We start from the raw sequence: 56,884 nt of genomic DNA on the forward strand, positions 1-56,884 counted from the left end.
GGCGTCCCTGGGACGCCGGCCACTCGCTCTTCCTCTATCCGTACCCCACGTTGCCGGCACCGGCGATGTCACTCCACCGCAAGGGATCTTCGCGATCCCTTGCGTCAGGGTCCACGCTCCAGGGGAACGCTCACCTGACCGGCCGATCGGACCGAGCAGTGGCGGCCCTGCTCGAAGCTCGACGCTCGAAGGCGGACCCCCACCGTTCGCCGTGCCCATCAGTAGTGGATCAGGACTCGGATCAGCCAGACGTCGTCGCCGAGACCGCGGAGGTAGTCGTCGGCGAAGGTGTAGTACCTGTCCACGCGGCGCCAATCGTCCAGGTCACCGAACGATTCGTCGTCGACCCACTCACCCTCGGCGGTCAGCAGCGCCCCGGTAGGGATCACGCGGGCAGCACGGATGCGCACGAAGTCCTCGCGGGGGGTCGCGTACCGCATGATCGGGTCGTTCTCCTCCTGCCAGATCGTGCCGTCGGGCAGGTTGAGCCGTGCCCTGAACGCCCGCATGACGGGTTGGTCAGCGTGCGCGTGCCGGGCTCGCGCGATGGTCTGCGGTCCCGGGTCCGCCCAGAACGGGATGAGGAAGTCCGACAACGGCAGTGCGGGGGGATGTGCGGCGGCAAGCTCGGCCCAGGCGTCCCACTCCCGCGCGGCGGCATCGGCTGCGGCTGCCCGCCCGGTGTCGAGGTCCAGCAGGACTTTGGGGCCACCTTCGCAGCGCGACGGGTCGTCGGTGTCGATACGGACGAGTCGCCGGTCGTTCTCGTTACCGGCAGCGACGAGGAAGAGGCTGTCGCTCATCGTCCAGCTGTCCCATCGGCCGCTTTCGGGATCCTCGGCGAGGTCGAACGGAGCGAGTGCGTCAGCTATCGCCGCCGTGACTTCGCGGCTCTCCAGCAGGTTCAGGCACGCGGTCACCGTGGCCTTCGACATCGCTGCTCCACCTCTCACTACGCCGCCCGGCAGCAGGTCGGCACCATACCAGCGCAGGCCGAGGGCACCGCCGCGCTTCAAGCGGTGGAGTCACGAGCGTCTACGCCGTCAGGCCGCGACCGGTGCGGCCGCCGCATAACTCAGGTGCCAGTCAGAGGTCTTCGACGTGCCCGCCTGAATCTGCCCGGCGCGACGATGATCGTCGACGGCTGTAGTGCAAATGTACGAAGTGTGTAAGTCGACTTCGTACCTTCACCTCACCGTGCAACTCAGTTCCATCCCCCGGGGAGGCAAACCATGTCAGGGAGAGTCGGACGCGCACTGCGCGCCGCAGGCGTGATCATCGCCATCGCGGTGTCCGGCGCGAGCGTCGCCGCGACACCGGCCCACGCAGCGTCACGTGACGGCGTCTGCGACAGCGGCGAGTTCTGCTACTACTACAACAGCGACTTCGCCGGGTCGATCTCCGACCACGGGTCGTCGCTGGCCGACTACGGTGCCACCCAGCCCTCGTGCTACGAGTTCAAGAGCGCCGGCAACGGCCAGGGCCTGTGCGTGAAGAACAACGCTGCGTCGGCGTGGAACCGCACCGGCAGCACCGTCCGCGTGTACTACAACAGCGACTTCGGCGGCACGTCGCAGGACATCGCGTCCGGGGCGAAGGTCAACCTGAACGCCTCGCTGAAGAACAACAACGCCTCGCACCAGCCCGCCCCCACCGGCGGCGGCGACAGCTACCCGGCCAAGGACGACTACCCCTACCGCGGAGCGACGACCGGTGTCGACCCGTGGAACTTCTACAAGGGCCAGTGCACCAGCTTCGCGGCGTGGGCGGTACGCAGCCGCCTGGGCATCGCGTTCCACAACTACTACGACGGCGTCCACTGGGGCAACGCCAACAACTGGGCCAACGCCGCCCGCAGCGCCGGCATCCCGGTGTACGGCAGCCCGAAGGCCGGTGACGTCGCGGTCCGCCTCGGCGGCACCTGGGGCCACGTCGCGTTCGTGACCAGGGTGAACTCCAACGGCACGTTCGAGGTCGACGAGTACAACTACAACGGCGGATCGGCCTACAGCCACCGCACCGTGTCGGTGGGCACCGCCAACAGCCAGTTCTCGCAGTTCGTCCGCTTCAAGTGAGCCACACCCGGACCGAGGGGGCCGACCGCGCAGGCCCGCCCCCTCACCACTGAAGCCTTGTCCAGGATCCGCCGGCGTAGACCGGCGGATCCTGGCTGCCCTTGACGCTGTGCCATTCCGCATGCCAGCGCTCGGGTGGTCCGGCCAGCAGGGCCCGCACCTGCGCGGCGCTCTCGTCGGGCCGCTCCGGCTCCCACGGCACGCTCACGAAGATCTGGTATGTGTCCAGCTCTTCGAGCCACACCACGAGCTCACCGGCGTCAGCGGCACGAACCTTGACGGCCCCGACTCCCGGCGGCAGTGCGAGGTCGGTCAGGATGAGGCGCCCGGCCCGGCGTTCCGCGGTCTCCCAGCTGTGGTCGGCCCCGATGCGGGCCACCTCGGCGTCATAGGCGGCAGCGTCGAACACCGCCGTTCGCCGATCGATCTGCCAACTCACCCGGGTCCGGCCCCACTCCCAGCGCACGGTATCGCCTTCGCGGCGGATGCGCGTCTCGATGGCGACGCAGTCCGGGCCGCAGCCGGGACAGCAGGCGATCGTCGCGGTCGTGGGCTCGTCGGTCGCCACGAAGCGGTTCACCGGCACGAGGACGTGCCACGGGTCGGGGCCGTCGTTGTCATCGGCGCGGCTGACGTCCTCGCCGTCGATCCGCACGATCACGCGCAGGCCCTCGACGGCCAACGACAGCAGCGAGGTCACCGCGCGAATCTAGCACCGCGCGGCCAACGGACCGGATCGGCGGCGCGACCCACCGCGCACGAAGCATTGACGCATCGTTATCGATGATGGAGTGTCGTGGCATCCCCGAGGAGGAGTGTCCATGACAGACAGTGCACCGGCCGAGGTCCGCCACCGGTATGTGATCGTCGGCGCGGGTCCGGCCGGGCTCCAGTTGAGCTACTACCTGCAGCAGGCCGGAGCCGACTACCTCACCCTGGAGCGGGCACCGGAGCCTGCCGAGTTCTTCCGCCACTTCCCCCGCCACCGCAAACTCATCTCCCTCAACAAGGTCCACTCGGTCAGCACCGACCCGGAGATCCGGCTGCGCTGGGACTGGAACTCGCTGCTGCAGGACCCGGCCGAGCTGCCGTTCGCCGACTACAGCCGCGAGTACTTCCCGCACGCCGACGACATGGTCCGCTACCTGGGCGACTTCGGCCGCCACCACAAGCTCAACGTGCGCTACGACACCGACGTGCGGCGGGTGGACCAGGCCGGGGACGGGTTCGCGGTGCACACCGCCGACGGGGTGGTCCACGCCGACTGCCTCGTCGTCGCGACAGGCTGGGGCCGGCCGAACATCCCCGACGTCAAGGGCATCGAGCACGCCGTCGGCTACGAGGCGATGAGCACCGACCCAGCCGACTACGCCGACCAGCGGGTGCTGATCCTCGGCAAGGGCAACTCCGCGTTCGAGACCGCGTCGGCGCTACTCGGCCATGCCGCGATGATCCATCTGGCGAGCCCGCGGCCGCTGCGGCTGGCATGGAACACCAAACACCCCGGTGACGTACGCGGCCACCACGGGGCGGTGCTGGACAGCTACCAGTTCAAGACGCTGCACTCGGTGCTCGACTGCGTCATCGACGAGATCCGCCCGGTCGGCGACCGGTTCGAGGTCAGCCTGACCTACACCCACGCCGACGGGGAGACCGCGGTCATGGAGTACGAGTCGGTGCTGCGCTGCACCGGGTTCGCCATGGACACGTCGCTGTTCGGCGACGGCTGCCGGCCGCGGATGACCCCGAACGGCCGGATGCCCGCCACCCGCCCGGACTGGCAGTCGCTCGACGTCGACGGGCTGTACTTCGCCGGGACGCTGGCCCAGGACCGGGACTTCAAGAAGGCGTCCTCGGCGTTCATCGACGGCTTCCGGTACAACCTGCGCACCCTGACCCAGCTGCTGCGGGAACGCTACGAGCAGGTGCCGCTGCCCTACGACGAGGTCGACGCCGACGCCGGCTCGCTGACGGCGGCGGTGCTGGACCGGGTCAACTGGAGCTCGGCGCTGTGGACGCAGTTCGAGTTCCTCACCGACGCCCTCGTCGTCGACGAGGCGTCCGGGCGGGTGCGGCACTACCACGACCTGCCCGAGGACTACGCGGTCGCCCGGTTCGGCGACCAGCCGCACCTGTACACGTTCGGGCTGCGCTGGGGCCGCGACGAGTACGCCGACGTGTTCGCCATCGAGCGGCACCCGCAGCCCGACCGGGCCGCCGAGAGCGCCTTCATCCACCCGGTGGTCCGCCGGTATCGCCATGGCGAGCTGGTGCAGGAGCTGCATCTGCTGGAGGATCTGCTGGCCGAGTGGCGGCGCGAGGACCGGCACGTGCGGCCCCTGCACGAGTTCTTCGCCCAGGACCTGGCCGGGTCAGCGGTGGACGAGCACCTCCGGTAGCGGCTTGCGGGACAGGGCGGGCACGGTGACCCCGTCGGCGGGCCGGCCGACGGGCATCACCACGCACGCCCGCTCCTCGGCCGGGCGGCCGCAGATCTCGTTGAGGAAACGCATCGGGCTCGGCGTGTGGGTGAGCGTGGCCAGCCCGGCCAGGTGCAGCGCGGTGATGAGCACGCCGACGGCGATGCCGACGGACTCCTTGACGTAGTACGGCTTGGGGGTGTTCGGGCCCTGGTGGACCTCGAACACGACGATGACGACGGGGGCCGTCTCCAGGAACGGTTTGTGCCAGTCGGTGCCCATCGCCGAGACCGCCTCGAGCCACTGGGGCGACGCGCGGCGGGTGTAGAACTCGCGCTCCTCGGCCTCGGCCGCCAGCCGCAGGGCCCGCTTGCGCGCCGGGTCGGTGAGGACCACGAAGCGCCACGGTTGCACGTTCGCGCCGCTGGGCGCGGTCGCCGCGGCGCGGATGGCGTTCTCGACGACGTCCAGCGGAAAGGCTTCGGGCGAGAACTCGCGCACCGACCGGCGGGCGGCCATCCGGTCGGCGAACTCGCGGACGGTGTGGCTCATCTGCTCGGGGTCGAGGCGGTCCAGCTGAAACGGGACGGTGGCGACGGCGTTCACGGGGCCTCCAAAGGGGTGGCTTCGCCGTCCAGCATCACCCACCAGTGGCCCGTCGCGCTTACGCCGGATTGCCCTGTTAGCGCTGACCCGCCGTCTGCTCGGCGACGTAGTCGACGACCGCTGCCGGGCCGCCTCGCTGGGCCGCCGCGCGCTGCCGCCGGGACCCGGACCCGCCGTCCAGCAGCCGATCCAGTCCTGCGACCACGTGCTCGTGCTCGCCGTTGGCGAGCAGCTGCGGCTCGACCAGTGCGACCAGGTCACGGGCCAGCTCACCGGCCGGGCGCAGCCGCGCGGTGGCAAGGTCCAGGCCGTCGCCGTCGAGGCCGTCGCGGGCGGCCCGCCAGTACGCGGCGCGCAGCAGCTGCTCGGGCACGTCGGGCGCGGGTTCACCGCGCCCGGCGACCGCCGACAGGTGCGTCACCAGGGCCCGGACGAGCACGGCGTACAGCACGGCCTCGTCGGCGGTCAGGGCCGCGTCGGCGACCCGGATCTCCAGGGTCGGATGGGTCGCCGAGGGACGCACGTCCCAGAAGACGGTGCCCCGGTCGACGAGCGCACCGGCCTGCTGCAGCGTGTCGACGACCTGGTCGTAGTGGGCGGCGGAGTCGAAGCGCGGTGGCGGGCCCGCCACCGGCCAGCGAGGCCAGGTCATGGTGCGCCAGCTGGCGTACCCGGTGTCGCGGCTGTCCCAGTACGGCGAGTTCGCGGTCAGGGTCAGCAGCACGGGCAGATGCGGGCGCAGGTGGTTGGACACGGCGACGGCCAGGTCGCGGTCGGGCATCTCCACGTGCACATGCAGGGCGCAGATGGCCAGCTCGTCGTGCAGGCCGCGGAACGTCTCGATGCCGCGGGTCTGCCGGGGCCCGACGGTCATCGGCGGCGGGACGGGCCCGGCGACGGGCGCGGAGCCCGCCGACAGCAGCCGCAGCCCGGCGGCGTCGGCGGCCGCCGCGACCACCCGGCGGGCGTGCCCGACCTGCGCGGCCAGCTCCGCCATGCCCACGCACGGGTCGGTCCGGGTCTCCAGCTGCAGCGTCGTGATCTCACCCGAGACGCGGGCGCCGAGCGTCGCGAACGCCTTCTCCACGACCTCGGCCGCGCGGGGCGCCGGAACGCCGGTGGCCGCGTCTACGACGAGGAACTCCTCCTCGACACCGAACCGCAGCGGGGTCCGGCTCGGCTGCTGGGTCACGGTCGTCGCCTCCGGCATGGTCGGGGGCCGCGCGACACGGCCACCCGGAGCGTACCGGCCCGCAGCCCACCTGCGGCCCGGCACGCCGACGACACGCCGATGTGGACGATCAGCCGGTCGCGGCTCCCGCCGCCGCCCGCCGGGCCCGGCCGCGCGGCTGCTCCAGCACCGCGGCGATCAACCCCGCCAGCAGCGCCGCCCGCGCCGGCATCTGCGCCACGTCGACCCACTCGCTGCGCGCGTGCGAACCCCCGCCGACCCCGCCGAGCCCGTCGAGGGTCGCCACCCCCAGCGAGCCGGTGAAGTTCGCGTCAGACGCGCCCGGCGCGTGCGCGCCGCGCACCTCGGCCAGGCCGAGCCGGCGGGCCGCGCCCCGGGCCAGGTCCAGCAGCGGCAGCGCCACGTGTTCAGGCAGCGGGTAGCGGTTGACGCCACCGCCGACCGACAGCGCCGCGCCGGGCACCAGCGGCGTCATCGCCCGCACCAGCCGGTCGACCCGCTCCAGCTCGTCACGGGTCCAGGCGCGCACGTCCACGCAGAACACCGCCGACTCCGGCACCTGGTTGGTCATCGTCCCCGCGCTGAGCAGAGTCGGGGTGACGCTGGTGCCGCCCGCCGCGAAGGAACGCACAGCCAGCACCTGGTGGGCCAGCTCCACGGCCGCGTTGACGCCCAGGTGCGGCTCCACCCCGGCGTGCGCGGCCCGGCCCTGCACCGTGATCCGGTACATCGAGCCGCCCTTGCGGGCCACCTTCAGCGCCCCGTCCTCGGTGCTCGGCTCGCCGACCAGCACCGCCCGCGAGCGGCGGGCCTGCTGCTCGATCAGCGGCCGGGACGTCACCGAGCCGGTCTCCTCGTCGCAGGTCAGCAGCAGGCCGACGCGGGAGGTGTCGGGCAGCAGCGTCAGGGCGGTGAGCATCTGGACGATGCCGGACTTCATGTCGCACACCCCCGGCCCGGTGGCGACGGACCCGCGTACCGTGAACGGCCACTGTTCGACGGTGCCGGCCGGCCATACCGTGTCGTAGTGGCCCAGCAGCAGCACCCGCTGGTCCTCGGCGGCCCACAGCAGGTGCGGCAGGCCGTCGTGGACCACCCGGCGCGGCGGGCGGCCCAGCGCCGCCGTGCCCCACGCCGACAGCAGGTCGGCGCAGGCGTTCAGCTGCGGCAGCGCCCCGGGCGGCGACTCGGTGTGCACCAGTTCGCGCAGTTGCGCCGTCATCGTCGCGGCCTGCAGCTGCATCTGACCGCCCATATGCTCCACGTCGGACATGTCGTCAGCGTGGCAGCGCCGTCGCGCCGCTGCCAGCAGCGAAATTGCGCAACCGGCCGGGCCGGGTGTCGCGGCAGGCCGACTGCTCCACACCGGACCGACCGCCCGCAGGAGCGCACATTCGAAGAAGCGAACCATCGCATCGAGCCGGGAGAATGCGCAAGGAGTGTGCGGCGGCCGCACGCCGGTCAGTGAGGAGTGGCGATGGCGCACATCGACCTCGGTGTGGACGAAAGCCGGTTTCCCGGCATCAACGGGCCGATGCGGTTCCGGCCGGAGACCGCGGGCCCGCTCAACGCGCTGGCCGAGGCGCTGCTGCACGCACCGCACCCGACGCTGAGCGCCGGCGAGCGGGAACTGATCGCCGCCTACGTCTCCGGGCTCAACGAGTGCGTGTTCTGCTGCTCGTCGCACTCGGCGTTCGCGGCCGCGCAGCTCGACGCCGGCATGCCGCTGGTCCAGCAGGTCCGGGCCGACCTCGACGCCGCCGACATCAGCGCGAAGCTGCGCGCGCTGCTGCGGATCGCGGCCGCCGTGCAGCAGGACGGCCGCAAGGTGACCACGGCGCTGGTCGACGCGGCCCGCGCCGAGGGCGCCACCGACCTGGAGGTGCACGACACGGTGCTGATCGCGGCCGCGTTCTGCATGTACAACCGCTACGTCGACGGCCTGGGAACGCTGCCGGCCGCAGATCCCGCCGTCTACGAGCAGTCCGCGCAGCGCATCAAGGAACACGGGTACGGCGCGCCCGCCTGACGCCGCCGGCCGGGCGGTGCACAGGCCACCTGCGGCAGAAGGCTGTTCAACCCGGGCGGCGTCCCCATGCCGAGATCAGCGGCGCGAGGGTGAGGTCGAGCTCGCCGGCGTCTACGGCGGCCAGGTGCGCGTCGATCTCGGCGTCGTCGGCCGACCCCGCCGCGAGCAGCTCGGCGCGCACCATGCGCACGGTCGCGGCCTCCAGACGGTCGCACGCCGTCCCGCCGACCGGGAAGCAACCCGACGCCGCGACGTCGACCAGGCCCGCCGCCCGCAACACCCGCGGCAGCGTACGGCCGAAGCGCAGGTCGGCGCCGCGGCGGGTCATCAGCTCCCGCACGGCGCGCCGCAGCCGGTTGGCGCGCTCCTGCGCCGGGCCGACCTCGTCGAGGCACGCCAGCGGCTGCAGCTCGGTGTCGGCGTCCTCCACCAGCAGCCATCCGCCGGGCCGCAGCGCCGCCACCATCGACGCCAGCGCCCGCGCCCGGTCGGGCAGGTGTACGAGCACGAGCCGCGCGTGCACCAGGTCGAACGTGCCCGGCTGCGGCGGCGGGTCCGCGACGACGTCGTGCCGGCGCACCTCGTACCGGGCGTGCGGGTCCAACCAGGCCGGATCGATGTCCGTGGCGAGCACGTGACCGGTCGGCCCGACTGCCGCAGCCAGCGCCTCGGGGATGCTGGGGCCTCCTGCGCCGACCTCCCAGCAGCGCCAGCCCTCGGCCATCCCGAGCCGGTCGACGTGCCCGCGCGTGACACCGTCGAACAGCTCGGCCAGCCAGGTGAACCGCTCGCCCGCCTGCACTCGGGCGTTGTCGAGCAGGTAGCGGTGATCCGGGGCGGGTGCGGCGACGGGCTGCGAAGAACTCATGTCCCCATCCTCACAGCATCGGCTAACCCGCGATGGGATCGATGGACTTGACAGGACAACGTACGGCGACGAATGTCGCGGGAGAGCGCTCTCTGCACCGTCCGCGGCACGGACCAGCCCCCCGCGCCGCACTGTCCCGTCCACCCCAACAGGGAGAATCCATGTCAACGCTCGTGCGGTCCGTGGCTCGCCACCGCGGACCCGCCAAACTGCTCGCCGTCACAGCGGCACTGATGCTGCTGCTCGCCGCCTACGTCGTGGCCCTCACCGGGTCCGGCGCGCACGCGGCCGACCCGCTGATCACCCCCCATTGCGGCGCGTCGGCGTCGTCGGCCGAGAACGCGGCCACGCCCGCGGCCGCGGCGTTCGACGCCAACACCGGCACCCGCTGGTCCAGCGCGTTCAGCGACCCGCAGTGGATCCAGGTCGACCTGTGCGCCACCCACACCATCAGCCAGGTCGTGCTGAACTGGGAGACCGCGTCGGCGCGGGCGTTCCAGATCCAGCTGGCCGGCTCGGCGTCCGGGCCGTGGACCACGGTCTACAGCACCACCACCGGCCCCGGCGGGGTGCAGACCCTCGCGGTCAGCGGCTCCGGCCGCTACCTCCGCCTGTACGCCACCGCCCGCAACACCGCCTACGGCTACTCGCTGTGGGAGTTCCAGGTGTACGGCACGAGCGGCGGCACCGGCGGCTGCGGCACCGCCAACGCCGCGCTGAACCGGCCCGCGACCGCGTCGTCGGCCGAAAACGCCGCCATGTCCGCCGCCGCGGCGTTCGACGGCAGCACCGGCACCCGCTGGTCGAGCGCGTTCAGCGACCCGCAGTGGATCCAGGTCGACCTCGGCGGCGCACTGCCGATCTGCCAGGTCGTGCTCAACTGGGAGGCGGCCTCGGCCCGCGCCTTCCAGATCCAGGTCGGACCGAGCGCCACCGGCCCGTGGACCGACGTCTACGCCACCACCACCGCAGCCGGCGCCACCCAGACCCTCAACGTCAACGGCGTCGGCCGGTACGTGCGCCTGTACGGCACCGCCCGCAACACCGCCTACGGCTACTCGCTGTGGGAGTTCGCCGTCCGGACCGGCAACGGCCCGACCAGCCCCAGCCCGGTCCCACCGAGCAGCTCGCCGTCGCCGAGCCCGGGCGGTTTCTGGGGTGAGACGGGCAGCATCCCGCCCGCCCAGAACGTCGTCATGCTCAAGATCCTGAACCGCACGAACGGGCGCTACCCGGACAGCCAGGTGTTCTGGAGCTACAACGGCGTCGCCCGGTCGATCGCCGAGCAGCCGTACTTCGACATGCCGGTCAACACCGCCGGGCGCATGTACTTCTACCTCGGCTCCCCCACCGGCCAGTACTGGGACTTCATCGAGTTCACCGTCGGTCCGGCGCAGTTCAACGGCAACACCACCCGGGTCGACGCGTTCGGGCTGAAGCTGGCCATGCGGCTGGTCTCCCACAGCGGCTACGACGTCGCCGTCGGGGAGGACCAGGCCACGTTCGCCGAGGACCGGGCCGTGACGTTCCAGCGGTTCATCAACGCGGTCCCGGCCGAGTTCAAGCACCTCGGACAGGTGCAGGCGCCATACCGGATCCCGACGCCGGGCAGCGACCCCGCGTTCCGGCCCGGCGGCCAGTACGCCAACTACCTCAGCTCGTACGCCGCGTCGGTGGGTGTCACCGCGACCACCGCCGACATCACCGGCTGCGCGGGGGTGCTGGCCAACGACCCGGCCATGTGCTCGGCCCTCAACCGGCACGTGGCGCACCTGCCGCGCGCCCAATGGTCGACGCCGAGCCTGTACTACCAGGCCGCGCCCGCGAACTATTACTCGAAGTTCTGGCACGACAACGCGATCAACAAACTGTCGTACGGCTTCCCGTACGACGACTACGCCGACCAGTCCTCGTTCGTCTCCGCCGGCAACCCGAAGTTCCTGCTGGTAGCCGTCGGCTGGTAGCCCTCCGACCCGGCCCGGTGCCCGTACGGCGACACGTACGGGCACCGGGCTTGTGCAACGCGACGGTCCGGCATGGAGATCGGCCGGACTCGGCGGCGAGCGCGCGGGCGATACCGTCCAGGCGTGGTTCTGCGAATCCTGTTCCGGATCGGGGTCGTATCTACGCTGGCCGCGGCGGCGCTGACGGCCGGCGCCTGGATCGGCACCGCACAGGGCCTCGACCCGGGACCCGGAAGCCTGCGGTTTCCGGTGATGCTGGCCGTGACGGCCGTGCCGATCACGGCCGTGGGCCTGCTGGGCTCCACCGGAGTCGGGCGCACCGTAATGGCCTGCATCGCCTGGTGTCTGCTGTCCTTCGGGCAGCTGACCATCATGATGGCGGCTTCCGACGCGGTGCTCGGAGAGCGCGGACGCACGGTCACCGCGACGGTGACCCAGCTCGTCGGCCACGACCTGTCCGAGGACGGCGGCGACTACCTCTACCGGGTGACCGACGCGCAGGGCAGGCCGCTGGCAGGCCTTCTGCGCACGCCGAACCAGCGCGGCATCGGCAGCGACGTCGCCGTGCTGGTCGACCCGCACGGCTGGGCGCATCCCACCGAGATCGCCGCATACGAGCCGGGCACCGATGCCCTGACGCTCCTGATCCTCGCAGGTGTGTTCGGCGGCCCGGCCATCGTGCTCTACGTGCTGTCCTGCCTGCCCGAAGACCGCCGCCGCGACGACACGGCCCCGGCACCGTGGCACAAGGAGGCGTTCAACCAGGTCGTGCGCAGCACGTGAGACCTTCGGCGACACCCGCGGTGTGGCCGGGAAAGCGTGTTCAGCGTTCGCTCGGTCCGAGCGGAACCGGCCCGATGGCTGGGGTGGCCGACGGCTCCTTCAGCTCGACGAAGACGGCGTGTGTCTCGGTGCTGCCGATGTTCTCCCCGTAATGCTCCTGCGCCCCGATCCACCGGGCGTGCGCGGCCGGCAGTTCGATGTCGGCGTGCCGGTCGCCGCTGGAGACCCGGCGCTGGAAGCCGCTGAGGGTGACCATGACGCTGTCCGGGTGCCGATGCGGATGCGTCCGGTCACCCGGGCGGTCGCGGTACTGCAGCACCCGCACCCGCTCGTTCTCGAACAGAACACGGTAGAGCTCCGGGTCGGTGACGACGGGATCGGGTGACTGACCGTTCATGACGCACCTGATTTCGTCCGGCCGGCGTGACGAGAACCGGCTTCACGGTACTTCGGTACCATGATGGTAATGGCGATACCATATGAAGCGAGCGGGCGAACACAGCAGAAGTCACGAACCCGACAGGCACTCGTCGACGCGGCCCGGGAACTGCTCGCCCAAGGATCGACGCCCCAGGTCGAACACGCGGCCGAGCGCGCCGGGGTGTCCCGGACGACCGCCTACCGCTACTTCGCGAACCAGCGCTCGCTGCTGATCGCGGCCCATCCGCAGATCTCGCCGCAGACCCTGCTCGACGCCGACGCACCCGACGAGCCGCACGCCCGGCTCGACGTGTTCATGGCCGCCTTCACCCGCTACAACCTCGGCTGGGAGCCGCAGCTGCGGACGGCCCTGCGGCTGTCGCTGGACCTGCCAGGCGACCGGCCGGTCCTGCGCCAGGGCCGCGCGATCGGCTGGATCGAGCACGCCCTCGAACCAGTCCGCCGCACCCGTCCCGACGTCGACGTGCACGCGCTCGCGGTCGCGATCCGCTCGGCAACCGGCATCGAATCGCTGATCTGGCTGCTCGATGTCGCCGGACAGACCCCGCAGGACGCCGCCGAGACCGTACGGCGGACCGCTCAGGCACTGCTCACCGCCGCCCTGGCCGACACCGCCCGGTAACCCCGGTGCCCCGGCCGGTCCGCCTTTCCGTCAGATCCGGCCTCCCGCAGCCGCCACGCACCACAGGCATCGACCGTTGTACGTACGTGGCCCCCGGGCGGCCCCTCGCCGCCACCACCGACCGGCCAGGACGCCGCGGCCAACCGACCCGCCGCAGCCGACGCCGCCGAGAAGGAGGCGGACTCCGCGATGTCGACCACTCTCTCCGCCCTGACACTCGCAACGCTGGCCGCGGGAACCGCGCTGATCATCTGCCGGCTAACCGGCTCGCGCCTGCGACGGCGGCTGCTCGCCCGGCTGTGGCACGCGGTGCACGTCGACGCCCTCACCGGCCTGCCCAACCGGGCCGGCGCGCTGGACGAACTGGGCCGCCGCTACGCCGACCACCGGCCGCTGAGCCTCGGCTTCGCCGACCTCGACCAGTTCAAAGCCATCAACGACACCCACGGCCACGAGGTCGGCGACCGGGCGCTGCAGCACATCGCGCTCGTACTGCGCACGCACCTGCCGGACACGTTCGCCGCCCGCATCCACGGCGACGAGTTCGTGTTCGCCTGGCACGCTCTGCTGACCGACGCCCTGGCCCACGCATGGCACGTACGGCACCTGGTCAGCGCACACCCGCTGCGACTGCCCGACGGCGAACTCATCGAGCTGCGCATGTCGATCGGTGTCGCCGAACGCAGCCTCACCGGCGATCTGCGGCTGCTGATGCACCACGCCGACCTGGCCATGCACGACGCGAAGGCCGGCGACAGCGGCTGTGCCCCCTACAACCCGCAACACCATGTCAGCGCGGTGACACCCCGCCCGGCGCAACGTGCACGGGAACGCCGCCACGCCCCCACCCCGTTGGGGAGCCAGGCATCGAACCACACCACACCGAACACGAGATGACCGCCGGCTGCGTGGCCGCCAAGCGGACCTGGAGCCCTGCCGGCCGGCGGGCGCGGACATGCCCGGTCCTCCTCCTGGGAGAACCGGGCGCGGTGTGTCCGGGCGGACCGCTATCCGATGCAGATGCGCTGCATCTGCAGACTCCAGTTGCCGGCGAAGGCGCCGACCTCGCGCGCAACGATGCCGCCGCCCACGGGCAGCGGGGTGAGCGTCGCGATCGACGCGTCGCCGAGCGCGCCGGTGATCACTCCACCGACCGCGGACACCTGCGAGCCGGCGGGGCAGGCGGCCCCGTTCGTGCTCTTGGGTGAATTGGGGTTGGATGCCGAGGTCGCGTTCCAGTAGTCGCTGATGGGCAGCGGGTCGGCACAGACCGCCTGCGTTGTCAGCGTGTAGTTGCCGACGGCCGCGTTGTCGTAGGCGGTGACGGACAGCTGCGTCATCGCGGCGTTGTAGGCGACCTCGTCGATGGACACGTTGCCGAAGGCGTCGGTCAGGAAGTAGCCGCCGCCGACGATGTTGTCGCCCGCGGGGCAGGCCGCGGTCTGGAACTTGTCGTTCATGTTGGAGGCGGACACGGTCTGGACCACGGACCGGTTGACGAGCGCGCCGGCCGGGGCGCAGACGACGGTGACCTCGACAGTCCAGGCCACGGCTGTCGCGATGGCCTCGATGCCCGAAGCGGTGCCGCCCCCAGCGGCGTCGATGTAGGCACGGGTCAGCAGGACGTCACCGCCGCCGTTGTTGACCTGCCCCATGACGCTGACGATGTCGTCACCGGGGGCACAGGCCGCGGAGATGTTCTTCGGTGAGTTGGCGTTGGCCGGGCTCACGGCGTTTACCTGGTACAGGCCGATGAAGGCCTGTGCTGGAGTCGCTATCTGCACCATCGCGGCAGTTGCCGCGATGGTGAGTAGCGCGGCGAGTCGTTTTCTCATATCAGCCAGGGTCAGCACGGACGTCACGGCTGCCTCACGGCACGGTCAGTGTGACTGTCTTCGATCAGCCACAAGGCGATGCCGTACCGCCGACCGCATCGCGACAGATGCGGTTGCGGGCTAGGTGTCGGTGTCGCCCACGGGTGCCTCGTCCTCGGGCCTGACCAGTTCGAACCTGCCATCGCGGACTCGCCAATGCACCTGGTGGCCCTGCGGCTGCGCAAGCGCTCGCCGCACCGCGTCGATCTCGTCCAGACGTAGCGCGGTGTCCTTGTCGAACCACACGATCCCGCCGACGACGTCCGGGCGGAGCCCAAGCTGGGTCAGCATCTCGACCGCTGCGGCGCGAGTGGCGGAGGTCGGGATCACGTACGCCCGGCCGCCGTCATCCTCGCAGCAGCTTCGGGTATCGCAGACAGCCCACAAGCCGGCCAGTAACCCGACGAGCCCCTGGTCCACACACGCCTCTTTGCCGTGAGCCCGCAGATGAATCTGGCGATGCCTGACGGAGACCAGCCCACCGTTGGTTGCCTGACACTGCGGGCACAACGGATACGGTCCCAGGAATACCGCCACCGCTACCTCCGTAGCCTGGAGACTTTGTCGCGTCTGTAGATCACGCGCGAAGCCTAGTTACCTGCGGCAACCGAAACTCGAAGCAATTCCGGTTAGGCTCGCGCCGATCAGCACGGCCCCGAGGGAGTGCCCATGACCAGGACGACCCCGCCCCGCCCGCACGCCGTCCTCGACGCGTTCCCGGAGCTCGCGGCCCACTCGGCCACAGCCACCCGCCTGCACCCGCGCCCCGGCGACCCGACCGTGCACGACAGCTCGGCGGGTGGTCCGCTGCTGTGGCCCGCCGGCGAACCCTGGCCGCACTGCGACGAGGACACCCACTACGCGCACGACCCCAAGCGCCCCGAGCAGGTACGGCGATGGCGGCAGCTGCTCGACACCGCCTGGCGGCGGACCCGCCGCGGCGAGCGGCTGCGGCTCAGCGAGGCGGAGCAGTCGGAGCTGGACGGCCTCGACACGACTGAGCCCGACGAGTCGATCGAGCAGCCGATCGCGATGCTGCCGGTGCTGCAGCTGTACCGGCGCGACGTCCCCGGCTGGCTCGGCCCTGACACCGCTGACCTGCTCCAGGTGCTCTGGTGCCCGCTCGACCATGACGATCTGGAGTACTGCCCGCGCCTGGAACTGCGCTGGCGGCGTGCCGCCGACGTAGGCGCGGTGACGACCACGCCACCGGAACCCGCGGTCCTGTCCGAGCAATACCTGCCCGAACCGTGTGTGCTGCACCCCGAGCAGGTACGCGAGTACCAGTACTCGGGCTTGCTGCCCAAGGAACTGGCAGAGCGGGTCCGGGCCTGGGAGCAGGAGCCGACCGCGCCCCCACGCCGCTACCAGTACGACCTGTCCATCGCCCCGGGCTGGAAGCTGGGCGGATTCGCGTCCTGGCACCTCACCGACCCTTACCCGATGGACTGCACGGTGTGCGACGAGCCGATGCACCTGCTGCTGAGGATCCACGGCACCGAGTGGGACGGCGGCTCCGGCAGTTGGCGACCGGCCGAAGAGGACGAACAGCCAGGAGAGTTCCACTCCCTGGAAGGACCGAACAGCCCCACCGGCATCACCATCGGCCGGGGCTACGGCCTGTGGGTGTTCCACTGCCCGACGTCCTTCGACCACCCGCACCGCACCGCGGTGCAGTGAACTCGGCGGGCATCGGCCTGTCCTGGAAACCTGGTGTGGTCGGCCCTGTTCGCAGCGAAGCCGATAAGATCACCGGCATGGCGACGCGGCTTGTTCAGATCAACATGAAGGCTCGGGACGACTCCGCATTGGGCCGCTTCTGGGCCGAAGCGCTCGGCTGGGCGATGTCCAGCGAAGGACCCGGCGTGACCAACCTCGAACCCGAGGGCTTCGTCTACCCCGACCCGGTTGCCGTCGTCGTCGACCTGGTCGTCTCCGCGGAGCCCAAGACGGTGAAGAACCGCGTGCACCTCGACCTCGCCACCACCTCGGCAGCCCACCAGGCCGAACTGGTGGCGCGCCTGACCGCCCTCGGCGCCACCCCCGTCGACGTCGGCCAGGGCGACGTCCCGTGGACGGTCCTGGCCGATCCGGAGGGCAACGAGTTCTGCGTACTGGAACCACGTCCGATCTACCGCGACACCGGACCGGTCGCCGCGATCGTCGTCGACTGCGCCGACCCGCAGGCCATGGCCCGCTTCTGGGGCAGCGCCACGGACTGGGCCGTGCTGGAGACGAGCGAAACCGGCGCGGCGCTGCGCTCCGCCAAGGGCGTCGGCCCGTTCCTGGAGTTCATCCGCTCCCCCGACGTGAAGACCGGCTGGAACCGGGTCCACCTCGACGTGCGCCCATACCCGGACGACGACGCGCAGGCCGAGAAGTCCAGGCTGCTGGCGCTCGGCGCAGCGGCCGTCGACCTGGGCAGCGACGTTCATTGGACGGTCCTGACCGACCCGGAAGGCAACGAGTTCTGCCTGCTCGCCCCGGCCTGATCGACGAACGCGGCAGGTCGGGCAGGAGGCGGCTCCCGGTCAGGCCAGGCCGGACAGCAGCGCGGCGACCTCATCCGCCAGCGCGGCGTCGGGTGTGCCGGTCCGGGAGAACGCCGACTCGACCGTGGCCGACAGCAGTCGCGCCCGGTCCTCGTGCGTACCCGCCGGATCGGCCGTCCGCTCGGCGTAGATGAAGCGTCTCTGATTACCTGTGTTTGCCTGAGGGAGTCAGGCGTTTCGGGTGGGGGCGTGGCCGTGTCGTGCCGGGTCCGTAGTCGCCGGTGAGGGTGATTGCGGGGGTGGCTTTGACGTGGTGGAAGCCGGTCCGGTGGTGGCGTGGTTTCAGGTGATCGTGTGCAGGTCCTGACGCCGCCACGCGGGGGTGGTGGTTCTTGGGTGCCTGCCCCGCCGGACGCTGGCCACCGGTGGACGCCGGTGGGGCGGGGGCCGTGCGCCGGTCGGGCGCGCGGTGGGAGAGTTTGGTTGCCGACGCCGGGGGCCGTTTGCGGGTGGGTCCGGTTTTGGCCGGTCGGGTCGGTTGCCTGGTGGGGCGGGTGGTGGGGCGGGTGGGGCGTCGTACGGTCGCGACGTCGCCTTCGACGATGGTGGTGATGGTGTGTCGGCCGGTGGTTCGGTCGGTGCGGACGTGGTGTTGGGCGAGTAGGCCGCGGGCGGTGATGCGCATGGCCGCGGCGTGGTCGCGGTCGCGGTTCAGCCGGCAGCGGCCGCAGATCGCCCATTTCCAGCCGCGTTCTGCGGGCCGGTCGGGGGCGGGGGTGTGGGCCAGTTCGGTGTGGCCTTGTCCGCAGCGGGGGCAGTAGCGGCTGGTGCCCCGGGCGGGCACGGTCACGACCGCGATGCCGGTTTTGGCGACCAGGTGCACGAGCGCGTCGATGACCTGTCCGCGGACCTGCCCGGACAGTCTGGCGTTGCCTTTGCGCCGGCCGCGGGCGGCCAGTGTGGTCAGGTCCTCGACGTAGACGACGCCGGCGTGCAGCGCGATGGCCTGGTCCACGGCCCAGCGGGCGGCCGACCAGGCCAGGGACTTGTTGAGGTGGCGGATGCGGGCGCACGCGTGTTCGTGTTCGGTGGTGGCGCGTGCGGCCAGCGCGGTCAGGTGCCCGGCACGAGCGTCGCTGTCGGGCAGGCCCGCGGCCAGCGCGGTGTGGTGGTCGCGCCTGGCGGCCAGGTGCTCGCGGTGTTGGCGCAGCCGGTGGAGTCTGGCGGAGACGGCGGTGGCGTCGTAGCGCAGCATCCGGCCGTCGGTGACGACCCGGCCGGTGTCGGTCAACCGCCCCACGCTGCCGGTCAGCAGGGTGTTGACGCCCCAGTCCAGGCCGAGCGCGACCCGGTGCCCCCGCGCAGGCGCGGGTGTGACGAGAACACGGTGGGGCAGGTCGACGCGGACCCGGTGCCCGGCGATGCGCAGGGTCGGCGCGCACAGCCTGGCGTGATCGGCAACGTGGGCGGGCAGGGTGAGGGGCAGGGCGTGCCAGGCCCAGTCGGCCGGTGACCCGGGCCGGGCCGTCAGTGGCAGCTGGACCCGCAGCACGGCTCGGCCCGGCCCGTCGCGGCCGATGGTGGTCAGCTGCCTGTCGGCGGCGGCCAGCAGCACCTGCGCCGCGACCGCCGGTGCGGCTTCGAGGTCGGGCAGGTCGGCGGGCAGGCGTCCTTCGGCGTGCTGGTAGGCGCGGACCTGACGGGTGCGGTTGACGATCACCGCGTTGGTCACCCCCGGTGGTAGCAGGTCACGCAGCGCCCGCCAGTCGGCGTCGGCGCGTCGGCCGTCGGCGGGCCAGGTCGCGACGATCGCCTGCAGGACCTCGCGCCGGTACACCCCCAGCCGCAGCGCACGGGCGGCCTCCTCCTGCGCGCACCGGCGCACCCGGTCGCTGACATAAACCCCCGCCGGTACGGGCGCGGTCCAGCCCAGCCGGCGCAACGCCATCCAGCCCTTGGCCGGCAGCACCCGCCCGTCCGGGCCGACACCAGCAGCCAACACCGCCAGATCCGCGCCGGTCCAGTGCTCGGCCACGATCTGCGCGGCCATCTGCCCGACCAGCCCGGCCAGCCAACCGACCCGCGCGGCCAGCACCCGCTCACCGACCCGATGGCCGTCGGCCTCGACCGTCGCCGACATCGCCGCGCAGGTCGCGGTCGCGGTGAGCTGACCCACCGCCATCACCACACCCCCGCACACCGGCCAATCAGGACTGACATGAGCCTACGACCCGCCCCTGACACAACCGCCACCCACGACAAACGCCCAGCATCCGGCACCCGGCCACACCGCCACCAGGGCGAACCGAATGCAGTCACGCTCAGCTAACCCGACCAACAGTTCACACCCTTCGAACACGGACTGGAAGGCGTAGGTCAGCTCTGCGACGTCCAGGTCCGCCCGCACCAGGCCCCGGCCGGCCAGAACCCCGAGGTAGGACACCATCACGGCGTTGTGCCGGTGCCTTCGTCATTCCTCGGTCTCAGTGCGGGCTCCGTTCTCGGAAGGAAGGTCACCGAACCGCTCCCTCCAGTGGGCGAGACTGCGGCGGGTCGCCAGGGTATGGGGGTGGTCTGGCCCGAGCACCCGCAGCCGGTCGGCCAACAGCTGCTCGTATCCAGCAACCGCCCCGGCCGCATCTCCGGCCCGGCCCTGCCAACCAGCGAGGTTGCTGCGGGTGTTCATGGTGTCGGGGTGATCCGGTCCCAGCACCCGCAGCCGGTCGCCCAGCAACTGCTCGAACGCGGCCGCCGCCTCGGCTACATCACCGGCTTGGCCTCGCCAGTAGGCCAGGCTGTGGCGGGTGGCGAGGGTGTCGGGGTGGTCAGGGCCGAGCGCCCGCACCCGGTCGGCCAACAGGTCCTCGAACGCGGCGACCGTCCCGACCGTGTCCCCTGCCGCACCCCGCCAACCGGCGAGGCTGTGACGGCTGGTCAAGGTGTCGGGGTGGTCGGCTCCCACCACTCGCACCCGGTCGGCCACCAACTGCTCGAACGCGGCCGCCGCACCGGCCGCGTCACCAGCCTCCCCCCGCCAGGTGGCGAGATTGTGACGGGTCGCCAAGGTGTCGGGATGGTCGGGGCCGAGCACCCGCACCCGGTCGGCCAACAGTTGCTCGAACGCGGCCGCCGCACCGGCCGCGTCACCGGCCTGCCCCCGCCAGTAGGCCACATTGGCACGGGTGGTCAGGGTGTGCGGGTGGTCGGGTCCCAGCACTCGCACCCGGTCGGCCAGCAACCGCTCGGACGCGGCCGCAGCCCCACCTGCGTCACCGGCCTGCCCCCGCCACCGCGCGAGATTGCCACGGGTGGTCAACGTGTCGGGATGGTCGGGGCCGAGCACGCGAGAGATGTCATCCAGCAACAGCTCGTACGCCTCGACTGCCCCAGCCACGTCGCCGCTCGCACCCCGCCAGTAGGCGACGTTGGCGCGGGCGGCCATGGTGTCACGGTGGTCGGGTCCGAGGCGCCTATGCGCGGTCTGGTGCATGCGCTGGAGGTGGTCGACGGCTGCCCGGACTTGCCCGACCTGGCCGAGGCGACTGCCGGCGGTGAACAGCACGACGTGTACGCCGTTGTCGGGTGTCCAGAGCGGGTCGGGGTTGGTGTGGTGCAGGTGCTCGGTGTTGGCTCGCAGGGCCTGGCCGAGGTCGGGATCCGGGTCGGTGTCGGCGGCAGGCCATGCCGCCTGGAGCGCGTCGGCGGCGGCAACCGTGGCGCTGTCCCGCACGGCGGGCGGGGTCTGGTCGCGGGTGGCGCGCTGGACGAGGGCATGTACGCGCAGGCTGCGGGCGGGGTTGCCCGGGTCGTGGACGGCCAGGCTCAGCAGGTGCAGGTTGCGCACCGCATCGTGCACGTCCTCGGCCATGACCTCGGCACCGGCAGCGTTGCTGAGCCACGCCGATACCGGCGAGGCGGTGAGCACCGCGGCCGGGATGCCATTCGGGTCGAGCAGGCTCGCCAACTGCAGCAACGGCCGTGACAGGCCTGCCGGGCGCAGGGTGTCGGCGTGATCGACGGACAGCGACCAGGTCGCGGCAACGGTCGCCCGGTGCTCGTCGGGCAGCGACTCAGGCTCAGGCACCAGCTGTTCGAGGCCGCGCCGGCGGTCGGCGAGCCGATCGCGGTAGGCGCCGCATGTCATGTTCCGGTCGATCATGTACGCCGCGGCCTGCGCGAGGGCCAGCGGAAGGTATCCCAGGTCGGCAGCCACACCGTGGACGTCGTCAGCGAGGCCGGGGTGTGCTGCCAGCTTCGCGGTCAGGTATTCATGAGCCTGCGAGGCCGCGAACAGGCCCACCTGCACCAGCACCCGATTGTCGCGCCGTAGGGCGGAGTCGCCGCGGCGGGTGGTGACGACCACCGATCCGGCCCCGGTCGCAGGCGGCCACCATCCGGTCAGATCCGCCGGCCGCGTCAGGTCGTCCAGGACCACCGCCCACCGCTTGCCGGTGGTGGCCAGCCATTGCAGCAACCACTGCGCGGCCTGCTCTCCTTCCAACCGCGAGTCCGCGCCGACGGCAGCGGCAGCCTGCGCGTAGGCCGAAACGATCGACTGCCGCGATCCGGCATCTGCCCACAGCAGCAGGTCGACGTGCTCGCGTTGCCACAGGCTGGTCGCCCAGCCGACGGCGAGCTGAGTCTTGCCTACCCCGCCCATGCCTGAGAGCACCTGCGTGAGCACCACCGTCCGGCTGTTGCCCACAGGTAGGAGGGCTTGCTCGTCGGGACGGGGCTGCCAGCAGTCGGCCAGCGGCGGCACCCGGCCCACCGCGATCGGCCAGGCTGGTTCCGGTCGGCCGCCGAAGACGTTCACCTGTACGCCGTCGCCGACGTACAGGCCTTTGGCGTTGGGTGCGTTGACTTCGTACCGGGTCGGGCTGTCGTCGGTCACGGCCGGCTGGCGATCAGTTGAAGGTGTTGTGCTGTGTGCTGTGGTCGCCGATGAGCAGGCCCTTGGCGTCGGGAGCATTGATGCTGTACTTGGTCCCAGACGCGCGGAGCAGGTCCAAGAGCTGCTGGGCGGCCTGCAGTGTCGGATCGTCGACACCCGCCGCGGTCAGCTGCGCGGTGAGCGCTGCCTGGCTGTCAGCGGCGGTGCCGTTGGTCTGCTCAACCAGAGCGCGGCTGGTGTCCTCGCCGGCGCCGTTGCGGTGCAGCAGCTTGACTACCAGGCCCTTGAGCGTGTCGTACGCATCGGCAATCAGTTTCGTCGCCGTACCGGCAAGCCCTGCCTTAGCGCCCTCTTCCAGGGCCGTGACGACCAGCGATACCGGATCCATGACCACCCCCAGCGTTCGTCTGCCTACAACCGTGCCTCCACACTAGAACCCTGTCGATACAACGATGTCGATCAAGGAGGTTGCGGGGTGGCACTCGACCGGCCCGAATTCCACGTCGACGCGAGCGGTGCTCAAGGTGCGCAGGCGGGCAACAACAGCACCCAGTACAACACCTTCTATAGTCCGGCACCGCATGTCGTGTGGCCGGTGCGCTCGGGTGTGGTGTCTCCGCTGGCGGACTGCCTGCAATCCCGCCACGCCGAACAGGAGGCGCTGGCGGGCGGGTCCGGGGCGACGACGGTGCTGGTGCAGGTGCTGGCGGGGATGGGTGGCGTCGGCAAAACCCAACTGGCCGCAGGGCACGCCGAGCGGCTGTGGGCGGATCGGCTACTGGACTTACTGGTGTGGGTGCCAGCCGGAGCGCGGGTATCGGTGGTCGACGGCTACGCCGACGCAGCCCGTCAACTCGGCGTGGACGGCGGCCTGGCTGGCGAGCAGGCCGCCGCCCGGCTGCTCGGGTGGCTAGCCGGGACCAGTTCGCGGTGGCTGGTCGTCCTCGACGACCTCACCGACCCCGATGACCTACGCGGCCTGTGGCCGCCGCGCAACCTGACCGGATCTGTGGTGGTGACCACCCGCAGCCGCGATGCCGCCCTGGCCGGCGCCGGACGTCGTCTAGTCGACGTCGGTCTGTTCACCAAACAGCAGGCCCACGACTACCTCACCGCCCGCCTAGCCGGCCACCCGGCGCTGGCCGACGACATCTCCGGCCTGGCCGCAGACCTGGGATACCTGCCACTCGCCCTGGCGCAGGCGGCTGTGTACATGGTTAACCAGCAGCGCGCCTGCAGCTGGTACCGAGCCGCGTTCGCCGACCGCAGCAAACACCTCAAACAGCTCGCCCCCCACCGGCTGCCCGACCAGCACAGCGACACCGTCGCCGCAACCTGGTCACTGTCCATCGAACAGGCAGACAAGCTCGAACCTCAGGGTCTGGCGCGGCATGTGCTTCGTCTGGCGTGCCTGCTCGACCCAAACGGCATCCCCGCCAGCGTGCTGGCCGCCACGCCGGTACTAACCTGGCTTGGCACAACCGCGGGTAGGCAAGTCACCCCCGACGATGTGCACGATGCGGTGCGGAACCTGCACCTGCATAGCCTGGCCACCCACGACCCGAACAATCCGGCCCGCAGTCTGCGGGTCCATGCCCTCATCCAACGCGCCGCCTACGACCAGACCAGCCAGAATGCTCGCGACAGCGCCACCATCGCCGCCGCCGACGCGCTCCAGGCTGTATGGCCGGGGATCGAGACCGACCCGGATCTCGGCCAGGCTCTGCGCGCGAACACCGAACACCTGCACCACACCAACCCCGACCCGCTCTGGACGACCGACGACGGCGGGCACCGAGTGCTCTTCACCGCAGGTACCAGCCTCGGCGAAGCCGGACAGGTCCAAGCTGCCGCCGGCTACTACCAACGCCTGCACCACACCGCACACCAACGCCTTGGCCCAGATCACCCCAACACCCTGACCGCCCGCCAAAATCTCGCCTCCTGGCGGGGGCGGGCTGGCGACGCGGCCGGGGCCGCCGCCGCGTTCGAGCAGCTACTCGCCGACGTCCTGCGGATCCTCGGCCCCGACCACCCCGACACCCTGGCCACCCGCGGCAACCTCGCCTCCTGGCGGGGCGAGGTCGGTGACGCGGCCGGGGCCGCCGCCGCGTTCGAGCAGCTACTCGCCGACGTCCTGCGGATCCTCGGCCCCGACCACCCCGACACCCTGGCCACCCGCAGCAACCTCGCCTCCTGGCGGGGCGAGATCGGTGACGCAGCCGGTGCCGCCGACACGTTCGAGCAACTACTAGCCGACAGGCTGCGAGTCCACGGCCCCGACCACCCCGACACCCTGGCCACCCGCCACAACGTCGCACGTTGGAGGGGGGAAGCCGATGACGCGGCCGGGGCCGCCGCCGCGACCGAGCAGCTACTCGCCGACGTCCTGCGGATCCTCGGCCCCGACCACCCCGACACCCTGGCCACCCGCAGCAACTTCGCCTACTGGCGCGGGCAGGCCGGCGACCCAGCCGGAGCCGTCGCCGCAACCGAGCAATTACTGGCCGACCTGCTGCGAGTCCACGGCCCCGACCACCCCCACACCCTCGCCACCCGCGGCAACCTCGCATCTTGGCGCGGGCAGGCCGGCGACCCAGCCGGAGCCGTCGCCGCGACCGAGCAACTGCTGGCCGACAGGCTGCGAGTCCACGGCCCCGACCACCCGAACACCTTGAACACCCGCGGCCACCTCGCCCGTTGGCAGGGGGAAGTCGGTGACGCAGCCGGTGCCGCCGCCGCGTTCGAGCAACTGCTGGCCGACAGACTGCGAGTCCACGGCCCCGACCACCCCGACACCCTGACCACCCGCGGCAACCTCGCCTCGTGGCGAGGGCAGAGGAGGCCGGTGACGCAGCCGGTGCCGCCGCCGCGTTCGAGCAGCTCCTGGCCGACAGACTGCGAGTCCACGGCCCCGACCACCCCAACACCCTGGCCGCCCGCCGCAGCCTCGACCACTGGCGGGGGGAGGCTGCGATGGAGGGACACCGCTCGGAGTGATCCCCTTGCCCTTCTTGAAGGCATCCGTGCGGCGGTCGGTGTCCCCACCTGGATCGTCGTCGGCCACTCATGGGGTTGTGATCTCGCCGTGCGCTACGCGGTGGAACATTCGCGGGCGGTGGCCGCGGTGGTCAGCATCGCCGGCAGGAGTCCACAGCGGGACCGCACATGGTCCCAGGCGTACGAAGCCGGCAAGGCCACAGAGCCTGGCGTCGACATCGGCTGGGTGCCCGAATAACATTCGGCTCTCAGCGATTCGTTCACCGGCTGGGTCCATCGACCCCAGCTATGGAGCGGACTGGCCGCCTGCAGCGTACCGATGCATCTCATCGCCGCCGGCGATGACATCCGCCCGCCGTGGCCCCTGGCGCAGCTCGCCGCCCTCGTCCCACGCGGGCGGTTCTCCACCGTGCCTGACGTGCCGCACGACTTCTGATCCACCCATCCCGAGGTGTGGGCCCAGACCGTCACGAACGCCTGCACCGCTCGCAGTAGGAACCGCGCCACGATGTAGATCACGCACGGGTGGCGCGTCGGCCGGCCCTTCGCTGCCCGTGCGTCGCTGCCGGTGACGATGTCAGCCGTAGGCGGCATGATGGCGCGATGCTGACCTTGTCACGGCTGCGGCCCGTCGTGCGCAACGCCTGGGGACCGGACACCTGCGATCCCATAGATCTCGCCGACTGGCGGCCAGAGAACCCGAGCCGTGGCCAGTGCGGGGTCACCGCCCTGGTCGTCCATGACCTGCTCGGTGGCGAACTGGTGCTGGGCGAGGTGTTCGAGGATGGAGTGCGGCGCGGGTACCACTACTGGAATCGTCTGCCCGACGGCACCGAGGTCGACCTCACCCGAGATCAATTCCGCCCGGGCGAGACCGTCACCGGCGGCGTGGACGTGGTCCGCCCGGCCGGCTCGCCGAACCGGTGTCGCGGACAGTACGAACTCCTCCGGCACCGGGTGCACTCAGGCCTGCACCGTGTCGAGGGCGCGCCCCTGTCGACGCCGGCCGGTCCGCCGGTGCGGATCGCGGTGGTCCTGCTCGTCGACCCCACTGGGGCGGTCCTGCTGCAACTTCGTGATCGCCATGCCCGCGCCGAGCCAGGGCAATGGGGCCTGGTCGGAGGACATGTCGAGGCAGGCGAGGACCACGAACAGGCTGCTCGACGCGAACTCGCAGAGGAGACCGGACTGGTCCTCGACGGTGAGTTCCAGCTCATCTGGCAGGACATGCGTCCAGACCTCGCCGAAGGCACGTCAGGCGTTGACGTGCGCGCCTACGTGGCCCGATGCGACGTGGTGCCGTCCGACGCCATCGTCGTCGGCGAGGGGCAGGCCGCGGAGTTCGTCAAGCTCCCAGAGGTCACCAAGCTGGACCTGACCCCGACAGCCGCGGCCGTGCTGTCGCGCCTGCTCACCCGAACCGGGTGACCACCCGGACCGCGGTGACCGCGACGGTGCTGTATCCGATGACGACACTGCCACCGAGCGCGTCGATGGCCTCCCCGACCCCCGCGAGCACCTGGGCGAGCCGGTCGGCCGGGAGCCGGGTGAGGGCACCGGAGGTCGGCAGCTGGTCCAGCCACTCGTCGCGGGTGTAGGTGCGCTCGCCGTCGTAGCGCCACTGCTCCGGCTCGCCGAAGCCACCGGCCTGCCGGATCCCGTCGGCGGCGCGGTCCAGCAGCAGCTGGTAGCCGTCCAGCACGGGCGCGCCGCCCGCCGGCAGGATGAACGGCGAGTCGGGCACGACACGTCGGAAGACCTCCTGGAGGTTGTCGGCGAGTGCCTGCGGCGGCTGCTGGACGTGCCAGAACGGCGCCAACCGGCCGCCCGGGCGCAGCACGCTCGCCGCCTTGGCCGCGCCGGCGACCGGGTCCACCCAGTGCCAGGCCGTTCCTGCGATCACGACGTCGAACCGACGCCCGGCCGGGTCCCAGTCTTCGAATGTCGCCACCTCGGTCGGCACTGCGGTGCGCCGCGCGAACGCGGCCATGCGTTCGTCGGGCTCGACCCCGAGCACCGTGCAGCCGGCTGTCTGGAACTGACGGGCGGCGATGCCCGTGCCGCAGCCGACGTCGAGGACGTCCCGGCCCGGGCTGGCGGCGAGGATGCGTTCCACCAGGGTGTCGGGATAGCGCGGTCGGGCCCGGTCGTATCGGTCGGGGTCGGTTCCGAAGGACTGGGCGACCTGCCGGTGACGGTGCGGCTCGGGCGCCGGCAGCTGACCTTCACGCGATAGAGTGGGCATGTGCCCACCCTAGTGGGCACATGCCCACTTCTCAACGAGTACGTGACAGGAAAGGCAGACGATGCCGACCGGGGTGGCCATCCGCGACGTGCGACAGCAGTTGTTCGACGCCGCCGACCGCATCCTGCTGCGCGACGGGCCGAGTGCGCTGACCAGCCGGGCGCTGACTACCGAGGCCGGCTGCGCCAAGGGCGTGCTGCACCGCCACTTCACCGACTTCGACGACTTCCTCGCCCAGTACGTGCTCGACCGCGTCGACCGCATGGCACCGCAGGCCACCGCCCTGCGCGAAGCAGCCGGAACCGGCGCCGTCGCCGACAACCTCGCCGACGCGCTCAAAGCCGTGTTCGAGTCGGTCGCCGTCGCGATCGTGGCGCTGGTGACCTTCCGCGACGAACTGCGTGCCCGACTGCGCCAAACCTGGCCGGCCGGCGTGCCCGTACTGACCGAAGCCGCGACGATGATCGGCACGTACCTGCGCGCGGAGCAGGAGATCGGCCGGATCACCGCCGACGCCGACCCGGACACGCTCGCGGCCATGCTGATCGGATCGGCGCATCTGCTCTACGCCGACCGCACCGGCACCCCGCCCGACACCGCAGCGGTCCGCAAGGTCGTCGACGGGGTCCTCACCGCCGCAGCCGCCCACCGGCACGGCGGACGGCGATGAACCTGCGCCTGGCCCGCCTCACCGAGATCGACCCGGCCCACCTGATCGGGCTGATGGGCGACCCGCGGGTCCGCCGGCACATGCCGCTCGCGGACGGCGCATTCGGCCACGCAGAGTGCAGGGCGTTCGTGGCCGCCAAGGAGGCCCTGTGGCGCGAGCACGGCTACGGCCCGTGGGCCTTGCTCGTCGACGGCGAGTTCGCCGGTTGGGGCGGCCTGCAGCCCGAGGACGCCGACGTCGACCTGGCCCTGGTGCTGCATCCGCGGTTCTGGGGCCACGGCCGGGCGATCTGCGCCCGGGTCCTGGACGAGGCGTTCGGCACGTTCGGGTTCGACGCGGTGACGATCCTGCTGCCGCCGACCCGCCGCGGCGGGCACGGTGTCACGCGGCTCGGCTTCGTCGCAGATGGACAGACCAGCATCGAAGGCCGGCGCTTCCTGCGGTTCCGGCTACAGGCGGCCGACCGACCGCGGACCTGAGGCCGGATACCCGCCTCTTGTATCGAGGGGTTGACACAAGCCCTACGCTTGTACCGACCCCTCGATACAAGGAGCCGCCATGCTGCTTCGCCTTGCCGGCATCGCCCTGGGCGTCGCCGTCGCCTGGCAGACCGCCGTCCACCTGCCACTGGGTCGCGGCTACGCCCTGGCCGGGCCCGCCTTCGCAGTGGTCCTGCTGCTGACCGCGCTGGCAGCCGAGCGGTTCGCTCCCCGACCCGCCGCGACCGGGCCTCGCTCGGCCTCGTTGGCGGTGCGCCGCATCCGGGACTACCTGCCCGTCTACCCGACGTGGGTGGCGGCTCTCGGCACCGTCCTGCTCGTCGCGCTGCTCGCCACCACCACAGCGGTCGGCGTCGCCGACGACCTGGGCCGGGCCGGACGTGCGATCACCAACCGGTGCGGCGACCAGCTGCAGACGAACACGCCCTGGCCCGGCAGCTACTACTCGATCCCGATCCTCGTCGCGACCGGTGCCTGCCTCGCGCTGGCCGCCGTCGCGCTGCAGGCGGTCGCCCGCCGGCCGCGTTTCGCCGGCGACGACGGGGCCCGCCGCCGCGCCGCCGAGGTGATCATCAGCGGGTACGGGATAGCCGTGCTGACGCCGCTGGCCGGGGTCGCCCTCGCCGCCGTCCACGGGGCCATGACCATCCGCTGCTTCGACCGGCACCCTGGGATGGACTCGGCCCTGACCGTGGCCTCCGTGGCCGCGGTCGGGCTGGTCGTCTTCTGGGTCTACCTCGTCTCGGTGCTGCTGTTCGGCCGCAAGGTGCGGGCATGACCCGGCTGCCCGAGATCGCGGTCGACACCGACCTGTACACGCCGCCGTACGAGCAGATCCGCCGTCAGATCGCCGACCTCGTCAACGCCGGCGTCCTGCCCACCGGCCACCGGCTGCCGCCCATCCGGCAACTCGCCGCCGACCTCGGCCTGTCCGCCGGGACCGTGGCGCGGGCATATCAGGAACTGGAGTCCGCCGGGCTGGTCCGCACCCGCCGTGCCGCCGGGACCGTCGTGGCCGGACCGGACCGGCAACCGCGCGAGGATCGCGGGGAAACCTTGGCCCGCCAGTACGTCCAGGCCGCCAAGCAGCTCGGGCTCACCGTCGACGAAGCCCTCGCCGCCGTCGCCCGGCATTGGCCAGCCTCGGACGAGCGCCGGGCCGGTTGACCGGTGGCGGCGTCCGGCGCGGCGCCGCCACCTGTCGTGGGATCAGCCGCAGGACGTTGACCACTTGAAGGAGGCGATCTCGTCGTCGATGCGGGTCTGGTAGCCGCCGAGTCCCGAGCCGTGGTTGAACCACCAGTTGTAGAGGTTGTCCCAGTACTCGCCGGGGCCGATGCACGCCCACGCGCCGGTGTGGTTGGGGTGGTAGTACAACCGGGCGTAGTTGTTGCGTGAGGTGCCGTTCACCAGCGACGACGCCTGGTTGCGCATACCACCGGGCGTCTCCTCGAAGACGCAGTCGTCACCCCAGTTGGCGTCGGAGTTGAACCAGGCGCACTGCACGCCGTACGGGTCGGCGTACGGCCTGTCCCAGGCCCACAGGCAGCCGGTGCCGTCGGCCGACGAGCACCAGGTGTGCCCGCTGCCCGCCTGGGCGGCCGCGGGACTCAGCAGCAGCGACACGACGATGACACCGGTCGCGAGCAGTACATTGTAGATCTTGCGCATGTGGTTGTCTCCCCAAGTCTCGTGCACCGCGACCGGCCGGCCGCTGTCCGCGCGGAGTCGGGGGCGGCGCCCCCCTGTGGCGCCGCCCCCGGTCGGTTCAGCCGCAGGACTTCGACCACTTGAAGCCGGCGATCTCGTTGTTGATCCGCGTCTGGTAGCCGTCGAGACCCGAGCCGTGGTTGAACCACCAGTAGTAGAGGTCGTTCCAGTACTCGCCGGGGCCGATGCACGCCCAAGCGCCGGTGTAGCCGGGGTGGTAGTACAACCGGGCGTAGTTGTTGTTCGCGGTCACGTTCTCCAGCGACGACGCCTGGTTGCGGAACCCGCCGGGCAGGTGCGCGTTGACGCAGTCGTCACCCCAGTTGCTGTCGGAGTTGAACCAGGAGCACTGGTAGCCGTTGGTCCGGTCCAGCTCCCAGGCGTTCAGGCAGCCCCTGCCGTCGGAGGTCTGGCAGTACGGCGTGCCGCCCGCCTGGGCGGCCACCGGGGTCAGCAGCAGCGCCATGAGCATGGCACCGGTCGCGATCAGCCCCTTGTAGAGCAGACGCATGGTCTTCTCCCTCGTGTGTGGTGCACCGCGGCCGGTCAGCCGCGGAATCCATGTGGCGGTCAGCCGGCCCGGACGATCTCGCGGGCCAGGGGCAGCGCCGCGGCCTGCAGCCGTGCCCTGGTGTCCACGGCAACCTGGTGGTCCTTCGTGACGACCGCGGCGTAACGCCGGTCGAGGGACGCGACGGTCGCCGCCATGCCGGTGTCGACGGCACAGGTCGCCTCGGCCACGGCGATCTCCACCTCACGGTCGAACGCACCGGGCGCGGTGCCGTCCGCAACCGCGGCCCGGGCGTCGTCCGGGGTCTCATAGAGGAATCCAGCGGCGCGCATGCAGCCGCTCCAGGCACGGACGGCGTCGGCGTACGCCGGGTCGGCCAACACCAGAGCCGCCCGAGCCCCGGCCAGTCCGTCGGTGACCCGCTTGGCCTGGTACCAGGCCCGCACATCGCCGTACAGGCGCTGCTCGGCCAAGGACACGCAGCTGCTGTCGCTGCGCTTGACCTCCATCCCGTTGGGCAGCTTCGCGACCAAGTCGCCGGCCCCGCCCGGTCTCCCGTTCAGCGCCAGCAGGAACGAGGCGCGCCGATCCTGCGACAGCCCGCGCAGGTAACGGGTGTAGGAATCGTCCGGGTCCGGCTCGTCGAAGCGGCGCTGCAGCGCGCTGCCGTAGCCGTACCGGCGGGCCCAGCCGACGTCGTCGACGACGTACGGAAAATCGCGCAGCTCCGGCACCGGGTCGCGGGGCTGCGGCCAGTACGAGAAGCCACGCTCTGCCAGGCAGCGGCCGATTAGGATCTGCTCCGCGTCATGGAGCAGATCGGCCTCGCTGCCCGGCGGCGTGGCGGCTGGGACAGGCGCGGCCGCGCCCTGCGAGGTCGCCGCGACGACCCCTGCGAGCGCGACCGCGGCGGCGGCTGACGCGATCCAACGCCACGGCTTCGACATCACAGCTCCCCGTACCCATCGCGGCCGCCGACCCGGGACGGGGCGGCCTGCACGGGCAGCCTGCCGCCGCGTCGAGGTGCGCCGGGCTGTCACCGACGCGCTCCGGACCGCTCAAGCGTCGGCGCTGGTGACAGGGTTCGGCCGGGTCGGCAGACCGGACAGGACCGGACGGAGCCGAGCGGCGAGGCGGCGATCACCGGCCGCCGGGCTGATGGGCTGCTTCGGTCAGCTCGCGGGGGTCGGCGCGGACGGTGTGCGCCATCGCCGCAGCACCGGCCCGTCGGTGCAGGCGAGCTCGCCCGCGCCGCGGTGGTGGCGGGTCGGCACGAAACCGGGCACGGTGCCGGTGTGCTCGCCGGTGGCCGGGTCCCATACCTGCAGGCCGTGTGCCGCGGCCGCGTACAGCCGTAGGCCGTCGGCGAACAGTGCACCGGTCGGACCGGCGAACGCCGTCGTCTCGCTTCCGGTGTCGGCGTCGAAGACACGCACACCGGCGAGCATGGCCTCGTCGTCGCCGCCGAGGCCGGCGATCACCGGCCGCTGGTCGTCGAGCCAGCACATCGGGTTGTTCCAGTGGTAGGCCCGCTGAGCGAGCGGGTGCAGGCTCGGGCCGTCCTCGGACTCCCACACGTTGTCGTCCAGCCACCGGTGGACGTCCCAGACGTGGGGTATGCCGATCGGGTGCCACACCCAGCCGTCGTCGAGCACGTGGCGTCCCGTCGGGGACAGGTACAGGGCGCCGTGGAAGTAGTCGAGGTAGTGTCCGGGTCGCGGCCGGCCATGGGTGTAGGAGGTCGGTTGCCGGGACGTGAGAAGTTCGCCGGTGGCGGCGTCGGAGACGTCGAGCCGGTTCCACGCCGTTCGGTGCATCACCAGGGCGCGGCCGCGATACTCGAACATCGCCGCCGAGAAGGGGACGGTGTCCGGCCGCTCGTCGCCGCCGTCCAGGACCAGCGTCACCGCACCTGAGCGCAGGTCGAGCACCTGCCCGTGGTGGCCGAAGTCGTTGACCACGGCGGCGAACCGGCCGCCGGCGTCGGCGTGCAGGCGTCGACGCAGCTCGTGTCCCGCCCATGGATCATGGTCCGGCTCTTCGGGCACGGACGAGGCGGCCAGCACCGTCCAGTCGCCGCTGTCCGCGTCGAACCTGCCGATCCGCCCGTCGCGGTCCAGCAGCAGCCATGTCGAGCCGCCGCCGTCCACCGGGGCGAAGTCGACGACGTCGGCCGGCAGCGGTGTGTCCCGCACCGTGGTGTCGCACGGCTCGGGGCGTCGGCCGATGCCCGGTGTGCCCTGCCAGCCGATGATGCTCCAGTCGGCCTCGCATCGGCCCGTGCAGCCTTCGCACGCGGCCAGAAGGTCCACCCGTTCGCCCTGATCGGCATCTTTGGCGCAGTCCCGGCAGCACCTGTCGTATTCGATCCCGCGGCCGGTCAGCAGCCGGACATGGCGGTGACGTTCGGCGTCGGCCAGTAGATGCCGGCACATCCGACCCGGTCCGGCGTAGGCGGCGTGACCGCAGGGCAACAGATCCACGACGGCATCGTGCGGACTTCGACACCACGGCGGCAACCCTGTTTCGCCGCTGATCAGCCTCGGCCCTCGTCGCCGGCGTCGCGCAGCCGGATGATGTACGCCGCGGTCAGCGCGACGCCGCGGTCCTCGTCCTTTGCCAGCTCGGCGAGGGCCCGCGCGGCGGTGTCGCCTGGGATGTCCGCGAGCGCCTGGGTCAGCCGCCGGCGCGCGGACGAGTCGGCGGCTGCGGAGTCGAGGTGGGCGACGAGTCCGGCGGCGATCCGGTCCGCGCAGGCGGGGTCGCGTGCCACGGCGCCCAGGGCGTCAGCCGCCTCGACGTCGTTGGCCTCTGCCACGACCATGTCGATGAGTGTCGGGATCGTGTCGGCCACGCCGTGCGGACCCAGAGCCAGGGCGGCGCGCCTGCGGACCACGATGTCGGGGTTGGTGAGCGCTTCGTGCAGCAGTGTGTGGGCCGGTTCGGTGCCGATGGCGACGATGGCGTGCACGGCACGCTCGCGCACCTCGGCTTGCGGCGCTTGCAGGCCCGGTGCCAGCAGTGCCAGCCCGTCGTCGCCCGAACGTGCCAGAGCCCAGCGCAGGGCTCCGGCGACGTTCGGGTCGGCTTCGCTCAGCACAGCCTCGACCAGCGCCTCGACCGGCGTGCGGTCCGCCGGTGCCGTCGACAGCGCGGCGCGCTGGCGTCTGCCGGCGCTGTCGGAGCCCAGCGCCTGCAGCAGCGCGACGATCTGCAGGACGTCCGCCCAGTCGCCGGGTTCGGCCGCGCCGATCCGGCGCAGCCGGGTGAGCAGTTCCGTCTCGGTGGCGATGCGCTCGACGGTCTGGCCGATGAGGTCGTCGACCAGGCTCGATGGCGTGAAGTCGGGGTCGTCGAGGGCGCGTCCGACCTCACGCAGCGACAGTCCGAGCGAGCGCAGGCTCTCGATGTGGAAGATCCGCCGGATGTCGTCGTCGGAGTAATCCCGGTAGCCGGTGCCGCTGCGCCCGGTCGGCCGTACGAGGCCGAGCGAGTCGTAGTGGCGGAGCATGCGGGCGCTGACCCCGGACCTGCGGGCCACCTCACCGATCAGCATCGGGTGATCATCCTTCCTCGGCGGCCCTGCCCAGGGCCGCGACACGTTTGGCCTGCTCGACGGCGAGCTGGAAGCCGGCGTCCGGGTCGAGCCACAGCCGGTGCGTGGCCAGCGCGTGCTCGCGTACGGCAGGGTCGCGGTGCTCGGCCGCGGCGTCCAGGATCGGCATGATCACCTCACCGAGCGCGATCAGCGCCCGGCTCAGGCTCAACTGCGTCTCCCGCCCCCCGCGCCCGAGCTGTGTCGCCAGGACGGCTGCCAACTCGGATTGTGCCCCCTCGGGCGCCAGCACGACGGCTGCCCGCCAGGCGGCCTGCGCGACCGTGTCGTCGGGGTCGGTCAGCAGCGCCTGGGTGATCGCCGGCCACGCCTGCCGGTCCCCGATCTTGGACAGCGTGTGCAGGGCCTGGCTGCGCGCCTGCGGCAGCTCGGAGCGCAGCTCGCCGACCAGTTCCGGGACCGTCGTCGGCGGCGGCTGGCGGGTCAGCGCCCAGGTGAGCATCTCGCGTACGTAGAACTCGGGTTCGACGGCGCACCGCTCGACGAGCGCGGCGACGGTCCGCGGGTCCGGGGTCGTGCCGACGGCCAGCGCCGCGCGCAGCCGGACCGAAGGGTCACGGTGCTCCAGGGCCCTGAGCGCCTGTGTCATGGTCTTGTCCTGCTCCTGCGTGGTCATGCGGCCACCTCCTGCACCGCAGTCAAGACCTTGTCACCGTGTCAAGGTCAAGCGAGTGCGCGAGGCCGGGAGGACCGGGCCGGAGCCGTCCGCCTCTACGGGGGCCCTTACCCATATCGCCTCGTCAGGGGGCTGGATGAGTTCCCAGGCCCACGTTCGGCGGTGCGTGACCGGCGCCGTACGCCGGGTGTCTTTGGGCCTTAGCCGAACCGGTCGACCTGGCTACCTTCAGCTTCGAAGCGGTCGGTCGGGCGGCGCTGCCCGAGGTGATCGGCCACTGCGACGCCGGACGCTTCAGCCGACCAGGGGGTGCAGGGAGATGACACAGGCGCAGTCGCAGGCTGACCAGGACGCTTTCGAGGTGTCGCACCGGCTGCTGCTGGTGGCGCAGCTGGTGCAGGACGCGCACGCCGCGCTGCGGTCGGGCCTGGCCACGGCCGACGGCTGCTGGGGCGGCTCCGACGAGATCGCCGCGTGGTCGGCGCACGGTTACGCCCCGGCCTGCGACTCGGTCCTCAACGGCGCCGAACAGGTCTCGGCGGCGCTGTCCGGGCTCCGCGACCGAGCCGGCCGGATCGCCGCCGGCGCTGTGAACCGGACGGAGGACGACCGATGGCCCAGCAGCTGACGGTCGACGGGAACACCGTGGACGGCGTCGGGCACCGCCTGCTCATGGCGGCAGGCCAGGTCGACCGTTACCGGCAGGACCTGGAGCGCGGGCTGGGCACGACACCGAACGCGTGGGGCCGCGACGACGAGTTCGCGCGCAAGTTCGTCGCGGAATACCGGCCCGGCCACGACGAAGTGCTCGAAGGGACGAAGAACCTCGCCCGGCTCCTGAACGACATGGGCGAGCACGTACGGACGACCCACAGATCGTTCGGCTCGGTCGAGCACCACAACACGTGATCGCGGCGTCGCATGATCGCAGCGTTGCCGGGCCGGGTGTGACTCATGGGCATGCACGTGCCGGAATGGGTGAGCAGGTTCTTCCTGGTCGTCACCGGTGAGTCCTGGCCGCAGGCCGACGAGGACCAGCTCTGGGAGATCGCCCAGGTGTGGGCCGCGTTCGAGACGAACATGGCCGCCATCGAGACCGAGCTGGCCGAACTCACCCGGGTGGTGCAGAGCGGCGGCTGGGAGGGCGACGCCGCCGTCGCCGTACGCGGCCGGCTGGCCGAACTCGTCGACGGCGGGAGCCTGCGCGAGCTGGTCGGGGCGGCGGGCAAACTGTCGCGGTTCGCCGACGGCGCGGGCACCAACGTCGAGTACACGAAAGCTTCGATCATCGGCCAGCTGTTCATCCTGACCGTGCAGATCGTCATGCTGCTGCCGTGGGTGTCGTTCCCGCCGACGTCGGCGTGGGCGTCCGGCTGGATCTCCGCCTTGATCACCTTCGGGCGCTACATGTCGGCCACGTTCTTCCGCCGGCTGATCACCTCGATCCTGTTCGGCATCGTGCTGCAGGTCGGCCTGGATGTGGCGATCCAGTTCACCCAGCTGTTCATCACCGGCACCCGCGACAAGTGGGACACCAAGCGCACCGGCGGCGCGGCCCTGGCCGGAGCGGTGGGTGGTGTGCTCGGACCGATCCTGTCCAGCGGCTTCGGCAGGATCTTCGGGCAGAAGTTCGTGACCTCGATCGTCGGCTTCGCCGGCATCGGCGCGCTGCACGAGTGGAGCACCGAGGCGCTGGCCGACCTGATCCTCACCGGGCGGCGCGAGCAGAAGGAGGACGAGTGGGCCTCGGCGTCGGCCGGTGCCGTCGAAGGCGTACTGGACTGGATCGGTCACCGCAACGGCCGCAACTCCGCCGGCGCGGACCTCGACAGCGGCGTCGGCGACCTCGACATCCCAGGCCTGGACGGCAACCCCTTCGATTTCGACCCCGGCCCCGACCGGTTCACCGGCCCGGCGCTCGCCGACGGAGACTTCACGTTCACCGGGATCTTCCCCGACCCGAAGACGTTCATCGGCAACATCACCTTCACCGGCACGCTGAACCCGCCGGGCGCACCGCCGCAGAAGACGACGTTCACGGGTTCGGGGGCGTTCCAGGGCAACTTCGACGGGGCGTTCGACAGGTCGCGGCTCGGCACCCGCAACGACATGATCGTGGGCGAGGTCAGGGGCAGCGGCCGCCTCGACGGGGACTTCCACCTGTCGGGCTCCTTCAGCCCGGTGCCCGGCACGGTCGGCGAGAGCACGTCTCCGCACACCCGGCCGGGGTCGGCCACCACGCCCTCGCCCGCCTCACCGCCGCGTCCCGGCTCCGCGCCGGCATCACCGCCGACCAGCGGCCTCACCGTCACCAGCCCGCCCACGCCGCCCACCTCTACCGCGCCGCCCGGGTCTACCGCGCCGCCCGGGTCCACCGCGTCTTCCGGGTCCGCGGCAACGACGGGGTCCACGGCGTCGCCGGGGAGCACCGCGCCGACATCGCCGGGCGCATCACCGTCGCCGACGGCACCGGCGGCCGACACGACGCCTGTTCACCCGCCGGTCATCGCCACCGAACCCGGCTCGTTCGCGCCGGTCACCGCCATGTCCGACGGCCCGGCGCCACACACCGAGATGTCGTCCGAGAGTGCGCCGGTGGCACACACCGCGGCGCGGACCGGCAGCCCGGCGGACACCGACAGCACACCACAGACCGGTTCGGACACTGCCGCGATCACCCCGTCCGCCACGTCGGCGACCCCATCGCCCGCGTCAGCCGACACCTTCACCGCCACCCCGACCCTGCTCGCACCAGGTCAAGGCGGCCTGCTCGGCAGGGGTGGGCCGGCACCCCGGCCGGGTGCCGCCCGCGACGGCAAGCCCGCCGGCGGCGAGCGCACCGTCGTCGTACGCGATCGGACCGTTCCGGCCGACGGCTGGCACACGGTGCCCGGCGGCTTCGCCCACCCGGCCGAGCGCGTCCTGGTCACCACCGACGGCAGGTGGAGCCCACTGCCGCCGTCGGCGCCGACCCCGGGCAGCCCGGACGCCTCCCTGGTGCGCGCCGACCTGTTCGGGCTCTACTTCGCCACCGGCGACACCGGCGTGCTGCACGTGCCGCTGCGCGCGGACCAGACGACGGCCCTCGCCGAGGGCGGCAGCACCGCGGCGAGGGCCGACGGCACGGCCGCCCTGGACGCCGACGCCGACGCCGCCGTGGACACGGACGCGATCGTCGACGGGACGGCGCTGACCGTGCAGACGGCCACCGCGCTGGCCGCGCTCGCGGTGATCGAGGACGGCAAGGTGCTGTTCCCCGGGCCGTACGGCGGCGCCGACGTGAACGCCGCACGGTGGGTGTCGGCGGGCAGGGGTTCGACCCGTGTCCTGGTGCACGCCCAAGGCGGCTTGGTCCGCGTGGGCGACAGCCTGCTGACGCCGCAGCAGTTCGCCCAGGTGCTGTCCGCGCTGCCACCGGGCACGCTGGGCAGCGCGATCGAGCTGATCAGCTGCAACACCACGCCCACCGCCGGGACCCTCGCCAGGGCGCTGGCCGTGGCACTGGACCGCCCGGTGGTGGGGGCGACCACTCCCGTGTGGACCGCCGTCGGTCCCGGCGCGCCCTCGTGGTCGCGGGCGATCGCCGCGACCGTGGACCCGTCCGGCCGGCTGCGGCCCCGGCTGGGTCCGGGCGGCGCGCCCGACGGCCGTTTCGTGCGCCACACGCCCGACGGTTCGGGCGGCCTGCGCATGGAGGACCTCGGCGGGACCCTCGACCCGGCCACCGCGGACTCGATCGACGTGACCGACGACGCCGCGGTCCTGCCCCCGGAGTCCACCCCGCACGCCGTCCCGCAGCCTGCCGGTGCGGTGAGCTGGCACCAGTGGGTCTCCCCCGTGGGCACGTTCGGGCCCGCGCAGAACACCCCGGTGCTGCTGCGGGTGCCGGGCATCATCGGCGGGCAGAACGTGCCGATCCACGACGTCGTCGACACCCGTGGTGTCCTGCGCGCGCACATCGCCGCCCAGCTGACCGCGCTGGCGCCACGGGGCTGGGACCAGCAGCAGCTCACCGACGCCGTCGACGCCCAGCTGCCGGACACCGTGCTCACCGAACGCGGCAGGTCGCTGTTCGACGGCTCGGGGTTGCGCGTCACCCTGGGCACGGGCCGCGACGCGATCGAGGTGCGCCTGACCGCGGTGGCGGGCGCACTGTCACGCTCGGCTCCCCTGCTGGGGTCGGACGCCTCGGCGGCGCAGGTGTCGGCGGGCAACAGTCCCGACCGGCGTACGCCGCAGCGCACCGCCGTCGACAACACCCGCAGCGAGAGCAGCGCGGGCAGCCTCACCGCCGCGGTCGGCTACTCGGCGGTGGGCATGTCCGACGCGCCGATCCCGGCCGTGCGGGTGGTCCCGCTGGGCTCGGTGTCGGTGCAGGGCACCAGCACCACCGTGCTGAGCCAGTCCGCGCAGACGCGGCTGCGCACCAATGAGGAGATCACCGCACCGGCCGCCGGCACCGCAGCGGCCCAGGCGCAGGCGTGGCAGACCACGGCGGCGGTGACCGTCGAGGCCACCCGGCGCGGACATGCCACCCAGGCGCTGCCCGGCGGCGGGAGCCTGCAGGTGACGGTGTCCGCGCTGAACGCGATGACCGCCCTGACCGCGGTGCCCGCAGCGGGCAACCAGCAGCCGCAGTCGCCGCAGCGGGGCTGGACGCTGCCGCCCAACGCGGTGCTGGAGACCACCTCGGTGCCCGGCGACCTGTTCGACTCCCTCGTCAACCACGGCCAGATCCCGCCGGGCTTCCGCAAACCCGGCAGCGACCACCGCGCCGCCCTGGCCGACCTGGCCAGGGCGGACACCCTGGGCCTGAACCGCCACGGGCTGGTCGTGCCGCCGGGTCAGCCCGCACCCGCCAACGGGACCGCCAACGCGGGCCTGTCCACGGACAAGATCACGTCACGGCGGGGCGAGGACACCCCGGCCTGGCAGCGGCCGTTCACGGCCACCCAGCGCGGCTACACGACGCTCACCGCCGTGGCCGGCACCCCCGTGCCCATGTTCAACCCGCTGGCCCTGCCCGGACGGGCCGAGTCCGCGATCCGGGCCGGCGCCTCCGGCAGCACCTCCACCAGCCACGACACCACGCTGCGGCTGCAGGGAACCGCCGGGGTGGGCGTGGCGTTCGGAGAGGACGTGCAGGACCCGCTCAACTACGGCACCTTCGCCGCGTCGGGCGTATTCGGCGTGGAACGCGGCTCGGGCAGCAGCAGCTCGACGGAGTTCTCGACGCAGATCGAAGCCAAGAGCAAAGTCACCGGCGACATGCTGCTCTACCGGGTGCCGCTGACGGTGTACGCCCACGACCACGTCGGCCGCACCGCATCGCCAGCCCGCCAGATCGGCACAGGTCCGGCACACGTCTACCTGTGGGTGACACCGCTGGACGCCCACCGCCTGGGCTACCCGGGCGCACCCGCCCCCACACCCGTACCGGCGCAGGCCACCGCACCCGCCTCGCCGCTGCCCCCGGCGATCGGCGCCTGGCAGCCGATGGCGCTGCCCGACGTCCGCGAGATCCGCACCACCGCCGACAACGGCACCCGGCTCTGGGACCGGGTCGTCGGCACCGTCAACGCCGTCGACCCCGACCTGCTGCCACGCCCCGGCGTCACCCCCGACCGGGCGCGGCTGCGCAACCTGCAGGCGCTGCAGAACGCCGTCACCCAGTCCCACCTGCGCGGCAACTGGCGAACCCTGCTCGAATCCGGGATCCGGGTATCCCTGGAACGGCCCTCCGACCTCACCCACGACACCATGCGCGCCTCGCAGTACGTCTCCATCGTGATCAGCGCCGAACTCAGCTCACCGCTCACCGCCGACGACGCCCACATCACCGGCACGCAGATCGAGGAGACGACCCGGGTCGCCCAGGCGCACACCGACGGACGCTCGGTCAGCCTCGGCGCCCGCGCCGGCGCGCAGGCCCAACTGGGCATGAGCACCGGCAAGGCGAGCACCGCCGCCAGCAAGGTCCGGTCGTTCTTCATCCGGTTCGGCGCGGTCATGTCCTGGCGGCACCAGCGGTCGCTGTCCGGCGGCACCGCCCCCGCCACCGGCCACCTGACCAAAGTCGACCGGGCGCTGCGCGCGCACTCCGCCGACCTGGCCTTCTCCGTCCGCGCCGAGTACGCCGACCGCCCGCGCACCCTCAACGCCCCGGCCAACCCCGTACCCGGCAGGTTCCACCAGGTCACCCTGCCCGGCCCGGCGCTGACCGTGGCAGGCGGATTCCGGGCCGGGCTGCCGGAGTTCGACCAGGTGCACCAGCTCGCGGCACCCGGCGGCCCGCCCCGGGTGGAAATCGTCGACACCGCGGCCGCGCCCCAGGCCGCGCCCGTCCACATCGAAGGGCCGCACCAGTACCTCGACGCGCACATCGCCGACGACGCCCTGTTCACCGCCGCGGACATCGCGCTGGGCGAGGCGATCACCCGCGAACAGCCCGGTCCCGGCCCCCGCTCGGTGCGCGGCCGCGTCGGGCGGCTGTGGAGCGGCTGGCGCAGCACCGCGGGCGTGGCGTCGACGAGCGGGCAGACCTACACCTACCAGTCCACTCCGGTGACCGAGCCGGGCTCGCCTGCCGAGATGGCCGTACGCAACCGGCTCACCCCCGACGCGATCCGCTCCGCGCTCGACGTGTACGAGCGCGGCGGCGGCCCCGCGACGGTGCTGCGCGGCGGCACGTTCACCGACATCGTCGGCGACCTCACCATGACCGTGCAGCTGGCCAACCCCCGGCGCGCGATGACCGCCAACACCGGCTACAGCATCTACGACTCCGCGGAGGTCACCGACAAGACCGAATCGGGCCGCCGCAAGGAGAGCGGTCTGGACATCACGGCCGCCGTACAGATCAACAGCGAGGCGGCCCCGTCGAGCACCACCGACCCCCGCGGCGTGCACCGGGTCACCGCCCTGCCGCAGGTCGGGCACAGCTCCCGCACCGGCGAGCGCACCGAGGCCGAGAACGTGCACGGCATCGCCCGCCGCGAAGTCGTGGAGAACCAGGTCAGCACCGCGATGCTCGCCGACCTGGTCATCACGTTCACCGGTGGGCTGTCCGCGCGCAACGTCATCGCGTCATCGCACACCCCGGACGTGACCGTGCGCGTCACCGCACCGGACTCGCTGCTGTTCCTGGTCACCGAGACCGAAGCGGCCAGGCTAGTGGCGGTCGCCAACCAGCAGCCCGCACCGGCCGCGCCCGCGGCGGCGCCGGCCGCGACCCGGATGCCGCCGTTCCTCTCCCGCATGCTGGGGCTGGGTGTCGTACACCGGGCGGTGCCGCCGCACGATCCGGTGCCCCCACCCGCCAACGCCCCCGCCGGCACCCCGCCGCAGCCGTCGCTGCGCGACCGGTTCGCCGACTCGCTGCCGCAGGCCGTGCCAGCGCGCATCCGCGGACGGGCCGCCGACATGGCCGCCGACCTGATCACCCTGCACCGGCTCAAACCGACCGTCGACGGCCTCTACGACGGTGGGGTGTCCGACACGTTCACCATCGACGGCGTGCTGTACCGCGACGAGGTCAAGGTCGTGGTCGAGGCGGCCGCGAGCAACCACCGCGCGGCCGCCGAGCAGGTCCCGGCCGCGCTGCGCGCGTCGCTGTTCAGTTCGGCGGCCACCGGGACCAAATGGCAGCGGTTCCGCCAGCGGGTGATGGGCCTGAGCGTTCCCGCGATCTACGGCGGCGGCTCCCGGCTCACCACCGGCGAAGGGGCCGGCACCGGCCTGCAGTCGGTGCCGCTGGGCCTCACCGCGGCGGTCAACAAGGTGCGCCACTGGTCACGGCTGAAGGCCGCCAGCCGCAACACGTCCGGCTACGTGGAGAAGTCCGGGCCGCTGACCGGCGTCGACGCCGACCACACGTACACCGTGACCGTCACCCGCCAGCGCGTGTCCACGAAACTCGGCGTGGCCACGGTCGCGGTCGGCGCCGCCACCCACTTCCTCGACGGCATACGCCGCCAGGTCTGGCCGGGCACCCCGGTCGTGCAGCACAACGCGGTCACCCTCGCGGTGCCGGTCACCTCGACCGACCGCCCGGCGGGCCTGGACACCAAGCTCAACGGCATCGGCCGGACCGCACCCGCCCGCGACACCCCGCCCGCGGTCACGCACACCCCCGGCGGGGACGGCGGCACACCGGCCTGGAGCCTGCCGCCGGGCACCTCGTACTCGCTGGAAGGCGTGGTCGCGGGCGCGGCGCTGCGCGACGCGATCACCCGTGCGTTCACCCCGGCCGGGACGAGCACGCCGCGGCTGCTGACCGACTACGTCACCGACCTCGTGCTCGACCGGATCACCGGCGGCGAGACGATGCTGCCGCGGGTGCAGACGATGCTCGACGGCGAACTGCGTTCAGGCGACCTGTTCGACGACTCCGGGCTCGTCGTCCGGCTCGGCGGTTTCAAAGTCACCGCCCGGCTGCACGGCAGACCACTGCTGCTGTCCCAGAGCACCACGGTGGAGCAGGAGGCCCAGCACGAGGTAGGCGAGATCGAACGCGAGTCCGGATCGTCGGGCGTGGACGTCAACGCCGGCGCTGCGGGCGTGCGCTCCGGAGCGGTCATCGGGTCCCAGCCGGACACCGACGCCGCCCGCCGGGCGTTCGACTGGCAGCCGAACGAGCTGCTGGCCGACATCGCGCCCGGTTCCGGCGGCCGCGACAGCGCCTCCTCCGGCGACGGCCTCAGCGGCGGCACGAAGATCAAACAGAAGAACCGGTCCGGGGTGTACGGCGTCGGCCTGGCCCTGTACGTCGAACCCGACCACATCGACGGCCGCCTGCCCCTGGTCGAAGGACAGCTGCCGGTGACCCCGACGTCGGTGGTCGTCGACTGGGGCGCCCAGCTGCGCCTGTGGGCCGGCGACGTGAACGCGATGGGCATGTTCGGCTGGCGCGAACGCCTCAACGACCCCGCGGACCTCACCGGCGTCGCCGTCGACCCCGGCACCCACCTGGCGGTCGTGAACGGGCAACTGCACCTGGCACCGGGCGCCGGGCCACCGGTCGGCGACATCACCGACCTGCCCTCGGACTCCGGCGCGGTCCTGGTCGTCGACGCCGGGGTCACCGACGCGCAGGCCGCCGCGTTCGTCACCGCGCTGCCGCCCACCGCGCGGCCGCCGGCGATCCGCGCGGACGGCCATACCCCCGCGCAGGCGGCGACCCTGGCGACCGCGACCGGCGTGCCGGTCGTCGTGGCCAACGGCGCGCGGGCCCTCGCCCCGAACACGGGCGTGACCGTCCGGCCCGGAACCGACCTGGCGCGCGACCCCGGCTGGCCGGCCGTCGTCGAGGAGATCCGCCACACGCCCCACCAGAACGGCCCGGTCACGACGACTCCGGCCGGCGTGCGCCCGGTCGGCACGTGGGCGCTGCCCGGCCACGGCCTCCTCCCGGTGCCGGACAGCCCCGGGGTGTTCACCCTGGCCGCGCACCCGGGTGTCCGGGTCGAGGCGACCGCCTCCGGGCTGTGGATCCGCGACGCCGCCGACCCCGCCGCCGCGGACACCCGCACCGCGCACGACGCCCCGGCCGTGCCCGCCGGACCGGTGCTGCGGGTGCAGGCCGACAACCAGGCCCTGCGTGACGCCGCTAACCATGTGCTGGCTCACCTGGACCCGGACCTGGCCCGGCAGGCGATGGTCCACCGGCCCCACCCCCCGGCAGGCACCGACCCGCTCGTCCCCGCCGCGGCCTGGACCGACCGCGACCACCTCGACGCCCGCCACCGCGCCGCCGCCGACCTCGACCACCCCGACCCGACCAGCGGGCGGACACCCCGCCAGACCGCCACCGCCGCCGCCGCGGCAGCCGCGGCCGTACGCGACTGGCTCACCCCACCGGCATCCGCCCAGCCCACACCGCGCGCCGTCGCCGACACCGCGATCGCGGCCTACGACACCGAGCTGCGCCGCCGCCGCCAGGACTGGGACAGCGCGGTCGCCGCCCTGGCGCCGCAGCCCACCCCGGCCCAGCTCCAGGCCGTCCGCGACGCCGCGGCACGACTCGATCCCGGCCAGCCCGCCAACGCCCCCCTGCGCCGGCTTCGAGACACCGCCCAGGCGGCCGTCGACGCCCTCGCCGCACTACGCGACACGGCCCGGCAGCACATCCGTACCCTGGCCGGCCACCAGCACACCATCGTCCGCGTCCAGCCCGCCCTGGCCGCATACCAGCAGGCCGCCACCGCTGCGGTCGGTTCGGTCACCCGTGTGGTCAACACCGGTCTCCCACCCGGCACCCGCCCGCCGCAGCGCGCCACCGACCTGATCACCGAGGCCACCGCCGCGCAGACCGAAGCCGACGGATTCGCGGCGACCGGCACCGACCTGGCCCGCCAGCGCCGCGCCGCCGACGCCGCCGCGCTCGACCACGACAACGCCTACACCGCGGCCACCAACGCCCTGGCAGCCGCCGCTCCCGTCGACGCCGCCGCACTGCTGACCGCCCACGCCGATCTGCTCGGCGTCGCCGACACCGCCAGCCGCGACGCCTACCGGCGCACCCAGGAAGACCTCGACACGGCGACCACCCGCCGTGATGAACTCGACGGCGCGCGGACCGCCCAGCACGGCACCGTCAACCAGGCCATGGCCGCCTGGACAGGTCAGGTCACCGCGTTCACCACCGCCGCACCGGGCCACGACACCGCCCGCACCGAAGTCGGCACCACGCTGCAAGGGCTACGCGACCGCATCCGCGACTACGACGCCGCGAACCTGGGCGGCTCCCGGCTCAGCGCCGCCGGCACCACCACCACGCGCCTCAACGAGGTCGCCGACCAGCTCGCCGACCGCCTGACCGGCTGGGACACCGCCCGGCAGCAGCTGCACGACACCCTCACCGCCCCGGTCCTCGACGTCGACGCCGTCAACACCGCGCTCGACGCCGTGGCCGACGCCCGCAGACACGTCGAGAGGGCGGCAGGCGCACTCACCCCGGCCGTACGCGCCGTGCCCGGTTGGACCGGGCAGATGCCAGGCACCATCGTCCAGCGCAATCGGGCCGTCCTCGCCCTGAGCGGGGCCGCCGAGTCGCTCGACCGGCAGGCGCGAGCGCTGGTCGGCGCGCTGCCCGCCCCGGCGCTCACCACCACGCTGGGCACCCTCGATCAGGCCCGCCGCACCCTCGCCGAACTCACGCACCTGCTCGAACAGGCGCAACGAACCTTCACCGGCGCCGCCGAACGCCACCGTGGCGACCGCCGCCGCGCGGCCCTGACCGCCTGGCAGCAGGCCCTGGCCGACCTGACCCGGCTACTGGCCACACTGGCCCGCTGAGCACCGAACGGAGACCGCCTTGACCACCCCAGCCGACCCGGCGTCCTGGCACCGCCTACTGCTGCTGCTGTCCGGCCGGATCCCCGACGGGCTGCTCGTCCAGGCCCGCGAACTGCTCGCCCACGAACAGCACGACGAACTCGCCCAGCAGGTCGGCACCTGGGTCCCGGCGATGGAACTCGCGTTGCCCGCCGACGCCGCCGCGCTGCTCGGGACCACTGCCGCCGACCCCGTGCACGACGTACCACCGCCGTACGGGCTCGCCCCGGTCAGCCCGAGACTGCTCACCACACACGGCGACCGGGTGCCGCAGACACTGGACCTCACCGGCCCCCACGACCCGCACGACGAGATCCGCGAACTCGACACCCTGGACCTCACCGCGTCGGCCGCGGCCGCATCGCTGCCCCGGACCGCCGGGCTGTGGCGGGTGTGGCGCTACCCCACGGCAGCCACACCGTGGGCCGAGCCCAAACGGATGTACGTCGTCGAGGTGAGCGCCGGGCCGCCGACGGCGCTGCCCCAGGTCACCCTGGCCATGCAGGAGGCGCTCACGGCCGCCGGGGAGCCCGATCCGCTGGTGGAGTCCTATACCGACGGTATATCTCTGCCCCCGTTCCAACGCCGCGCCAGGGCCTACGGCGCACTGCTCTGGGCGGCGAGCCCCGCCGAGCCGATCACCCTGGCCCGCGTCTACGACGGCGCCGACCCGGCCACCGGACCCTACTTCGACCCGGCGCATCCCCTCGTACCCGACGATGACGAACGCGCCAGGTTGCGGGCCTACCTGACCGGCGGCGTCCCCCTGCTGGCAACCGCATCGCTGATGGCCGACGCCGTCGACCCCCGGCACGGCGACGTGGTGCCGATGACGTTCCGCACCGACGGCCGCTGGATCTGGACCGAAGCGACCGCTTACTACCTGGACCGGCACCGGCTCGCACCCGACCCCGAGCTCACGGCCTGGATCCGCGCGAACGGCTTCCGGCACCCCCACGTCGACGGGGCCGCCCTGCACCGGGCGACCGCGGCACTGCTCGCATCGTGATCCCCGGCGTACAGGTCAGCGCGGCGCGGCCGCCCGGTCGGCCAGACCAAGCCAGATGGCGATCACCTCGGCGCGGCTACGGGCCCCGAGCTTCGTGTAGATGTGGTTGATGTGGTTCTTGACCGTCTTCTCGGTGACGTAGAGCCGGGCTGCGATCTCCCGGTTGGTGCGACCGCAGACGATGTGCTCCATCAGCTCCGCCTCGCGCCGCGACACCCGGGCCCGGGGACTCGGCTCCGGTACGGGCTCCGGCGTCGGCTCCGGCTCCGGAACGGACTGGGTGCGGAACGACTCGACCATCGCCGCGACCGCGCCGGGCGACAGGTACGGCCGCCGGTCCGCCGTGGCGACCACCGCGGCCACCAGGTCGGCCGCGGCGAACTGCCCGTGGATCAGGTAGCTGGTCGCGCCGTTGCGGAACGCGTGCTCGACCAGGTGCCGCTCCTCGCTGTGCGACACGACCAGCACCAGGGCCTGGTCCGGCAGCGGGGGCGCGGCATCGTCGTCTGCGGCCAGAGCGCCGTGGCCCGCCACGATGACGTCCGGCGACAGGCTCCTGGCCCGGCTGACCGTCTCGGTCCGGTCGCCCGCCTCCCCGATCACCGAGATCATGTCGCTGCCCTCCAGCACCGCGCGTATGCCCAGCCTGACCAGCATATTGTCGTCGCTGATCAGGGCGCGCACGCGAGTCACCGGACTGCTGGGGGCATGCGTGATCATGTGGCTCTCCTAGGTCGGTGGCCGGTGGAGCGGGGGTTGCCCGTAGCTCTTCCCACCAGCAACGTAGGCGGGCCTACGGAAGCGCGGGTGGCGCGCCGGTGAACGGTTGCCCCGCTGCACATAGCCATCCATCTCGTATGGCCGCCCGACCGGGCCGTACGGGCACGGTGACCCGGGCCGACGTCGTTTGGTTCCGGTAGGCCCGGCCCAAGGCTGGCTAGGGACCGACCGACCCGCAGCCGGCCCCGCCCGCCCGGCGCAGGGGTGGCGCGCCGAAGGACACAGGACCGGCAAAGAAAACCGTTTGCGAGGGCTGGGCAGTCCTGACACGGTGCGAGTTCCGTATCACCCGTGAGGTTCCGATGACGATCTACTTCTATGGTGCTGATGAAGTGCCCTACGGATGCTTCTCGAACTTCTCCGATCACGGCTTCCACCTCGACGGGGTCTGGTGGCCGACCTCGGAGCACTACTTCCAGGCGCAGAAGTTCAACGGCACCCGCCGCGCGGATCTCATCCGACGTGCGCACACGCCGTTGCGGGCAGCGGAGCTGGGCCGTGACCCGTCCGAACCGCTGCGCAGGGACTGGGAGCGGGTCAAGGACGACGTGATGCGCCGCGCGGTGGCAGCCAAGTTCCACGCCCATGCCGATATCCGGGACATTCTGCTGTCCACCGGTGACGAAGAGATCGTCGAAGACACCACCACCGACCACTACTGGGGTCGGGGCAGGACCGGAAAGGGAAAGAACATGCTCGGGCGGATTCTGGTGCGCACGCGTAACCAGTTGCGCGCCTGAACACCGATGCGATTCTCCGCATCCTCCCGCCGAACGGCATAGGCTGCGCGTCATGGGCGTGAAGCTGCTGCCGGCCGTCGACCGCATCGCCGTCGCGTGGCGCAACGGCGGCGGAATCACCCGGGAGATCTTCGTCCATCCCGGTGGTGCCGACGACTTCCGGTGGCGGCTGAGCATCGCCGATGTCGTCGTGGACGGCCCGTTCTCGGCCTTCCCGGGCTACCGGCGCGTGATCACGGTCCTCACCGGCGCGGGCATGCGCTTGACCGTCGACGGTGTGGGGCACGACGTAGGACCGCTGGAGCCGTTCGAGTTCGACGGCGGTGCCCAGACCACCTGCACACTGCCGGGTGGGCCGATCAGCGACCTCAACCTCATCGTGCGGGCAGGCGATCGGGGTGCGGTCCGCGTCGTCGACGTCACCGGACCGCTGACCGTCACCGGCCCGGCCGCGATCGTCGTGGTACGCGGGTCCGCGACCGTGGACGGGCATCCGGTGCACACACCCGACGCCGCGCTCGTGGACCGCGCGACCGACACGGCGCTGCACCCGCACGGCACGACGACCATGGCCCTGATCGACCTGCCCTAGTCCCTCCCGGCGGCGGCGGTGTGTCAAGCCGCGGCCAGCCGGTCCACCAGCAGCCGCACCCTCAGCTCGGCGTGCTCGGGCAGCAGGCGGCCCGTGCGCGTCAGGGTCGCCAGGCCGTGCAGGGACGCCCAGAACACCTCGGTGAACAGCCCTGGGGCGACGCCCTCCCCGGCGACCTGGCTCAAGCTCTCCATCAGCGCGGCGAAGGCGTCCTTCAGCGGTTCCGGGGTGTGCTCCTGCGCGTACGCCAGACCGCCGTCGAGCTGGAACAGGGCGTCGTACACCGCCGGGTTGCGGGCGGCGAAGTCGAGGTAGGCGTGGGCCAGGGCGGTGACCTTGGCCCGCGGGTCGGCCTCGGCGGCTGTCGCGGCCCGCACCGCTGCGGCCATCTCGGTGGCGCCCTGCATGGCGACGGCACCGATGATCTCCCGCTTGCCGCGGAAATGGCTGTAGAGCACGGGCTGGCTGTACTCGATGCGTTCGGCGAGCCGACGGGTGGTGACCGCGTCCCATCCCTGCTGTTCGGCGAGTTCGCGGGCGGTCGCCACGATGAGACGCTCGCGGATCGCCTGCTCGCGCTGTTTACGGTCCTGTACCGACATGAACGGATCCTAGCACCGCTAGACAATCAAGCGCTGACACTGCTAGCGTCGCATCATTCGCTAGCAACGCTAGATTTTGGAGGAACAGTCGTGCTCAACGCACTCGCGGTCGCCACCGTCGTGATCGTCGGCCTGATGGTGGGGGTGGAGTTCTCCGTCGCCTTCATCATGAACCGGATTCTGGACGCACTCCCCGAGGACAGCGGCCAGCTCGGCCACGCCCACGGCGGCCGGATGCTCGGCGCCCTGATGCCGTTCTGGTACATCGGCTCGCTCGTGCTCACCGCGATCTGGGCCGCGGCCGGATGGCACCAGCACAGCGCCGGACTCGTCGTCACCGCGGCCGGCCTGCTCGTCGTCAGCGTCGTCATGTCGATCCTGCTGCTCGTCCCGATCAACAACCGGAACAAAACCTGGACCCCCGAGACCCGGCCCGCCGACTGGAAGCAGCAGCTGAACCAGTGGGGGCGCTACCACTACGTCCGGGTCGCCGTCGTCATCGCCGCCTTCACCCTGCTCGTCGCAGCGCTCGTCTGACCAAGAGCCACTAGGAGGAACACCGTGTCTCCCAAGAAGATCAAACCGTCCTGGCCGCCGCGTTCATCCTCTTCATCCTCTGGTTCGGCGCCACCTACATCCTGAGCCCGGAGACGATCGCGCCGGGCTTCGGCCTGCCGAGCTGGCCGGCCGACGACGGCGGCGGCTTCCTGATCATCAAGGGCATCCGCGACGTCGTCCTGGCCCTGGTTCTGGCCATCCTGCTGGTGACCGGCCACCGCCGGGCGCTGGCCTGGGTGCTGCTGGTGGAGTCGCTCGCCGCCTACGGCGACATGGCCAACGTGCTGGCCCACCACGGCTCGGCGGCCACCGCGCTCGGAGTCCACGGCCTGACCGCGACCCTCATGGTGGTCACCGGCCTGCTGATGATGCGCGAGACCCGCGCGTCCGACGCCGCCGCGGCACCGCCCACCCCGCAGCCCGTCTAGTCGTCTCGAACCAACGGGACAAGGCGCGACGCCGCCCTGCCGCCCAGCGGCCGGGCGGGCCGCGCGCCGCCGATGAGCAAGGGCACCGACAGTAGGCTGAGGACGGTCCGGCCAAACGCGCTGCGACGCATCGAGGGAGAGCCACGAGATGAGACCGCTTCGATACTCGATCAACGTCACACTCGACGGCTGCTGCCATCACGAGGCGGGGCTCGCCCCCGACGAGGAGTCGATGCGCTACTGGACCGCGGAGATGGCACGAGCCGATGCCCTGCTGTTCGGCCGGGTGACCTACGAGATGATGGAGTCGGCCTGGCGGCGGCCGACCACGGGCACGTGGCCGGACTGGATGGGTGAGTGGCAGATCCCGTTCGCCGAGACCATCGACCAGGCGAAGAAGCACGTCGTGTCGAGCACGCTGAGCGGGGTCGACTGGAATGCCGAGCTGGTCCGAGGCGACTTGGGGCAGGCGGTTCAGCGGCTCAAGCAGCAGCCGGGCGAGGGCCTGTTCGTCGGTGGCGTGACGCTGCCACTGGCGTTGGCGGATCTGGAACTGATCGACGAGTACGTGTTCGTCGTGCAGCCGGTCCTTGCCGGACACGGGCCGACGCTGCTCGCCGGTCTGCGCGAGCGCATCCAGCTCGAACTCGTGGATCGTCACGAGTTCCGGTCTGGGGCGGCCGCTCTGCGATACCGACCCGCGCGGGCAACGGCTTGAGGTGCACGTCGGCCGCTGCCGATAGCTGACGTCCTGGCGTTGACAGTGTACGGACCCGGCCCTACAGTTCTTCTCAGTTAGAGTTAATCTCGATTCGAGAAGGACATGCGATGGTCTCCGAGCGCGAGTTCCTCGACGGCTACGACCCGCGGGCCTACCCGGCGGTCGCGGTCACCGTCGACGTCGTCACGCTGACCATCCGCGACGGCGTGCTGCACGTGCTGCTGGTCGAGCGCGGCGAGCAGCCCTACACCGGCCGCCTCGCCCTGCCGGGAGGCTTCGTCCGCGAGGAGACCCTCGACGAGGCGGCACTGCGCGAACTCGCCGAGGAGACCGGCATCCTGCCCCGCGTGCACCTGGAACAGCTCGCCACGTTCGGCGACCCGGGCCGCGACCCGCGCATGCGGGTGATGTCGGTCGCCTATCTGGCCTTCGCGCCGCGCCTGCCCGAGCCGACCGTCGGCGGTGACGCCGCCGCTGCCCGCTGGGTCCCGGTCGCCGCCGCGACCGGCCTCGCGTTCGACCACGACACGATCCTGGCCGCCGGACTCGAGCGCGCCCGAGCCAAGATCGAGTACACGCCGCTGGCGACCGCGTTCGTCGGCGAGGAGTTCACGATCGCGCAGCTGCGCGGGGTCTACACGGCGGTCTGGGGGGAGGAGCCGCACGCCGGCAACTTCCACCGCAAGGTGCTGTCCGTGCCGGGTTTCGTCGAGGACACCGGCGCGACGACCCGGCGCGGCGGCGAGCGCGGCGGCCCTCGGGCCAAGCTCTTCCGGGCCGGCGACGCCCGCATCCTGCATCCGGCGCTGCTGCGACCCTCGGCGGAGGAACGGCGATGAGCGGCTTCGACGACGCGGTCACCCGCGTGCTGGCGGCCCGCTCCCCCGCCGACCTGTTCACCGGCGGCGACGGCGGGCACGCGTACCGGACGCTGGCCAAGGTCCTGCACCCGGACGCCGCACCGGCCGGCTCGACCGCGACCGCGACGCACGCGTTCGCCCGGCTCGCGGACTTGTGGGCCGCGCACCGCGACGGCACGACCATGGCCACCCGCCGCGGCTCCTACCGCGTCGGGCCACTGGCGTACGCGGGCGACATCGCCGACCTGTACACCGTCGACGGCGGCACGGCGCTGCTGAAGCTGCCCCGGCACCCGGCCGACAGCGACCTGATGCGCCGGGAGGCACACGCCCTGACCCGGCTGCGCAGTCACGGCGAGGCACGCCACCGCGGGTACGCCCCGGAGCTGATCGAGTCGTTCACCCACCGCGACCCCGCCGGCGGCACGCAGCGCGCCGCCACGATCCTCGCCCACCAGGACGGCTTCGTGAACCTCGCCCGGGTGAAGCAGTCCTACCCCGACGGCGTCGACCCGCGCGACGCGGCCTGGATGTGGCGGCGGCTGCTCGTCGCCGTCGGCTACGCCCACCGCGCCGGTGTCGTGCACGGCGCGGTCGTGCCCGACCACGTGCTGATCCACCCCGTCGAGCACGGCCTCGTGTTGGTCGACTGGTGCTACAGCGTCACCGAACCCGGCCAGACGGTGCCCGCGCTGGCCGCCGAGTATCTCGACCTCTACCCGCCGGAGGTGGCCGGCAAGCGCCCCGCCAGCGAGGCCACCGACATCCACCTCGCCACCCGGTGCATGACCTGGCTCATGGGCGACCGGACGCCACCGGCCCTGGCCCGGTTCGCCCGCGGCTGCACTCTGCCCGACCCGAAAGCGCGCCCGCACGACGCGTGGCGGCTGCTCGCCGAACTCGACGAGTTGCTCGCAGCGCTCTACGGGCCCCGCACCTTCCGACCCTTCACCCTCTGAGGAGCAGAACATGGGAAGCGGACGATGGTCCACCGACGTCTACGCCGCCGCCGCCGGCTACCGCGCGGCGACCGGCACCAGCGCCTTCGCCTACAGCGACTCCGGCGCGCGCACCGTGCACGACGCCCTCGGCCCGCACGGCGTCCGGGTCCGCGAAAGCCGCGACAGCGACCAGCACCCGCAGTCGACGCCGATCGCGATCCTGTTCGACGTCACCGGGTCGATGGGCTCGGTGCCGCGCGTGCTGCAGACCAAACTGCCGGAACTGTTCGGCCTGCTCATCCGCAAGGGCTACTGCACCGACCCGCAGATCCTGTTCGGCGCGATCGGTGACGCCACCTGCGACCGCGCGCCGCTGCAGATCGGGCAGTTCGAGTCCGACAACCGCACCGACGACGATCTCGGCCGGATCCTGCTCGAAGGCGGCGGAGGCGGCCAGCGCCGGGAGTCCTACGAGCTGGCCATGTACTTCATGGCCCGGCACACCGACCTCGACGCCGTCGCCCGCGGCCGCCGCGGCTACCTGTTCATCATCGGCGACGAGATGGCCTACCGGAAGGTCAAGCCCGACGAGGTGGGCCGCGTCGTCGGCGCCTCGATCCCCGAACCGATCAGCACCGAGGCGATCGTCGCCGAGCTGCGGCGCAAGTACGACGTGTACTTCATCATGCCCGCGCAGGCCAGCTACACCGGCGACGCCGAGATCCTCGGGTTCTGGCGCAAGCTGCTCGGCCAGAACGTCATCGAACTCGACGACCTCGACGCCGTCTGCGAGACGATTGCCCTCACCGTCGGGCTCGGCGAGGACACCACCGACCTGGACTCCGGCCTGACCGACCTCGCCGACGCCGGGTCGGCGGCCGGCCCGAGCGTCGGCAAGGCGCTCGCCCCGCTCGGCAGCACCCGCGGCGCCCTGGTGCGCTCGCCGCTGCCCGCCGGTTTCGGCGGCCGGGCCGCGCCGGTGACCCGGCTGTGAACACGCCCCGCCACGTCATCGTCGTCGACCTCGGCTACGGCGACGCCGGCAAGGGCACCATCGTGGACTGGCTCTGCGCGACCCGGCCGGTGAGCACCGTGATCCGGTTCAACGGGGGAGCGCAGGCCGCCCACAACGTGGTGACGCCCGACGGGCGTCACCACACCTTCGCCCAGTTCGGGTCCGGCACCCTGCACGGGGTCCGGACCCACCTGTCCCGGTACATGATGGTCGACCCCCTCGCCCTGGCCGCCGAGGCCGCACACCTGGCCGAACTGGGCGTCGCGGCGCCGTTCGAGCTGCTCACCGTCGACCGGCAGGCGCTGCTGACGACACCGTGGCACCGGGCCGCCAACCGGGCCCGCGAAGCCGCGCGCGGCGACGACCGGCACGGGTCCTGCGGCATGGGCGTCGGCGAGACCGCCGCGTTCGCGCTGGCCCACCCCGACCTGGCCGTCCGCGCCGGCGACACCGGATCCGCGGCCGTGCTGGCACGCAAGCTGGGCGCGGTCCGGGACGCGCTGACCGCCGAACTCGGCCCGCTCGACGCGCCGCCGGTCGCCGCCGTCGCCGAGGCGTTCCGGTGGTTCGGGGCCGCGGTCCGGCTGGTGCCGTCGTCGCGGCAGGCGCTGTCCGGCCCGTGCGTGTTCGAAGGAGCCCAGGGTGTACTGCTCGACGAATGGCGCGGCTGGCACCCGTACACGACCTGGTCCACGACCACCTTCGACAACGCCGAGACGCTGCTGGCCGAGAACGGCGACAACGGCGCCCTGCGGCTCGGCGTCGTGCGCACCTACACGACCCGCCACGGCACCGGGCCCCTGGTCACCGAGGACGCGCGGCTCACGGCGGCGCTGCCGGAACGGCACAACGGCCACGGTCCGTGGCAGGGCGCGTGGCGGGCGGGCCACTTCGACGCCGTCGCCCACCGCTACGCGGTCGAGGTCTGCGGCGGCGTCGACGCGCTCGCCGTCACCCACCTGGACGCGGCCGAACGCCACGGACTGAAGATGTGCCTGTCGTACGGGCAACTGGACCGGATCGTGCCCGGCGAGCACGGCGACCTCGCGTACCAGGAAAAGCTCACCCAGACGCTGAGCACCGCCACGCCGGTCTACACCGGACTCGGCGACGTCGGCGAGGTGCTCGGTGCTCCGATCGCGGTCACCTCGCACGGCCCGACCTGCGCGGACAAGAGCCAGCGGTCGGCTACAGCGGCTTGACCAGCCACACACATGGATCGGCCTGGTCGTGGCGGACGCCTGCGTGGTCCAGGTAGTGCCAGCGATCCAGGTAGCGGCAACCGGTGACCGTGTAGCCCAGCCGGAGGTAGAGGGCGGCAGCTCGCGGGTTGTCGTCGGCGACGCCGAGACCGATCAGCGCGACCCCGACCCGACGGGCCCGCTCCTCCGCCTCGGCGACCAGCGCGGTGCCGACGCCGCGGCCTTGATTGCCCGGCGGCCACACCTGGAGGCCGTTGATCTCAGGGCAGTCGAACGCGGCGCGGACGGCGGGCTCCTTGGGGCCGTTCCACAACACCTCGCAGGAGCCGAGCGGGCCCTCGGCCGACCAGGCCACCAGGAACGAGCTGGTCCCGGCGGCGTGCCGGTCGAAGCGCGTGCCATGCGCGCGGTTGCGACCCGTGGGCTGCCACTCTTCCAGGCGGTCGATGTCCTCGGCGGTGCAGTCGCGGATCTCCATGGCGGCACGGTAGACGCCGCGACGCCGTCCGGCGAACGGATTCGACGCCGATCGCGGCATAAGCTCACCGGCTGCCGGGTTGCCATGGACAGAAACGAACAAGGGAGCTCACCTGTGGTCCGCGAGTTGCGACTGGTCGTCACGGCATCCGACTACGACGAGGCGCTGCGGTTCTACCGCGACGTGCTCGGCATGGACGAATTGGGCGCGTTCTCGTCTCCGGGCGGGCGGGTCACCATCCTGGACGCGGGGCGGGCGACGCTGGAACTGGCCGATCCGCCGCATGCCGCGTACGTCGACGAGGTCGAGGTGGGCCGCCGGGTCGCCGGGCACATCCGGGTCGCGTTGCAGGTCGACGACGCCACCGCCGTGACCGCCGTGCTGGCCGGGAACGGGGCGCAGGTGATCGCGGAGCCGGTGCGCACACCGTGGGACTCGCTCAACGCCCGCCTGGACGGCCCGGCCGGACTGCAGTTGACGATCTTCGAGGAGTTGG

The 56,884-nt window shown here is 72.2% G+C and carries 51 protein-coding genes (1 of these 51 cut by a window edge); 29 read left to right on the plus strand and 22 right to left on the minus strand.

The window, feature by feature from the left end; genetic code table 11:
• Positions 1-218: 218 nt before the first annotated feature.
• Positions 219-935, minus strand: coding sequence for a hypothetical protein (locus AB0B66_RS28350; protein WP_360535650.1), 717 nt, complete (start codon positions 933-935; stop codon positions 219-221).
• A gap of 297 nt (positions 936-1,232) precedes the next feature.
• On the opposite strand from AB0B66_RS28350, the gene AB0B66_RS28355 reads away from it, so the two are divergent.
• Complete coding sequence (locus AB0B66_RS28355; RefSeq protein WP_360535652.1) at positions 1,233-2,075, plus strand: CHAP domain-containing protein; 843 nt, start codon at positions 1,233-1,235, stop codon at positions 2,073-2,075.
• A gap of 43 nt (positions 2,076-2,118) precedes the next feature.
• Here AB0B66_RS28355 and AB0B66_RS28360 read toward each other — a convergent pair whose 3' ends face one another.
• A complete protein-coding gene (locus AB0B66_RS28360; protein WP_360535654.1) occupies positions 2,119-2,775 on the minus strand; it encodes a hypothetical protein in 657 nt (218 codons plus the stop codon).
• Positions 2,776-2,896: 121 nt separating this feature from the next.
• Here AB0B66_RS28360 and AB0B66_RS28365 point away from each other — a divergent pair, with 121 nt between their 5' ends.
• Complete coding sequence (locus tag AB0B66_RS28365; protein ID WP_360535656.1) at positions 2,897-4,474, plus strand: NAD(P)-binding domain-containing protein; 1,578 nt, start codon at positions 2,897-2,899, stop codon at positions 4,472-4,474.
• On the opposite strand, the gene AB0B66_RS28370 is transcribed toward AB0B66_RS28365, so the two are convergent.
• From AB0B66_RS28370 to AB0B66_RS28380, 3 genes are all read right to left on the minus strand, one after another.
• Positions 4,448-5,047: a nitroreductase family protein gene (locus AB0B66_RS28370; RefSeq protein WP_360535853.1), complete on the minus strand. Its 600-nt coding sequence runs from the start codon at positions 5,045-5,047 to the stop codon at positions 4,448-4,450. The two genes, AB0B66_RS28365 and AB0B66_RS28370, sit on opposite strands and share 27 nt — an antisense overlap.
• Positions 5,048-5,177: 130 nt before the next feature.
• Complete coding sequence (locus tag AB0B66_RS28375; RefSeq protein WP_360535658.1) at positions 5,178-6,293, minus strand: glutamate--cysteine ligase; 1,116 nt, start codon at positions 6,291-6,293, stop codon at positions 5,178-5,180.
• Positions 6,294-6,402: 109 nt separating this feature from the next.
• Entirely contained in the window at positions 6,403-7,566 is a 1,164-nt protein-coding gene (locus AB0B66_RS28380; protein WP_360535660.1) for a M20/M25/M40 family metallo-hydrolase, read from the minus strand.
• A 204-nt stretch (positions 7,567-7,770) separates the two neighbouring features.
• On the opposite strand from AB0B66_RS28380, the gene AB0B66_RS28385 reads away from it, so the two are divergent.
• Positions 7,771-8,322, plus strand: coding sequence for a peroxidase-related enzyme (locus tag AB0B66_RS28385; RefSeq protein WP_360535662.1), 552 nt, complete (start codon positions 7,771-7,773; stop codon positions 8,320-8,322).
• Positions 8,323-8,368: 46 nt separating this feature from the next.
• Here AB0B66_RS28385 and AB0B66_RS28390 read toward each other — a convergent pair whose 3' ends face one another.
• Entirely contained in the window at positions 8,369-9,190 is an 822-nt protein-coding gene (locus AB0B66_RS28390) for a methyltransferase (protein WP_360535664.1), read from the minus strand.
• A 161-nt stretch (positions 9,191-9,351) separates the two neighbouring features.
• Between AB0B66_RS28390 and AB0B66_RS28395 the strand changes: the two genes are divergently transcribed.
• Both AB0B66_RS28395 and AB0B66_RS28400 read left to right on the plus strand, forming a co-directional pair.
• Complete coding sequence (locus AB0B66_RS28395; protein WP_360535666.1) at positions 9,352-11,154, plus strand: discoidin domain-containing protein; 1,803 nt, start codon at positions 9,352-9,354, stop codon at positions 11,152-11,154.
• 123 nt (positions 11,155-11,277) lie between these two features.
• Positions 11,278-11,937: a hypothetical protein gene (locus AB0B66_RS28400; protein ID WP_360535668.1), complete on the plus strand. Its 660-nt coding sequence runs from the start codon at positions 11,278-11,280 to the stop codon at positions 11,935-11,937.
• 40 nt (positions 11,938-11,977) lie between these two features.
• On the opposite strand, the gene AB0B66_RS28405 is transcribed toward AB0B66_RS28400, so the two are convergent.
• Positions 11,978-12,334, minus strand: coding sequence for a cytoplasmic protein (locus tag AB0B66_RS28405; RefSeq protein WP_360535670.1), 357 nt, complete (start codon positions 12,332-12,334; stop codon positions 11,978-11,980).
• A gap of 69 nt (positions 12,335-12,403) precedes the next feature.
• Here AB0B66_RS28405 and AB0B66_RS28410 point away from each other — a divergent pair, with 69 nt between their 5' ends.
• Together AB0B66_RS28410 and AB0B66_RS28415 are read left to right on the plus strand one after the other, a co-directional pair.
• Complete coding sequence (locus AB0B66_RS28410; RefSeq protein WP_360535672.1) at positions 12,404-13,000, plus strand: helix-turn-helix domain-containing protein; 597 nt, start codon at positions 12,404-12,406, stop codon at positions 12,998-13,000.
• Between the two features lie 189 nt (positions 13,001-13,189).
• A complete protein-coding gene (locus tag AB0B66_RS28415) occupies positions 13,190-13,897 on the plus strand; it encodes a GGDEF domain-containing protein (protein WP_360535674.1) in 708 nt (235 codons plus the stop codon).
• A gap of 110 nt (positions 13,898-14,007) precedes the next feature.
• Here AB0B66_RS28415 and AB0B66_RS28420 read toward each other — a convergent pair whose 3' ends face one another.
• Together AB0B66_RS28420 and AB0B66_RS28425 are read right to left on the minus strand one after the other, a co-directional pair.
• Positions 14,008-14,835: a hypothetical protein gene (locus AB0B66_RS28420; RefSeq protein ID WP_360535676.1), complete on the minus strand. Its 828-nt coding sequence runs from the start codon at positions 14,833-14,835 to the stop codon at positions 14,008-14,010.
• A gap of 120 nt (positions 14,836-14,955) precedes the next feature.
• Positions 14,956-15,411 carry a hypothetical protein gene (locus tag AB0B66_RS28425; RefSeq protein WP_360535678.1) on the minus strand — a complete coding sequence of 152 codons (456 nt, stop codon included), beginning with the start codon at positions 15,409-15,411 and terminating at the stop codon, positions 14,956-14,958.
• 132 nt (positions 15,412-15,543) lie between these two features.
• Here AB0B66_RS28425 and AB0B66_RS28430 point away from each other — a divergent pair, with 132 nt between their 5' ends.
• Together AB0B66_RS28430 and AB0B66_RS28435 are read left to right on the plus strand one after the other, a co-directional pair.
• Positions 15,544-16,554 carry a hypothetical protein gene (locus AB0B66_RS28430; protein WP_360535680.1) on the plus strand — a complete coding sequence of 337 codons (1,011 nt, stop codon included), beginning with the start codon at positions 15,544-15,546 and terminating at the stop codon, positions 16,552-16,554.
• Positions 16,555-16,631: 77 nt separating this feature from the next.
• A complete protein-coding gene (locus tag AB0B66_RS28435; RefSeq protein WP_360535682.1) occupies positions 16,632-17,366 on the plus strand; it encodes a VOC family protein in 735 nt (244 codons plus the stop codon).
• A gap of 205 nt (positions 17,367-17,571) precedes the next feature.
• Here AB0B66_RS28435 and AB0B66_RS28440 read toward each other — a convergent pair whose 3' ends face one another.
• From AB0B66_RS28440 to AB0B66_RS28450, 3 genes are all read right to left on the minus strand, one after another.
• Complete coding sequence (locus AB0B66_RS28440; protein ID WP_360535684.1) at positions 17,572-19,548, minus strand: zinc ribbon domain-containing protein; 1,977 nt, start codon at positions 19,546-19,548, stop codon at positions 17,572-17,574.
• A 288-nt stretch (positions 19,549-19,836) separates the two neighbouring features.
• Entirely contained in the window at positions 19,837-22,260 is a 2,424-nt protein-coding gene (locus AB0B66_RS28445; protein ID WP_360535686.1) for a tetratricopeptide repeat protein, read from the minus strand.
• A 13-nt stretch (positions 22,261-22,273) separates the two neighbouring features.
• Entirely contained in the window at positions 22,274-22,648 is a 375-nt protein-coding gene (locus AB0B66_RS28450; RefSeq protein WP_360535688.1) for a hypothetical protein, read from the minus strand.
• Positions 22,649-22,735: 87 nt separating this feature from the next.
• On the opposite strand from AB0B66_RS28450, the gene AB0B66_RS28455 reads away from it, so the two are divergent.
• Both AB0B66_RS28455 and AB0B66_RS28460 read left to right on the plus strand, forming a co-directional pair.
• Entirely contained in the window at positions 22,736-25,498 is a 2,763-nt protein-coding gene (locus AB0B66_RS28455) for an alpha/beta fold hydrolase (RefSeq protein WP_360535689.1), read from the plus strand.
• Between the two features lie 365 nt (positions 25,499-25,863).
• On the plus strand, positions 25,864-26,688 hold the full coding sequence (locus AB0B66_RS28460; RefSeq protein WP_360535691.1) for an NUDIX hydrolase: 825 nt from the start codon (positions 25,864-25,866) through the stop codon (positions 26,686-26,688).
• Here the strand turns inward: AB0B66_RS28460 and AB0B66_RS28465 are convergent.
• The gene (locus tag AB0B66_RS28465) at positions 26,672-27,505 is read right to left on the minus strand and encodes a class I SAM-dependent methyltransferase (RefSeq protein WP_360535693.1); all 834 of its coding nucleotides are present in this window, start codon (positions 27,503-27,505) and stop codon (positions 26,672-26,674) included. The genes AB0B66_RS28460 and AB0B66_RS28465 overlap by 17 nt on opposite strands.
• Before the next feature lie 61 nt (positions 27,506-27,566).
• On the opposite strand from AB0B66_RS28465, the gene AB0B66_RS28470 reads away from it, so the two are divergent.
• From AB0B66_RS28470 to AB0B66_RS28485, 4 genes are all read left to right on the plus strand, one after another.
• A complete protein-coding gene (locus tag AB0B66_RS28470) occupies positions 27,567-28,175 on the plus strand; it encodes a TetR/AcrR family transcriptional regulator (RefSeq protein ID WP_360535695.1) in 609 nt (202 codons plus the stop codon).
• The gene (locus AB0B66_RS28475) at positions 28,172-28,654 is read left to right on the plus strand and encodes a GNAT family N-acetyltransferase (RefSeq protein WP_360535697.1); all 483 of its coding nucleotides are present in this window, start codon (positions 28,172-28,174) and stop codon (positions 28,652-28,654) included. Before AB0B66_RS28470 ends, AB0B66_RS28475 begins: the two co-directional genes overlap by 4 nt.
• A gap of 79 nt (positions 28,655-28,733) precedes the next feature.
• Positions 28,734-29,453, plus strand: coding sequence for a hypothetical protein (locus AB0B66_RS28480; protein ID WP_360535699.1), 720 nt, complete (start codon positions 28,734-28,736; stop codon positions 29,451-29,453).
• Positions 29,450-29,842: a GntR family transcriptional regulator gene (locus AB0B66_RS28485; protein ID WP_360535701.1), complete on the plus strand. Its 393-nt coding sequence runs from the start codon at positions 29,450-29,452 to the stop codon at positions 29,840-29,842. The genes AB0B66_RS28480 and AB0B66_RS28485 overlap by 4 nt, the downstream gene beginning before the upstream one ends.
• A gap of 42 nt (positions 29,843-29,884) precedes the next feature.
• On the opposite strand, the gene AB0B66_RS28490 is transcribed toward AB0B66_RS28485, so the two are convergent.
• The 6 genes from AB0B66_RS28490 to AB0B66_RS28515 form a co-directional block, all read right to left on the minus strand.
• On the minus strand, positions 29,885-30,346 hold the full coding sequence (locus AB0B66_RS28490; protein ID WP_360535703.1) for a hypothetical protein: 462 nt from the start codon (positions 30,344-30,346) through the stop codon (positions 29,885-29,887).
• Positions 30,347-30,443: 97 nt separating this feature from the next.
• Positions 30,444-30,896 (minus strand): hypothetical protein, encoded by a 453-nt coding sequence (locus AB0B66_RS28495; protein ID WP_360535705.1) that lies wholly within the window; start codon positions 30,894-30,896, stop codon positions 30,444-30,446.
• Between the two features lie 59 nt (positions 30,897-30,955).
• On the minus strand, positions 30,956-31,843 hold the full coding sequence (locus tag AB0B66_RS28500; RefSeq protein ID WP_360535707.1) for a hypothetical protein: 888 nt from the start codon (positions 31,841-31,843) through the stop codon (positions 30,956-30,958).
• A gap of 225 nt (positions 31,844-32,068) precedes the next feature.
• Positions 32,069-33,379, minus strand: a complete 1,311-nt coding sequence (locus AB0B66_RS28505; protein WP_360535709.1) for a hypothetical protein — start codon at positions 33,377-33,379, stop codon at positions 32,069-32,071.
• 53 nt (positions 33,380-33,432) lie between these two features.
• Positions 33,433-34,452, minus strand: coding sequence for a MerR family transcriptional regulator (locus AB0B66_RS28510; protein ID WP_360535711.1), 1,020 nt, complete (start codon positions 34,450-34,452; stop codon positions 33,433-33,435).
• Between the two features lie 7 nt (positions 34,453-34,459).
• A complete protein-coding gene (locus AB0B66_RS28515) occupies positions 34,460-35,128 on the minus strand; it encodes a HEAT repeat domain-containing protein (protein ID WP_360535713.1) in 669 nt (222 codons plus the stop codon).
• Between the two features lie 319 nt (positions 35,129-35,447).
• Here AB0B66_RS28515 and AB0B66_RS28520 point away from each other — a divergent pair, with 319 nt between their 5' ends.
• From AB0B66_RS28520 to AB0B66_RS28535, 4 genes are read left to right on the plus strand one after another with little or no spacing between them, the layout of a single operon-like run.
• Complete coding sequence (locus AB0B66_RS28520) at positions 35,448-35,756, plus strand: hypothetical protein (protein ID WP_360535715.1); 309 nt, start codon at positions 35,448-35,450, stop codon at positions 35,754-35,756.
• Positions 35,741-36,037: a hypothetical protein gene (locus AB0B66_RS28525; RefSeq protein WP_360535717.1), complete on the plus strand. Its 297-nt coding sequence runs from the start codon at positions 35,741-35,743 to the stop codon at positions 36,035-36,037. Before AB0B66_RS28520 ends, AB0B66_RS28525 begins: the two co-directional genes overlap by 16 nt.
• A gap of 45 nt (positions 36,038-36,082) precedes the next feature.
• A complete protein-coding gene (locus AB0B66_RS28530) occupies positions 36,083-46,423 on the plus strand; it encodes a hypothetical protein (protein WP_360535719.1) in 10,341 nt (3,446 codons plus the stop codon).
• Positions 46,424-46,442: 19 nt separating this feature from the next.
• Entirely contained in the window at positions 46,443-47,471 is a 1,029-nt protein-coding gene (locus AB0B66_RS28535; protein WP_360535721.1) for a hypothetical protein, read from the plus strand.
• 15 nt (positions 47,472-47,486) lie between these two features.
• Here the strand turns inward: AB0B66_RS28535 and AB0B66_RS28540 are convergent, their stop codons facing one another.
• Positions 47,487-48,191 (minus strand): response regulator transcription factor, encoded by a 705-nt coding sequence (locus AB0B66_RS28540; RefSeq protein ID WP_360535723.1) that lies wholly within the window; start codon positions 48,189-48,191, stop codon positions 47,487-47,489.
• Positions 48,192-48,553: 362 nt separating this feature from the next.
• Between AB0B66_RS28540 and AB0B66_RS28545 the strand changes: the two genes are divergently transcribed.
• On the plus strand, positions 48,554-48,991 hold the full coding sequence (locus AB0B66_RS28545) for an NADAR family protein (RefSeq protein WP_360535725.1): 438 nt from the start codon (positions 48,554-48,556) through the stop codon (positions 48,989-48,991).
• A 52-nt stretch (positions 48,992-49,043) separates the two neighbouring features.
• On the plus strand, positions 49,044-49,583 hold the full coding sequence (locus tag AB0B66_RS28550) for a HutD family protein (protein WP_360535727.1): 540 nt from the start codon (positions 49,044-49,046) through the stop codon (positions 49,581-49,583).
• 23 nt (positions 49,584-49,606) lie between these two features.
• Here the strand turns inward: AB0B66_RS28550 and AB0B66_RS28555 are convergent, their stop codons facing one another.
• Positions 49,607-50,185, minus strand: coding sequence for a TetR/AcrR family transcriptional regulator (locus AB0B66_RS28555; protein WP_360535729.1), 579 nt, complete (start codon positions 50,183-50,185; stop codon positions 49,607-49,609).
• Positions 50,186-50,275: 90 nt separating this feature from the next.
• Between AB0B66_RS28555 and AB0B66_RS28560 the strand changes: the two genes are divergently transcribed.
• The 7 genes from AB0B66_RS28560 to AB0B66_RS28590 all read left to right on the plus strand — a co-directional run bounded on the left by AB0B66_RS28560 (position 50,276) and on the right by AB0B66_RS28590 (position 55,910).
• A complete protein-coding gene (locus AB0B66_RS28560) occupies positions 50,276-50,722 on the plus strand; it encodes a DUF1772 domain-containing protein (RefSeq protein ID WP_360535731.1) in 447 nt (148 codons plus the stop codon).
• Between the two features lie 74 nt (positions 50,723-50,796).
• A complete protein-coding gene (locus AB0B66_RS28565; protein WP_360535855.1) occupies positions 50,797-51,171 on the plus strand; it encodes a DUF4267 domain-containing protein in 375 nt (124 codons plus the stop codon).
• 148 nt (positions 51,172-51,319) lie between these two features.
• Positions 51,320-51,889: a dihydrofolate reductase family protein gene (locus AB0B66_RS28570; RefSeq protein ID WP_360535733.1), complete on the plus strand. Its 570-nt coding sequence runs from the start codon at positions 51,320-51,322 to the stop codon at positions 51,887-51,889.
• Positions 51,890-51,999: 110 nt separating this feature from the next.
• Positions 52,000-52,731: an NUDIX hydrolase gene (locus AB0B66_RS28575; RefSeq protein WP_360535735.1), complete on the plus strand. Its 732-nt coding sequence runs from the start codon at positions 52,000-52,002 to the stop codon at positions 52,729-52,731.
• Positions 52,728-53,711, plus strand: a complete 984-nt coding sequence (locus AB0B66_RS28580; protein WP_360535737.1) for a molecular chaperone DnaJ — start codon at positions 52,728-52,730, stop codon at positions 53,709-53,711. The genes AB0B66_RS28575 and AB0B66_RS28580 overlap by 4 nt, the downstream gene beginning before the upstream one ends.
• A 10-nt stretch (positions 53,712-53,721) precedes the next feature.
• Positions 53,722-54,687 carry a hypothetical protein gene (locus tag AB0B66_RS28585; RefSeq protein ID WP_360535739.1) on the plus strand — a complete coding sequence of 322 codons (966 nt, stop codon included), beginning with the start codon at positions 53,722-53,724 and terminating at the stop codon, positions 54,685-54,687.
• Positions 54,684-55,910: an adenylosuccinate synthetase gene (locus tag AB0B66_RS28590; protein ID WP_360535741.1), complete on the plus strand. Its 1,227-nt coding sequence runs from the start codon at positions 54,684-54,686 to the stop codon at positions 55,908-55,910. The genes AB0B66_RS28585 and AB0B66_RS28590 overlap by 4 nt, the downstream gene beginning before the upstream one ends.
• On the opposite strand, the gene AB0B66_RS28595 is transcribed toward AB0B66_RS28590, so the two are convergent.
• Positions 55,897-56,388 carry a GNAT family N-acetyltransferase gene (locus AB0B66_RS28595; RefSeq protein ID WP_360535743.1) on the minus strand — a complete coding sequence of 164 codons (492 nt, stop codon included), beginning with the start codon at positions 56,386-56,388 and terminating at the stop codon, positions 55,897-55,899. The two genes, AB0B66_RS28590 and AB0B66_RS28595, sit on opposite strands and share 14 nt — an antisense overlap.
• 114 nt (positions 56,389-56,502) lie before the next feature.
• Here AB0B66_RS28595 and AB0B66_RS28600 point away from each other — a divergent pair, with 114 nt between their 5' ends.
• Positions 56,503-56,884, plus strand: partial view of a VOC family protein gene (locus AB0B66_RS28600; protein WP_360535745.1) — the 5' portion only. The gene runs 20 nt beyond the window's last position; 382 of the gene's 402 nt are visible here — the first part of the coding sequence; its start codon is at positions 56,503-56,505; its stop codon lies beyond the right edge, outside the window.

It is taken from the genome of Catellatospora sp. NPDC049111 (assembly GCF_040648615.1).
GTDB lineage: Bacteria > Actinomycetota > Actinomycetes > Mycobacteriales > Micromonosporaceae > Catellatospora > Catellatospora aurea.

Excerpts from the sequence above, each read along its gene's own strand:
- AB0B66_RS28350 (WP_360535650.1), bottom strand. The coding sequence starts at position 935 with ATGTCGAAGGCCACGGTGACCGCGTGCCTGAACCTGCTGGAGAGCCGC.
- AB0B66_RS28355 (WP_360535652.1), top strand. The coding sequence starts at position 1,233 with ATGTCAGGGAGAGTCGGACGCGCACTGCGCGCCGCAGGCGTGATCATC.
- AB0B66_RS28365 (WP_360535656.1), top strand. The coding sequence starts at position 2,897 with ATGACAGACAGTGCACCGGCCGAGGTCCGCCACCGGTATGTGATCGTC.
- AB0B66_RS28370 (WP_360535853.1), bottom strand. The coding sequence starts at position 5,047 with ATGAGCCACACCGTCCGCGAGTTCGCCGACCGGATGGCCGCCCGCCGG.
- AB0B66_RS28380 (WP_360535660.1), bottom strand. The coding sequence starts at position 7,566 with ATGTCCGACGTGGAGCATATGGGCGGTCAGATGCAGCTGCAGGCCGCG.
- AB0B66_RS28385 (WP_360535662.1), top strand. The coding sequence starts at position 7,771 with ATGGCGCACATCGACCTCGGTGTGGACGAAAGCCGGTTTCCCGGCATC.
- AB0B66_RS28390 (WP_360535664.1), bottom strand. The coding sequence starts at position 9,190 with ATGAGTTCTTCGCAGCCCGTCGCCGCACCCGCCCCGGATCACCGCTAC.
- AB0B66_RS28395 (WP_360535666.1), top strand. The coding sequence starts at position 9,352 with ATGTCAACGCTCGTGCGGTCCGTGGCTCGCCACCGCGGACCCGCCAAA.
- AB0B66_RS28405 (WP_360535670.1), bottom strand. The coding sequence starts at position 12,334 with ATGAACGGTCAGTCACCCGATCCCGTCGTCACCGACCCGGAGCTCTAC.
- AB0B66_RS28410 (WP_360535672.1), top strand. The coding sequence starts at position 12,404 with ATGGCGATACCATATGAAGCGAGCGGGCGAACACAGCAGAAGTCACGA.
- AB0B66_RS28415 (WP_360535674.1), top strand. The coding sequence starts at position 13,190 with ATGTCGACCACTCTCTCCGCCCTGACACTCGCAACGCTGGCCGCGGGA.
- AB0B66_RS28420 (WP_360535676.1), bottom strand. The coding sequence starts at position 14,835 with ATGAGAAAACGACTCGCCGCGCTACTCACCATCGCGGCAACTGCCGCG.
- AB0B66_RS28430 (WP_360535680.1), top strand. The coding sequence starts at position 15,544 with ATGACCAGGACGACCCCGCCCCGCCCGCACGCCGTCCTCGACGCGTTC.
- AB0B66_RS28435 (WP_360535682.1), top strand. The coding sequence starts at position 16,632 with ATGGCGACGCGGCTTGTTCAGATCAACATGAAGGCTCGGGACGACTCC.
- AB0B66_RS28440 (WP_360535684.1), bottom strand. The coding sequence starts at position 19,548 with ATGGCGGTGGGTCAGCTCACCGCGACCGCGACCTGCGCGGCGATGTCG.
- AB0B66_RS28450 (WP_360535688.1), bottom strand. The coding sequence starts at position 22,648 with ATGGATCCGGTATCGCTGGTCGTCACGGCCCTGGAAGAGGGCGCTAAG.
- AB0B66_RS28460 (WP_360535691.1), top strand. The coding sequence starts at position 25,864 with ATGCTGACCTTGTCACGGCTGCGGCCCGTCGTGCGCAACGCCTGGGGA.
- AB0B66_RS28465 (WP_360535693.1), bottom strand. The coding sequence starts at position 27,505 with ATGCCCACTCTATCGCGTGAAGGTCAGCTGCCGGCGCCCGAGCCGCAC.
- AB0B66_RS28470 (WP_360535695.1), top strand. The coding sequence starts at position 27,567 with ATGCCGACCGGGGTGGCCATCCGCGACGTGCGACAGCAGTTGTTCGAC.
- AB0B66_RS28475 (WP_360535697.1), top strand. The coding sequence starts at position 28,172 with ATGAACCTGCGCCTGGCCCGCCTCACCGAGATCGACCCGGCCCACCTG.
- AB0B66_RS28480 (WP_360535699.1), top strand. The coding sequence starts at position 28,734 with ATGCTGCTTCGCCTTGCCGGCATCGCCCTGGGCGTCGCCGTCGCCTGG.
- AB0B66_RS28485 (WP_360535701.1), top strand. The coding sequence starts at position 29,450 with ATGACCCGGCTGCCCGAGATCGCGGTCGACACCGACCTGTACACGCCG.
- AB0B66_RS28490 (WP_360535703.1), bottom strand. The coding sequence starts at position 30,346 with ATGCGCAAGATCTACAATGTACTGCTCGCGACCGGTGTCATCGTCGTG.
- AB0B66_RS28495 (WP_360535705.1), bottom strand. The coding sequence starts at position 30,896 with ATGCGTCTGCTCTACAAGGGGCTGATCGCGACCGGTGCCATGCTCATG.
- AB0B66_RS28500 (WP_360535707.1), bottom strand. The coding sequence starts at position 31,843 with ATGTCGAAGCCGTGGCGTTGGATCGCGTCAGCCGCCGCCGCGGTCGCG.
- AB0B66_RS28510 (WP_360535711.1), bottom strand. The coding sequence starts at position 34,452 with ATGCTGATCGGTGAGGTGGCCCGCAGGTCCGGGGTCAGCGCCCGCATG.
- AB0B66_RS28515 (WP_360535713.1), bottom strand. The coding sequence starts at position 35,128 with ATGACCACGCAGGAGCAGGACAAGACCATGACACAGGCGCTCAGGGCC.
- AB0B66_RS28520 (WP_360535715.1), top strand. The coding sequence starts at position 35,448 with ATGACACAGGCGCAGTCGCAGGCTGACCAGGACGCTTTCGAGGTGTCG.
- AB0B66_RS28525 (WP_360535717.1), top strand. The coding sequence starts at position 35,741 with ATGGCCCAGCAGCTGACGGTCGACGGGAACACCGTGGACGGCGTCGGG.
- AB0B66_RS28530 (WP_360535719.1), top strand. The coding sequence starts at position 36,083 with ATGGGCATGCACGTGCCGGAATGGGTGAGCAGGTTCTTCCTGGTCGTC.
- AB0B66_RS28540 (WP_360535723.1), bottom strand. The coding sequence starts at position 48,191 with ATGATCACGCATGCCCCCAGCAGTCCGGTGACTCGCGTGCGCGCCCTG.
- AB0B66_RS28545 (WP_360535725.1), top strand. The coding sequence starts at position 48,554 with ATGACGATCTACTTCTATGGTGCTGATGAAGTGCCCTACGGATGCTTC.
- AB0B66_RS28550 (WP_360535727.1), top strand. The coding sequence starts at position 49,044 with ATGGGCGTGAAGCTGCTGCCGGCCGTCGACCGCATCGCCGTCGCGTGG.
- AB0B66_RS28555 (WP_360535729.1), bottom strand. The coding sequence starts at position 50,185 with ATGTCGGTACAGGACCGTAAACAGCGCGAGCAGGCGATCCGCGAGCGT.
- AB0B66_RS28570 (WP_360535733.1), top strand. The coding sequence starts at position 51,320 with ATGAGACCGCTTCGATACTCGATCAACGTCACACTCGACGGCTGCTGC.
- AB0B66_RS28575 (WP_360535735.1), top strand. The coding sequence starts at position 52,000 with ATGGTCTCCGAGCGCGAGTTCCTCGACGGCTACGACCCGCGGGCCTAC.
- AB0B66_RS28580 (WP_360535737.1), top strand. The coding sequence starts at position 52,728 with ATGAGCGGCTTCGACGACGCGGTCACCCGCGTGCTGGCGGCCCGCTCC.
- AB0B66_RS28585 (WP_360535739.1), top strand. The coding sequence starts at position 53,722 with ATGGGAAGCGGACGATGGTCCACCGACGTCTACGCCGCCGCCGCCGGC.
- AB0B66_RS28595 (WP_360535743.1), bottom strand. The coding sequence starts at position 56,388 with ATGGAGATCCGCGACTGCACCGCCGAGGACATCGACCGCCTGGAAGAG.